Below are 50,864 nucleotides of genomic sequence, written 5' to 3'. Positions count from 1 at the left end.
CACAGACCCCATCAGGCCTTGGCAGGACAAACTCCCAAGGCCTTCGCCGCTACCAAGACCACCGCGATCCAATCAGCGAATTATTGAACATCGACAATTTGCGAGGAGCCCTTGCGACGAAGCAATCCAGAATCCCTCCGCGACGGCAATCTGGATTGCTTCGCTTCGCTCGCAATGACGGAGTGTGTGGCTCAATCCTTCCGAAACACGATCGACGCCATCCAGCCCGTCATCAGCGCCATCGCTGCGGTGGCGAGGCCATAGAGAAGCCCATGTTGTCGCGCGCTGGTGGCGACGAACTGCTCCAAGCCGACCTTGACGATCTCGAACGCGGTCTCGGTCTTGCCGATGAACGCACCGCTCGCAAACAGCTTGATCTCCACCTCATAAGTGCCGATCGGCACCTCTGCCGGCAGCGGAATGCCGGTGCGGAACAGCGTCGGCGTCAGGAACGTCACCGCGCTCGCATCCTCCCGATAGAGCCCGTCCTGGGTGCGCAGGCGGATGAAGGCGGAGCGGAACGCATCGTTCGGCACCACGTCGGCATAGTCGCCGCTGACCCGCTGGGTCAGCAGCACGTTGTTGAGCCCGATCTGCTGCCGCCGCGCGATCTCGGGCGAGGTGATCACATCGAAGGGACGGTTGGCGAACAGCGCCAGATAGCTCGGCACCTCCAGGAATTGCCGGTAGTCGGTGTTGATCCAGATGCCGAAGGTGCGCTCCTTGCGCCGCGTCACCATGTCGGCGCGCGGGCCCAGCACGGTGACGACGAGATCGTAACTCGTGCGATCGGCCGGGGTCGTCGCATCCTTTTCGATCGAGCCGAACAGCACCAGCTCCTCGCCTGAATAATTCGGCGTCACGGTGACGCGGTGGTTGGAGACCGACACGATCAGCCGCTCGGCGCGCGCGCCGCCGACGAGCAGCAGGACGAGAAGCACTGCGACAAGCGCGCGCGTCATCCGCTCACTCCCAGCTCACGGATGGTGAAGAGGTCCGCAGGTTGGATCACCAGCTCGATCGCGAAGCGGATGCCGACCGAGAGGATCAAAAGGCCGAGCAGCAGCCGCAGCTGCTCGCCGCGGATCTTTTGGCCGGCGCGGGCGCCGAACTGCGCGCCTGTGACGCCGCCGACCATCAGGATCAGCGCCAGCACGGCGTCGACGAGGTGATTGGTCACCGCGTGCAGCATGGTCGCGAACAGCATCGTGACCAGGGTGAGGACCATCGAGGTGCCGATCACGGTCGAGGTCGGCACCCGCAACAGATAGATCATGATCGGCACCAGGATGAAGCCGCCGCCGATGCCCATGATGGCGCCGATGAAGCCGATCATGATGCCGACGACCACGACGGGAATCACCGAGAGGTAGATCTTCGAGCGCTTGAACCGCATCTTCAGCGGCAGGCCGTGGATCCAGTTGTGCGCGCGGCGCGGCGGCACCGCGCCGCGCCGGGTCCGCATAAGGGCGCGCAGGCCCTCGGAGAACATCAGGCTGCCGACGGTGCTGAGCAGCACGACGTAAGAGAGCGCGATCATCAAGTCGAGCTGGCCGAGCGCACGGAGCCGGGTGAAGGTCCACACGCCGAGCGCCGTTCCGGTCACGCCGCCGCAGAGCAGGACGCTCGCAAGTGCCGGATCAATCGCGCGCCGCCGCCAATAGGACAGTGCGCCGGAAAAGGAGGAGGCCGCGATGTGGCTCGCGACCGAGGCGACCGCGACCGCCGGCGTGATGCCGATGAAGATCAGCAGCGGCGTCATCAGGAAGCCGCCACCGATCCCGAACATGCCGGACACGAAGCCGACCGCGGCGCCCATGGCGAGCACCAGGAAGACGTTGACCGGAAGATCGGCGATCGGAAGGTAGAGCTGCATTGAACCACGCGCCGGCGGGACAGATCGATTGCCGCGGAATGCTCGCGGGAAGGTCGGAACGATTGCCCCGCCCCTCCATAGCGGAATTCGCTGTCGGGAGGGATCGGGAAATTTGCGCGTGGTGAATGCGCGCGACAGCGGCATCCAAGCTCTTTCTCCTCACCCTGAGGAGCCTGCGCAGCAGGCGTCTCGAAGGGCGAGGTCCGGATTTAGAGCCGGGCCTGCATGGTTCGAGACGCGCGCAAGAGCGCGCTCCTCACCATGAGGGGAAAGAGCTTAATGCGCCGCCGACGCCGACTTCTTGGTCGCGACCGGCTTCGGCGCCGGCTTGGCGCTCGCCTGCGGCGCGCTATCCCAGCCGCCGGCGGGCGTCGCGACATTGACGGCATCGTCGGGCTGCGGTTCGGCGCTGAAGGTCTGGATTGCGAGCTTGGCGGCGGCGAGCGATTGCGGGTCGAGACGTTTGGCGACGTCGTCGCGCTTGCCGGCCGCATCTGCGTCGCCCTGAGCGGCGGCCAGGCTGAACCATTTGTAGGATTCGGCGAGGTTCTGTTCGACGCCGATGCCGCGGGCATAGAGAATGCCGAGGTTGAACTGGCTGTCGGCAACGCCGCGGTCGGCCGCTTTGCGGAACCACAGCGCCGCGCTCTTGTAATTGGCGCCACGTCCGCCGCCATCGGCATCGAGCACGGCGAGATTGTGCATCGCCTTCGCGTTGCCGCGCTCGGCGGCCTGCGTGTAGTAGCGGCGGGCGATATCGGCGTCCTTCTTCACGCCAAGGCCCTTCTCGTAGAGCGTGCCGAGGCGGAAGGTCGCGGGCACCACGCCGGCCTGCGCCGCGCGGTCGTACCATTTGGCGGCTTCGTCGTAGTTCGCAGCGACGCCCTTTCCTTCCGCAAAGCGCACGCCGATCTCATAGGCCGCGGTCGCATCGCCCTTCATCGCGGCGGTGCGCAGGCCCGGGCCGCCGATGCCGTCGGGCAGCTTCTCGCTCGGCGGCACCTGGATGAGGCCGAGCTTGCCCCGGCTCGTGCCCGACAGCGCGCCGGTGACGTCGTTGGAGACAGGCGGGGCCGCGGGAGGGACCGGCGGGATTTCGACCGAGGCCGAGCTGCCCGGATTGGCGGCGGGAGCCGGCGCGGCATTGTTCTGGGATTGTCGTCCGATCGGCGTCGGCGAGGTCATCGAGGGTGTGACCTGTTCGGGCGTCGCGGGCTTGGTCTCGACCGGGGGCGGCGGGGCCAGCGGTGTGGGCTGGCTCGACGAATTCTCCATCGTTTGCGGCGCCGGCGGCGGGCTGCCGCCTTCGAGCAGGCCCATCGCCATCTTGAAGGTGCCGAGCACGATCACGACAACGCTCGCGCCGACCAGCAGCGAGCGGATCTTCGACGTGATGGTCGAACCGCCGTCCTTGCCCTTGTCCTTGGAGCGATCGGCCCCCGCCTTGGCGGCGCGGCCGGTCTTTTCCGGCTGCGCGGCGGCGGCCTGGGCGGCGCGGCGCGCGGCGGCGATGAAGCTGGACGACGACACCGGCTCTTTCGGAGCGGTGGGAATTCCGCTGATTGCGCTCTCGGAGGCGGCGATGCGCTCCGACGGCGTGGCGACGCGTCCACCCGGCCGTGTGCCCGGCTCGAGCGGATGATCCGGCGGCAATTCCGGCGCGAGTGCAGCGCGCGCGGGCGCGGTGTGCGGCTCCAGGATTTCGCTGATCGCACGCGGCGGAACGGGTGGTGCCGGCGGCACCGGCGGCGGCGCGGCATGGAATTCGCGCGGCGCGGCGGCGAAGGCGGCCTGCGCTGCCTGCGCGGCGGCCGGGTTCGGCAGCTCCGGCTTCGGATCGTATTTCGGCTGCTGCTGCGGCGGCCGCGGCTCGCGCGCCATCGGCGCGGGCTCCATCGGAGCGGCCTCCATCGGAGCGGCCATGGGCATCAGCGGTGCCGGCGGCGCGGTGCGCACGGCGCGCAGATCGCCCTCGATCATGGAGAGGCGGTCGACGACATGACCGAGCGTGTTGTGAACGGCTTCGAGCGAATCCTGCGTATTCCGGTTGGTCTCGGCCTGGCTGAAGCGGATGTCGGAGAGCTCGCGCTTGACGAGATCGACCACGCCGGAATCGGGCGGCGGCGGCGAATTGCGGCTCTCGGCCAGCGCGGAATAGGTCGCCTGCTGCCGCTCCAGGTGCCTCAGGATGTCGTGCAGCCCGTCCTCGACGCGGCTCAGATTGCCGCTGCGTGGATCGGAGGCGGCCTCGATCCGCTCCAGCAGATAGGAGACACGCTGCTCGAGATGGGCGAAGGTCGAGGCCGAATCGCTGCCGACCTGCATGCGATCGAAGCGATCCGACAGCGCGCGGATCGCAGCTTCCAGATGCTCGGTGCTCTCGGACGGCTGGGGCCGCTCGCGGGTTTCCAGCGCCGCCGTGAGCGCCGCGATGCGCTGCTCCAGCACCGCAAAGCTGTCGCTCGGGCCGGTGGCGCGGGTGATCTGGTCGACCTTGGACGACAGCAGCTGCACGTCTTCGGACAGACGCGCCAGCGCTTCGTTCGAGGCGACGTTGGAGACGATGCTGCGCAGCGCCGAGATCGCGTCTTCGAGCTGGCGCACTGTCGAGGGATCGTCATTGGCGCGCAGGATCAGATCGAGCTTGGCGCCGAGATTGCGGATCGCCTCGTCATAGCCGGTGAGTTGCTCGGCCGGCGTCAGCGTGCGCAGCACCTGCTTGATGTCGGACAGCGCGCGCTCGATGCCTGATAGGACCTGGCCGTCGGTGCCGTTGGAGCGGGTCTCGTCGATGCGACGGTGCAGCGAGCGGATCTCGTTCTCGATCGATTCGATCGCGCGCCGCGGCATCGCCTCGGTGATGGCGTGACGGATCTCGGCAAGCTCGCTGCGGAAGGCGGTGATCGCCTGCTCGGTATTGTCAGGGCGCTGGAGCGACTCGATCTGGCTCGTGATCTTGAGCAGATGGCGCTCGAGCGAGGAGAAATCCGGCCCCGACGGTTGGGGCGGCGGCGCGTAGGCGGGGGCGGGTGGCGCCGCCATCGGCGCGATCGGCGGCGCGGCGCGCGGCGGCATCGGCCGCGATGCAAAGCCGTCGAGCTCGCTCTGCCGCGCCGTGATCTCGGCGACCGCGACGTCGAACGACGCCGGGCTCAGGGGAGGCGAGCTGCGATAGACCTGGGCTGCCGCGCGCTCGACCGCATCGGCCTGGCGCTGGCGCGTCTCGACCGGTGACGGTGGCGGCCGCTGGGTCTGAGGCTGCTGCTGCGGCTTCGAGATTTGCGACAGCCGTGCATCGAGCCGCGAGATCGCATCATTGAGCTGGCGCGCGACGCCCTGCTCGCGCGAGATCTCCTGCCGCGAAGGGTCCTGGCGCTGGGCGGGCTTTGAAATCCGTTCGATCTGCTGGGTGATCGCGTCGAGCCGCTGGTGGATGTCGGCGACTTCGCGGCTTTCCTGGCTCGGTCCGTGCGCCTGGCTCGGTCCTTGCGGAATGTGCTGCGAACGCTGGTCGTAAGGTGCGCGAAAGTTCGGCGCGGCAGTCTCGCCGAGCGTGGAGTTCAGCCAATCGTTGAGTGACATGCCGGCTCTGCGCGCAGCAGCTTCGGCCCGCTCCCGGACGGATGGATCGATGCCGTCAACACTCCACGATACGCGCGAATTCATGACTCTGTCCGGTTCCGACTCCGGCGCCCCACCCGGCGCCTCCAGCCTCCCCTCGCGTGCCGGTTGCAAACACAACCGAATTTGCGCGGGTCGTCTGCCTCGAAAACCGACTTTTTCCTGTTACGGTAAATAACGGGTTAAGGAACGCTGGCGTGATGTCCTAAAGTTGGGCGGAGGGAACCGGGAGATGATGGTCGTCGCGCCCCTCGGTCGTCAAGCAACAGGTGTCACCCCCGTGAAGGCGGGACATCCAGTACTCCGAAGCAGCGGCTGGAATCGAGCGGCCGCGGCGTACTGGATCGCCCGCTTCGCGGGCGATGGCAGCGAGCAAGACGCGACGGTTCACCCTCGCGTCGGGCCAGCCGCTCACCCCTTCCCCTCGCGTTTGCCGTCTTCCAGCGGCACCACACTGGTCTTGCCGCTCATCGCCGAGAGCGCCTCAAGCGCCTCCTCGCAGAAATCGGCCACCATCTGCTCGTGCCGGGCGCCGAGCTGAAGCAGGAGCAGATTGCCGAGGTCGAGCCGGCCTTCCGCCGTTCCCTCCGGAAAACGCTTCTTCAGGATGCGCTCGTAATTGGCGTGGCGGTCGCGGTGATGCTCCAGGCGGGCCATCAGATCAGTGCGCATGGGCTCGATGTCGATGCTGTCGAGCGCATGCAGCCGCACCAGGAGGTCGTCCTTGATCGAGGGCGGCGTGCTGGGCCGCGCGGCCCAGTGCCGCAGTGCTGTTCGGCCCTCGGGAGTAAGGGTATAGATCAGTTTATTGGGCTTGCCTGACTGCACGACCTCGCGGCCCTGGATGTAGCCGCGGTCGCGCAGCTTGGAGAGTTCGCGGTAGATCTGCTGGTGGTCGGCCTTCCAGAAGAAGCCGATCGATGAATCGAACGTCTTGGCGAGTTCGTAGCCCGTCATCGGACGTTCCGTCAGGCAAGCGAGGATTGCGTCGCCTAATGCCATGACCGGCCTCCCTTCGCGAATTTGACCGACTTACTTGACTTTATGCGCATCGGCGCATATGCGTCAATGTGCATATGAGGCAGCTTGCGCACGGGGCCGAAGACCCCGACGGAAAATCCAGCGGAATCAACCTCCTCGCTACTGTGCATGGGGTTGTTTTTGCACTTTTTGCCCTTGCCCTTAGGGAGGCACCCGAGAATGACCGGTCTCGATTCCTGGTACGCCTACATGAAGTCTCACGACCGCGCCGCGCTCTGGGACCTTCTGCACCCGGATGCCGTGTTCGAAAGCCCCGTCGTGCATTCGCCGCAGCGCGGGCGCGACATCACCTTCAAATACCTCTCCAGCGCCGAGAAGGTGCTCGGCGGCCCGGGCTTCACCTATGTCGGTGAATGGCGCAGCGACACTGGCGCCGTGCTCGAATTCAAGAACGTCATCGATGGCATCGAGATCAACGGTGTCGACATCATCAGTTTCGACAGCGACGGACGCATTACCCATTTCAAGGTGATGGTGCGTCCGCTCAAGGCGATCAACATGCTGCACCGCCTGATGGCGGAGCAGTTGGCCGCCCAATCATGACACTGCCCTGAGGTTGCGGAAGCCGCTAAGCTCGCGACTGCGCCGCAGGGACTTCACGAGAATTCCACCACTTCAAGGCTCAACCAAGTCGAGGCCCGTGCCGGGAGAACGCCATGCCGATCTATAAAGCCCCCGTCGACGATGTGAACTTCCTGCTCAACGACGTCTTCCAGATCGATCGCTACGACAATCTGCCGGGCTTCTCGGATGCGTCCAGCGACGTGCGCGAGGCGATCCTCGGCGAGGCCGCCAAGCTCGCTGAAGAGGTGCTCCAGCCGCTCAACCGTATCGGCGATCTCGAAGGGTGCAAGCGTGCCGATGACGGCAGCGTCACCACGCCGAAGGGGTTCAAGGAGGCGTTCAAGCAGGTCGCCGAGGGCGGCTGGCTTGGTCTGTCGGCGCCGACCGAATATGGCGGGCAGGGGCTGCCGGTGACGCTCTCCCAGGCGGTCAATGAATTCCAGATCTCCGCCAACATGGCGTTCTCGATGTATGGCGGCCTCACCATGGGCGCGACCGCGGCATTGCTGGTGCACGGCACGCCCGAGCAGAAGCAGACCTACGTGCCGAAGATGGTCGCCGGCGAATGGACCGGCACCATGAACCTGACCGAGCCGCATTGTGGCACCGATCTCGGCATGCTCCGCACCAAGGCGGTGCGCCAGGCCGACGGCAGCTTCAAGATCACCGGCACCAAGATCTTCATCTCGGCCGGCGAGCATGACCTCGCCTCCAACATCATCCACCTCGTGCTCGCCCGCATCGAGGGCGCGCCCGCCGGCATCAAGGGCGTGTCGCTGTTCGTGGTGCCGAAATTCCTGGTCAACGCCGATGGTTCGGTCGGGCAGCGCAATGGCGTCGTCTGCGGCTCGATCGAGCACAAGATGGGCATCCACGGCAATTCCACCTGCGTGATGAACTACGACAACGCCACCGGCTGGCTGATCGGCGAAGAGAACAAGGGTATGCAGGGCATGTTCGTGATGATGAACGAGGCTCGCCTCGGCGTCGCCGTGCAGGGCCTCGCGCAATCCGAGGTCGCCTATCAGAACGCGGTTGCCTATGCCCGCGAGCGTATCCAGGGCCGCGCGCTGACAGGCGCCAAGGCCCCGGACAAGCCGGCCGATCCGATCATCGTTCATCCCGACGTGCGCCGCACGTTGCTCTCGATCCGCGCCTTCAACGAAGCCGCGCGCGCCTTTGTGATCTGGACCGCGCTGAAGAGCGACGTCGCGCATCGCTCGGAGGATCCCAGGGATCGCCAGGCCGCCGACGACCACATGGGCCTGATGACGCCGGTGCTGAAGGGCTTCCTTACCGATTACGGCTTTGCCAATGCGGTGCAGGCGCAGCAGATGTATGGCGGCCACGGCTACATCGCCGAGCAGGGCATGGAGCAGTTCGTGCGCGATGCCCGCATCGCGATGATTTATGAAGGCGCCAACGGCATCCAGGCGCTCGACCTCGTCGGCCGCAAGCTGCCGCGGGACGGCGGCCGCGCCATTATGGCCTTCTTCGGCGAGGTCATGGCCTTCGCCAAGGAGAACGGCGGCGACGAGGCGCTAAAACCGTTCATCGCTCCGCTCTCGACCTCACTCGGCCATCTCCAGCAGGCCACCACCTGGCTGATGCAGAACGCGATGGCGAAGCCGGACAATGCCGGCGCCGCCGCAACCGATTACCTGCATCTCTTCGGCTTCGTCGCGCTCGGCTACATGTGGGCGAAGATGGCGAAGGTGACGCTAGGGAAGATTGCCGAGAGCGGGGCCACGCCCTATCTCTCGACCAAGCTCGTCACCGGCCGCTTCTTCATGGAGCGGATGCTGCCGGAGACCGCGGCCAATCTCGCGCGCATCCAGGCCGGCTGCGCCACCATCATGGAACTGCCGGCGGAAGCGTTCTGACCTGCTTCCGCCGCCTGCTCCCAATCGTTGAACATCACATCAGGAGGGCGTCATGCCTGAGGCATTCATCTACGACCACGTTCGCACCCCGCGCGGCCGCGGCAAGGCGGACGGCGCGCTGCACGAAGTCACGGCGCTGGCGCTCGCGACCGTGCCACTGAAGGCGCTGAAGGACCGCAACAACCTGTCCGAGGACTCGGTCGATGACGTCGTGCTCGGCGTGGTCGATCCGGTGGGCGAAGCGGGCAGCGACATCGCGCGCTTCGCAGCGCTGAAGGCGGGTCTCGGCCAAGCCGTGCCCGGTGTGCAGATCAGCCGCTTCTGTGCCTCAGGTCTCGACGCCGTGAACTTTGCCGCCGCCCAGGTGATGAGCGGCCAGCATGAACTGGTGATCGGCGGCGGCGCTGAATCCATGAGCCGCGTTGGCATCGGCGCCTCCGGTGGCGCCTGGCCGATGGATCCCTCAATGGCGGTGCCGGCCTATTTCATGCCGCAGGGGGTCTCGGCCGATTTGATCGCCACCAAATATGGTTTCTCGCGCGACGACGTCGATGCCTACGCGGTGCAAAGCCAGCAGCGCGCGGCCAAGGCGTGGGACGAGGGCCGCTTCGATAAGTCGGTGGTGCCGGTGAAGGACATCAATGGCCTCACCATCCTCGCCAAGGACGAGCACATGCGGCCCTCGACGACGATGCAGTCGCTGGCCCAGCTGCAGCCGTCCTTCACGATGGTGGCGCAGATGGGCGGCTTCGACGGCGTCGCGGTGCAGTCGCATCCGGAGATCGAGCGCGTCAACTACGTGCACCACGCTGGCAACTCCTCGGGTATCGTCGACGGCGCCGGCGCCGTTCTGCTCGGCAGCAAAGAGGCAGGCGCGAAATACGGCCTGAAGCCGCGTGCCAAGATCCGTGCCTTCGCCAATATCGGCTCCGAGCCGGCGATGATGCTGACCGGTCCAGTCGACGTCACCGAAAAACTGTTCGCGCGCTCCGGCATGAAGAAGTCCGACATCGACCTGTTCGAGCTCAACGAGGCCTTCGCCTCCGTCGTGCTGCGCTACATCCAGGCCTTCGACATCGACAATGCCAAGATCAACGTCAATGGCGGTGCGATCGCGCTCGGCCATCCGCTTGGTGCGACCGGCGCGATGATCCTCGGCACCGTGCTCGACGAGCTCGAGCGCACCAACAAGTCCACCGCGCTGGTGACGCTGTGCATTGGCGGCGGCATGGGCACCGCAACCATCATCGAGCGCGTGTAACGCGCTGCTGTAGGGTGGGCAAAGCGAAGCGTGCCCACCACTGCGGTCTTCGAAAATGATGGTGGGCACGGCGCAGGAGCGCCTTTGCCCGCCCTACGAGATCTCAAGTCAACCGCCAGCGCCTGAGATCGGCGGCCGGCACCGAGGAGCAACCAACATGTCGTACAAGAACTTCAAGCTTGAGACCGATTCCGACGGCATCGTGCTCGTCACCTGGGACATCCCGGGCCGTTCGATGAACGTGCTCGACGAGACCTCGACCAATGAGCTCGACGCGATCGTCAAGGCGACCACGGCTGATGCCGCGGTGAAGGGCGTCGTCATCACCTCAGCGAAAGAAGCATTCTGCGCCGGCGCAGATCTCTCGATGCTCGAAGGCATGAACCAGGCCTACGCGAAGGTCTTGAAGGAGCAGGGCGAGACCGCGGCGAACCAGATGCTGTTCGAGCAGAGCCGGCGCTTCTCGCAGGTCCTGCGTTCGATCGAGACCTCCGGCAAGCCCTGGGCGGCGGCGATCAACGGCCTCGCGCTCGGTGGCGGTTTCGAGATCACGCTGTGCTGCCATTATCGCGTTGCCGCCGAGAATCCCAAGACTCGTCTCGGCCTGCCCGAGGTCAAGGTTGGCCTGTTCCCCGGCGCTGGCGGCACGCAGCGCGTGCCGCGTCTGGTGCCGCCGCAGGACGCGATGACGATCCTGCTCAAGGGCGATCCCGTCACGATCGAGAAGGCGAAGGCGCTGAACCTGATCCACGCCATCGTTCCCGCTGCCGACCTCATCAAGGCGGCCAAGGACTGGATCAAGGGCGGTGGCAAGGCGGTCGCACCCTGGGACGAGAAGGGTTTCAAGCTGCCCGGCGGTCCGGTGTTCTCAAAGGCCGGCATGATGATGTTCCCGGCCGGCAACGCAATCTATCGGCGCGAGACCTACGACAATTATCCGGCCGCGCGCGCGATCATGAGCTGCGTCTATGAAGGCCTGCAGCTGCCGATCGACGCCGCCTTGCGCGTCGAGTCGCGCTATTTCACCTCGGTGCTGCGCTCAAAGGAGGCGGCCGCGATGATCCGCAGCCTGTTCCTGTCGATGCAAGAGCTCAATAAGGGCGCACGCCGTCCGAAGCACGTGCCGCCGACCAAGGTGAAGAAGATTGCCGTGATCGGCGCCGGCTTCATGGGCGCGAGCGTCGGCTACGTCTCGGCTCGTGCCGGTCTCGACGTCGTCCTGATCGATCGCGACCAGGAGAGCGCCGAAAAGGGCAAGGCGCATGCGCAGAAGGTGATCGAGGAGCAGATCAAGAAAGGCCGCGCCAAGCCTGGCGATGCCGAGGCGCTGCTCGCCCGCATCACCGCGACGGCGGACTACGCCGCGCTGAAGGATGTCGACCTCGTCATCGAGGCTGTGTTCGAGGACCGCAACGTCAAGGCGGAGACCTTTGCCAGGGCGCAGGAGTACCTGAAGTCCGACGTGATCTTCGCCTCCAACACCTCGACGCTGCCGATCACCTCGTTGGCCGAGAGCTTTAAGGACCAGGGCAAGTTCATCGGCATCCACTTCTTCTCTCCGGTCGAGAAGATGATGCTGGTCGAGATCATCCTGGGCAAGAACACCGGCGATGTCGCGCTTGCGACCGCGCTGGATTACGTCCGGCAGATCGGCAAGACGCCAATCGTCGTCAACGACAGCCGCGGCTTCTTCGCTAACCGCTGCGTCGGCCGCTACGTCGCCGAAGGCAACGAGATGTTCCTGGAAGGCGTGCCGCCGGCAATGATCGAGAACTGCGCCAAGATGGCCGGCATGCCGGTCGGCCCGCTCTCGCTGTCGGATGAAGTCGCGCTCGACCTCGGTCTCAAGATCATGAAGGCGACGGAAGCCGATCTCGGCCCCAACGCCATCAATCCCGAGCAGAAGAAGCTGATGGTCGAGATGGTCGAGAAGCAGGGCCGGCTTGGCCGCAAGAACAGCAAGGGCTTCTACGACTATCCCGAGAAGGGCAAAGGCCAGAAGAGCCTGTGGCCGGGTCTCTCGGCCTTGCAGCCGAAGCAGCTTGACCCTGACACGCTCGACATCGAGGAGCTGAAGCAGCGCTTCCTGGTGGTGCAGGCGGTGGAAGCCGCGCGCACGGTCGAGGATCACGTCATCACCGATCCGCGCGAGGCCGATGTCGGCTCGATCCTCGGCTTCGGCTTCGCGCCGTTCACCGGCGGTACGCTGTCCTACATCGATTTCATGGGTACGAAGAAGTTCGTCGAACTCTGCCACAAGCTCGAGGCCAAATACGGCTCACGCTTCACGCCGCCGAAATTGCTCGAGGAGATGGCCGCAAAGGGCGAAACCTTCTACGGCCGCTTCGCGCCGAAGAAGGCGGCGGCCTGACGGAACCCGTCATTCCGGACAGTCCGCAACGCGGACTGATCCGGAATCTCGATCGGCTTTGCTCGGTCATGCAACAACTGCGAGCTACCGGGTCCGCCGCGTCGCGGCGCCCCGGAATGACGAAGAACAATCACTTCGCCTGAAGCAGCCCTTCCTTCCTCAGCGCTTCCTGCACCTGCGGCCGCGCGGCGACGCGGGCCTTGTAGGCGGTCAGGTTAGGCATCGCCGAGAGGTCGAACTTCATGCGGTCGGCCCAGGTCAGCATCGTGAACAGATAGCCGTCGACGACCGTGAACTGCTTGCCCATGAGGTAGTCGCGGCCGGCGAGCTGGCTGTCGATATATTTCAGCTTGCCCATGACGCGGTCCTTGAAGAAGGCCTTGGCCTCGTCGTTCAGCGCCGGGGCGAACAGGGGGCCAAAGCTCTTGTGCACCTCCGAGGTGAGGAAGTTGAGCCATTCGAGCAGCTTGTAGCGCTCGGAACTGTCGCGGGCGGGGGCCAGCGCCTTGCTTGATGCCTGATCGGCGATCATCTGGACAATCACCGGGCCTTCGGTCACGATCTCACCGCTGTCGAGGCGTAGCGCAGGGACCTGGCCCTTGGGGTTCAGCTTCAGGTAATCCTCACCATTTTCGAGCTTCTTGGCCCGGATATCGACCTTGACCAGCTCATAGGGCAGGCCGGCCTCCAGAAGCGCGATGTGGGGGGACAGGGAGCAGGCGCCGGGCGAATAATACAGTTTCATGGAATTTCCTCCTCATGACGCTTGGTTGGAGCGAAAGAACGACTACATGCGCTTGCATGAAATAGTCAAGATTGATGCAGGTGCATCGAATGAGGTAAAGAGCGGGCGACGAGCTTGAGCGGGACCATGAAACGCAAACCATCGACCGAGGCAACTTCGGCCTGGATCCGCCTGATGCGGGTGCAGAGCCGCGTGCTCGATTGCGTCGAGCAGGATCTGAAAAAGGCCGGGTTCCCGCCGCTCGCCTGGTATGACGCGCTGCTCGAACTGTCCCGCGCCCCCTCTGGCGAGTTGCGGCCGGTGGAGCTCGAACGCCAGATGTTGATCCCGCAATACTCGACCTCGCGGCTGATCGACCGCCTGGTCGACGAAGGTCTCGCCTTGCGGCGCGAATGCAAGATCGACAAGCGTGGCCAGTTCGTCGAGATCACGGAAGCCGGCCGCGAGTTGCAGAAGCGGATGTGGGGCGCCTATTCGGCCGCGATCGAGAAATATGTCGGTTCGAAACTATCGGATGCCGACGCCGTCAAGCTCAGCGGTCTGCTCGATCGCCTCGGCTGCTCGTGCGGCGAAATGAAACTGCCGCCCGCCGCAAACGCCAACGAAAGCACACCGTCGCGATGATCGCGCGGCAAACCAGCACGTCCGCGCGCCCGGCGGGTTCGCGGACGCTCCCCGTCACCCGCGCGTTCGGTCGAAGCGCTTTTTGATTAGAGTTTGATATGGCGCGAGACCAGATCGACATGACGCCACTGCAATCGCGCGACGAGCTCGTCGCGTGGTTCGAGGCCGGCTGCAAGGATCCGTCCGAATTCCGCATGGGGACCGAGCACGAGAAGACGCCGTTCACGCTCGAAGGCCACCGACCGGTGCCTTACGAGGGGGCGCGCGGCATCGGCGCGCTGCTCGAGGGCATGAAGCTCCTGCTCGGCTGGGAGCCGATCATGGAGCAGGGCAATATCATCGGCCTCTACGACGTCACCGGCGGCGGTGCCATCTCCCTCGAGCCCGGCGGACAGTTCGAGCTCTCCGGCGCGCCGGTCGAGAACGTGCACCAGACCCAGAGCGAGCTGATGGCGCATCTGGCGCAAGTGCGCGAGATCGCAACCCCGCTCGGCATCGGCTTCCTCGGGCTCGGCATGACGCCGTCCTGGTCGCGCGCGGACATCCCGGTGATGCCCAAGGGCCGCTACAAGATCATGACCAATTACATGCCGAAGGTCGGTCAATATGGCCTCGACATGATGTACCGGACTTGCACCGTGCAGACCAATCTCGACTTCTCCTCGGAAGCCGACATGGTCAAGAAGCTGCGCGTCTCGCTCGCGCTTCAACCGGTCGCGACCGCGCTGTTCGCCAATTCGCCGTTTACCGAAGGCAAGCCGAACGGCTTTCTCTCCTTCCGCTCCGAGATCTGGCGCGACACCGACAACGCGCGTTCGGGCATGATGCCGTGGGCGTTCGAGGACGGCATGGGCTTCGAGCGCTATGTCGACTACGCGCTCGACGTGCCCATGTATTTCGTCAAGCGCGGCGAGCAGTACATCGACGTATCGGGCTCCTCGTTCCGTGCCTTCTTCGACGGCCGCAACAACAATCTTCCGGGCGAGCGACCGACGCTGTCGGACTGGGCCAATCACCTCTCGACGATCTTCCCGGAAGTCCGGCTCAAGCGCTATCTCGAGATGCGCGGCTCCGACGGTGGTCCGTGGGGCCGGTTGCCGGCGCTGCCGGCGTTCTGGGTCGGGCTGCTCTACGACGATGTCTCGCTCGACGCCGCTTGGGAAATCGTGAAGCACTGGAGCGCGCCTGAACGTCAGGCCTTGCGCGACGACGTGCCGCGCTTCGGCTTCAAGTCGCGGATCAGGGATCGTTATCTCTTCGAGGTCGCCAAGGAGTGCCTGGTTCTCGCACATGCCGGCCTGCGCCGGCGTGGCCGGCTCGACCAGCTCGGCCGCGATGAGACGAGGCATTTGGAGCCGCTCGATCGCATCATCGAGTTCGGCCGGACGCCGGCTGAGGAGATGCTGGACAAGTTTAATGGTCCCTGGAAGGGCTCGGTGGAACCTGCCTACGCGGAATACGCTTTCTAGATTAGGCTAATAGCAGGCAATTGAGCCGTTCATCGCCCGTACAGGTTTGCGGCGATCAAATGATCGGCTGGAAAAACCTGTGCATCGTCAATAACTCGAAAGCTGTTCCGATGGGAAAGGGCCGCCTGCCTGGGGTCGTTATGGCCCGCGTCTTGGCTTGCGTCGCGCTGCTTTCGCTCCTGTTTGCGAGCGCGCCGGCGCCGGCGCAGACGGCGTTCGACCGCCCAGGCGGCGACTATTTCAACACGCCGGTCACTTCGGGCGACCCTGAGGATTGCGCGCTGCTGTGCGAGCGTGACCGCCGTTGCCGCTCCTGGAGTTTCAACTATCCCGACGTCGAAGGCGGCTCGGCGGTGTGCTGGCTCAAGAATACGGTGCCGACGCGGGTGCCGGGCAATTGCTGCATCTCCGGGGTGCGCGGCGCTGGCGTGATCGAGCCGCGCATCGAGGGTGTGGAAACGTCGATCGATCGCCCGGGCGGCGACCTGCGCAATTTCGAGCTCAAGGTCGGCGAGGGCGAGGAGACCTGCAAGGCCGCCTGCACCGCCGACAACAAATGCCGCGCCTTCACCTATGCCCGTCCCGGCTACACCGGGCGCGAGGCGCGCTGTTTCCTGAAGAAGGAAATCAAGCCGCCGCGGCGGAAGGCCGGGTTCACGTCCGGCGTTGTGAGATAAGCCTGTGTCCCGGACAAGACACATCGCTGGCGATGTGTCTTGTCCGGACACGAGAGGTTACGCGCCCGCCGCAATCACGGTAAGCTCCGGCCACAGCGCCTTCCATCGCGCGGATTTTGCCTCGTAATTGGCGGCGGAAAAACTCAGCGCCCGATTGGGCCGTACGATCAGCCTCGCGACGTCGTCGAACCCGTGCGGCGCATAGACATCGAAACCGTCGCCCGCGCGTCTCACTCCGATTTGCGTGTTCTGCGTCAGGAAGCGGTCGATGCCGTCGGTCGAGCATGTCAGCGGTGGATAGGGCAGACCGTGCTTGTCGGGGTACCACAGATGCACGCGCGCCTGGTTACGAACCTCGACCTTGGCGGCGAGATGCGCGAGCCGCGCATGCAGCGTGCGGATCACCGCATCCTCCGCCTCCCAGGAGGTATCGGAATCGAAATAGAACACGTCGTAATCGGCGATACCGTGATCGATCGGGCGGCTCGTGACCGCGTTCCACACCGATTGCACTAGGCAGCCTGCGACCAGCCACGCATCCGGCAGCGCGAGTCGGCCGAGTTCATCGACGATCGCGGCGTTGACATGGTTTTGCAGAGCGAGAGCGAGGAATTCTTCTTTGCTCATGGCAAACCGTAGGAATCGTAGGGTGGTCAAAGGCGCGCGCTCCTTCGCGCGTCGTGACCACCATCACTTACGATAGAAGCGGTGGGCACTTTGCCCACCCTACGATCTACACTCTACTCAATGCACAGCGGTGAAGAACCGTGCGAGCCTGAAGCCGGAGAGCCAGGTCCACACCGGCTGGCCGCGGATGCCGAGATCCCAGGAGCCGAGCACCGCGTCCGCGCGGCCGACCAGGTTGTCGATCGGCAACAGGCCGACGCCGCCGGAGCGCAAAGGTACGCGGCTGTCGGCGGAATTGTCACGGTTGTCGCCGAGCACGAACAGATGGCCTGCTGGCACCGTCACCTCAGGCGTGTTGTCGAGGGGGCCGTTGTCGCGCATCTTGAAGATCAGGTGCGACACGCCGTTCGGCAACGTCTCGACATAGCGGTAGGCTGGCTCGCTGCCGCCCTTGTCGTCCTCGGCAGCGCCAACGCCATCGGGCTTCAGCTCGGCGGGACGGTCGTTGATGAAGAGCTGCCCCTGCCGCATCTGGATGCGGTCGCCAGGCAAGCCGACGACGCGTTTGACCCAGGCCTGCGAGCGATCACCTGGCCAGCGGAACACGACGACGTCGCCGAGTTTCGGCGTCTCCGCGAACACGCGGCCAGTCTCCGGCAGGTTGATCTGAATCGGCAGCGACGAGGTGCCGTAGCCATAGGGAAATTTCGAGGCGAGCAGCGCATCGCCGATCAGCAGCGTCGGCTCCATCGAGCCCGACGGCACGTAGAACGGTTCGGCGAGCGCGCCCTTGGCAATGAACACGGCGGCGACGATGCCGGCGAGTTGCATCAGCTGTCCGCCCCAGCCACTGCTCTTCCGCTTGGTGGTGACAGTGACCTTTTCTTCAACGCTCATGCGCCCGTTCCACCCACCGTGATGCGTTCCATCAGAAGCGACGGCTGGCCGACCCCAACAGGCACGCCCTGGCCGTTCTTGCCGCAAGTACCGATGCCGGTGTCGAGCGCGAGGTCGTTGCCGATCATGCGGATGCGGTGCAGGTCGGTCGGCCCGTTGCCGATCAGCATGGCGCCCTTCAGGGGCGCCCCCAGCTTGCCGTTTTCGATCTTATAGGCCTCGGTGCACTGGAACACGTATTTGCCCGAGGTGATGTCGACCTGGCCACCGCCGAAATTCGCGGCGAACACGCCGTTCTTCACGGAGGCGAGGATCTCGGCGGGATCGCGGTCGCCCGCGAGCATGTAAGTGTTGGTCATGCGCGGCATCGGCACATGGGCGTAGCCCTGGCGGCGGCCGTTGCCGGTCGGCTTCATGTTCATCAGGCGCGCGTTCTGGCGGTCCTGCATGTAGCCGACCAGGATGCCGTCCTCGATCAGCACGGTGCGATTGGTCGGCGTGCCCTCGTCGTCAATGGAGAGCGAGCCGCGGCGCGAGGCGATGGTGCCGTCGTCGACCACGGTGACGCCCTTGGCCGCGACCTGCTGGCCCATCAGGCCGGCAAAGGCCGAGGTCTTCTTGCGGTTGAAGTCGCCCTCGAGGCCGTGGCCGACCGCTTCATGCAGCATCACGCCGGGCCAGCCGGCGCCCAGCACCACATCCATCTCGCCGGCGGGAGCCGGAATCGATTCCAGATTGACCAGCGCCTCGCGCAGCGCGCCCTCGGCGGCTTCGCGCCAGGACCTGCTCTCGATGAATTCGCCATAGCCGGCGCGGCCGCCATAGCCCTTGCTGCCGCTCTCCTGACGATCGCCCTGGCCGGCGACGACGGAGATGTTGACGCGCACGAGCGGGCGGACATCGCGATAGCTCTCGCCATCGGGGCGCAGGATCTCGACCACCTGCCAGGTCGCGCCCAGGCTGACGCTGACCTGCCGCACCCGCGGATCCTTGTCGCGCAAGTAGGCATCGATCTCGGCGAGCAGCTTGACCTTGGTCTCGAAGCCCGGAGCATCCAGCGGATTGTCGTCGCCATAGAGCCGCACATTGGTGTGCGGGGGCGGAGCCGCAAAACTGCCGGAATAGCCGCCGCGCACGGCCGCGACCGCATCCGCGGCGCGAATCAGCGCCGGCAGCGACACGTCGGAGGAATGCGCATAGCCGACCGCGTCGTCCTTGACGGCGCGCAGGCCAAAGCCTTGCGAGGTGTCATAGGTCGCCTGCTTCAGCCGCCCATTGTCGAACATCAGCGCTTCGGTCTGGCTGTATTCCAGGAACAATTCGCCGTCGTCGGCACCGGCCAGCCCGCGCGCAACCTCGTTGCGAACCTGGTCGCGGTCGAGATTGGCGCGGTCGAGCAGGGAGGTTGTGGCAGGGTTGGTCATGCGTCCGTCCATTATCGGGAGGTGTGGGGCAAGATAATGATTTCGGAACGGTTCCGCGAGGGCACGAAGCCTCACATTACGGAAACAATAGGATCGCCCTCGATCTCACACCCTACGGCAGCTTGTCGTATCCCTCACCCAGCCCATTCAGGCTGAGCGGGAAACCGATGCCCTCTTCCGGGGTCTCGAAGATGATGAAGGTGGCGGTCTTGGCGCCGCGGAGCTGACCCAGCAGCTTGTCGTCCATCACCACCTCCGCCACGCAGCCATTGGGCAGGCATCTGACAAAACCGGCGCGGCCGACGTCCTGGTTGTCGAGCTTGAGGCCGAGGCCGGAAGGCAAGAGCACGCCGAGCGGAGCGACCACCCGCATCAGGCGGCTCTTCTGGTCGGCGGTCTTGAGCACGATCACGGTCAGGCCGGCATTGGAGCGGTCTTCCGCCACCACGCTCTGGATCAGGGCGCATTGCTCGGTCTGGGCACCGGGCGGGGTGTCGCAGCGGATCTGCCAGTCGCCATGGACGGAGCGCACCGCGCCCTGCGCATGGGCCAGGCCAGGCAGCGCCAGGACGGCGAGCGCCACCAGCAGGGTGGCCAGCATCGTGGGCCCGCCAGCCTGCCTTGCCATGCTTCTCGAAAGCCCCATCGGGTCGGTCCCTCTGCTCGCCTGGTTCGCTCGCACCTGGCGGACTGATACGGGAATGACGGCGTCTTGAAGGCAATTCCCAAGCAAATATCGCGCCGCCGCGCGCCACCATCGCCCGCACGAATCAGGTTCCTGCGCGGCCGTCTGTCAGTGCCTACCGCGGGCAATCTCGCTGTCAAGCCGCACCATGCCGGGAAACGGTATTTTTGTCTGATGTTACTAGGAAATATCTTGCGGGTGATGCCTGGCAGCTGAGGCCCAAGACTGCATTGCGATAGATCAAGAATTATGGTTTGAGAGGCTTGATTTCGGCGTTCTAGCGATCTGGCCCCAATTCCTCTTAGAGGTATTCTTGCGCGGCGGTTTGTCAGACGGGCGGATGGAATAAGCGTTTCCTGGAAATAGGGAAATGCACGTGGGGTGATTTCGTAAGGGGAGCGCGAACGGCATGAGGATGTCGATGGGCCGGATGGGCCGGCAGTTGCTGGGATTGGCCGTGGCGGGTCTGACGCTGGCGACGGGCGGTGTGGCATTCGCCGAGCTCGGGCAACCGGCACCGTGGGAGTGGACGCTCCAGCAATCCGGCTCGCCGGTGATGGACAACATCGTTTGGTTCCACAACTTCCTGTTCGTGCTGATCACCCTGATCACGCTGTTCGTCCTGGCGCTGCTCGTGGTGGTGGTCGTCAAGTTCAACGCGAGGGCCAACCCGGTGCCGTCGCGGACCACCCACAACACGCTGATCGAGGTGGCCTGGACGCTCGTTCCGGTGCTGATCCTGGTCGGCATCTCGGTGCCGTCGTTCCGGCTGCTGTTCCTCGAGCTCGACGTGCCGAAGGCGGACCTGACGATCAAGGCGACCGGCAAGCAGTGGTACTGGTCGTATGCCTATCCTGATAACGGCAAGTTCGAGTTCGACTCGTTGATGGCCCAGGACAAGCAGCCCCGCTTGCTCGGCGTGGACAACGAGATGGTGGTGCCCGTCAACAAGGTGGTTCGGGTCCAGGTCACCGGCGCGGACGTCATCCACGCCTTCGCGCTGCCGGCTTTCGGCGTCAAGATCGACGCCATTCCAGGCCGGCTGAACGAGACCTGGTTCAAGGCGGCAAAGACCGGCACGTTCTACGGCCAGTGCTCGGAGCTGTGCGGCAAGGATCACGCCTTCATGCCGATCGCGATCCGCGTGGTCGACGACCAGGAGTTCGCCTCCTGGGTCGAGACGGCAAAGAAGAAATTCGCGAGCGGCGGCACCAGCACCTACGCCTCCGCGGCCGGCCCGACGCAGTAAGCGCCGGGCGGAAGCTCGAGGGACTGAAAGCGATATGAAGGGCGGGACCGCATACGGTCCGAATGGGACGCAAGGCAGGATTTGAATATGGCAACGAGCGCAGCGGCACATAGCGATCACGCGCATCATGACGAGCACGCCCATCCGACCGGATGGCGGCGCTACGTCTATTCGACCAACCACAAGGACATCGGCACGATGTACCTGATCTTCGCGGTCGTCGCCGGCGTCATCGGCGCCGCGATGTCGATCGCGATCCGGGCCGAGCTGATGTATCCGGGTGTGCAGATCTTCCACGAGACGCACACCTATAACGTCTTCGTGACCTCTCACGGCCTGATTATGATCTTCTTCATGGTCATGCCCGCGATGATCGGCGGGTTCGGCAATTGGTTCGTGCCGCTGATGATCGGCGCGCCCGACATGGCGTTCCCGCGCATGAACAACATCTCGTTCTGGCTGCTGCCGGCCTCCTTCGCGCTGCTGCTGATGTCGACCTTCGTCGAGGGCGAGCCGGGCGCCAACGGCGTCGGCGCCGGCTGGACCATGTATGCGCCGCTATCGAGCTCCGGTCACCCCGGCCCGGCCGTCGATTTCGCGATCCTGTCGCTGCATCTGGCGGGCGCCTCGTCGATTCTCGGCGCCATCAATTTCATCACCACGATCTTCAACATGCGCGCACCGGGCATGACCCTGCACAAGATGCCGCTGTTCGTGTGGTCGATCCTGGTGACGGTGTTCCTGCTGCTGTTGTCGCTGCCGGTGCTCGCCGGTGCGATCACCATGCTGCTCACCGACCGCAATTTCCATACGACGTTCTTCGCGCCCGAGGGCGGCGGCGATCCCGTGCTGTTCCAGCACCTGTTCTGGTTCTTCGGTCACCCCGAAGTGTACATCCTGATCCTGCCCGGCTTCGGTATGATCAGCCAGATCGTCTCGACCTTCTCGCGCAAGCCCGTGTTCGGCTATCTCGGCATGGCCTACGCCATGGTTGCGATCGGCGGCATCGGCTTCGTGGTGTGGGCGCACCACATGTACACGGTCGGCATGTCCTCGGCGACGCAGGCCTATTTCGTCGCCGCCACCATGGTCATTGCGGTTCCGACCGGCGTGAAGATCTTCTCCTGGATCGCCACGATGTGGGGCGGGTCGATCGAATTCCGCGCGCCGATGATCTGGGCGGTCGGCTTCATCTTCCTGTTCACGGTCGGTGGCGTCACCGGCGTCGTGCTGGCGAACGCGGGCGTCGACCGCGTGCTCCAGGAGACCTATTACGTCGTCGCGCACTTCCATTACGTGCTGTCGCTCGGCGCCGTGTTCGCGATCTTTGCGGGCTGGTACTACTGGTTCCCGAAAATGTCGGGTTACATGTACAATGAGTGGCTGGCCAAGCTGCACTTCTGGGTGACCTTCATCGGCGTCAACCTGGTGTTCTTCCCGCAGCACTTCCTCGGCCTGTCGGGGATGCCGCGCCGCTACGTCGACTATCCCGACGCGTTCGCGGGCTGGAACCTGATCTCGTCCCTCGGCTCCTACATCTCCGGATTCGGCGTGCTGATCTTCCTCTACTGCGTCCTCGACGCCTACATGAAGAAGGTGCCTGCCGGTAACAATCCCTGGGGTGCGGGCGCAACCACGCTGGAGTGGACGCTGCCCTCGCCGCCGCCGTTCCACCAGTTCGAAGTGCTGCCTCGGGTGCAGTAAGCCATCGCACGCGGCGCCCGTGACGGGCGCCGCGGCTCTATCAGGAAGCGAGCTGAATTAAGTGTCCGTCCTCGACCACAATGCCGTCGACATCAATCCTCGCATCTCCGAAGCGGAGGTCGGCGATTACATCGCGCTGCTCAAGCCGCGCGTGATGTCGCTGGTGATCTTCACCGCGCTGGTCGGGATGGCGATGGCACCCGGGCATTTCCACCCCGTGCTGGCGATCACCTCGCTCCTCTGCATCGCCGTTGGTGCGGGCGCCTCCGGCGCGCTCAACATGGCGCTCGAGGGCGACATCGACGCCAAGATGTCGCGTACGGCGAACCGGCCAATCCCGCGCGGCCGCGTCACCCGCCCCGAGGCGATGGCGTTCGGCATGACGCTCGCCTTCTTCTCGGTGATGACGCTCGGCATCCTCGTCAACTGGGTCGCGGGCGCGCTGCTCGCCTTCACCATCTTCTTCTACGTCGTGATCTACACGATGGTCCTGAAGCGTCGGACCGCGCAGAACATCGTGATCGGCGGCGCCGCCGGCGCGCTGCCGCCGGTGGTGGCCTGGGCCGCCGTGACGGGCACGGTCGACGTCGAGCCACTGCTGCTGTTTGCCATCATCTTCTTCTGGACGCCGCCGCACTTCTGGGCGCTGGCGTTGTTCCGCTCCGACGATTATGCGCGCGCCGGCATTCCGATGCTGCCCAACGTCGCCGGTCCCGATGCGACGCGGCTCCAGATCCTGCTCTACACGATCGTGCTGATCGCGGTCGCCGCCGCACCCTGGGCGCTCGGCTATTTCGACGCCGTCTACGGCATCGTCTCGCTGATCCTCGGCGCCGGCATGCTGGTGCTCGCCATCAATGTCTACATGCGTCGCGAGCGCAGCCAGTCGCTGCGTGCCACCCGCAAGCTGTTTGCATTCTCCATCCTTTATCTGTTTGCGCTGTTCGCCACCCTGCTGGCGCAGGTTGTATTCCGGGCGCTTGCTCCGATGGCATGGGGCGCATGAGGCAGGGATGGCCGACAAATCCGAGCCAGATGGAATCGTCCTCACCGAGGCGCAGAAGAAGAGCCGTCGTCAGCGCTCCATTGCCATTGCTTTGGCGCTCGGCGTGCTCGTGGTGCTGTTCTTCGCCGTCACCATGGTCAAGGGGCCGGCCGTTCTAGTGCGGCCGATGTAGGAAACATGGATCACGAGCCGACCATACCGCAGGATCAGAGCCGGACGGCGGGCAAGGGCCGCATCGGTGGTCTTGGCCGCGATGCGCTGGTCGCCTCGATCTGCGGCGGCGTGGTGGCGCTGATGGTGGGGGCATCCTACGCGGCGGTGCCGTTCTACAACTGGTTCTGCCGCGCCACCGGCTTCAACGGCACGACCCAAGTCGCGACCTCCGCGCCGGCCACCGGCCCGATCGCGCGAAAAATCTCGGTGCGGTTCGATTCCAACGTCGCGCCGGGCCTGCCCTGGAAGTTCGAGCCCGAGCAGAGCGAGATCGAGGTCAATATCGGTCAGGTGACGACGGTCTACTACACCGTGACGAACCAGGCCGCGCGCACCACCGCGGGCCAGGCCGCCTATAACGTCGCGCCGCTGACGGTCGGGTCATATTTCCAGAAGATCAACTGCTTCTGCTTCACCGAGCAGACCATGGCGCCCGGCGAGAAGCGGGAAATGCCGGTCGTGTTCTATGTCGATCCGTCGATCGCCGAGGATCGCGAGAACGATGGGCTGAACACGATCACGCTGTCCTACACGTTCTATTCGGTGAAGGATCCTGTGGTGAAGCCGCTGGCATCGGGTGATGACGACAAACGCAAGGGAAATCTCTGATCGCCGGGCGCACGCTCGGGGGATTGGACGCAAGGGGATAAGTGCCTGACAGGCACGGGATTGAGGAGAGAGACCGCAAAATGGCAACGGCGCACACCAAGCATCACGACTACCATCTGGTCGATCCCTCTCCCTGGCCGGCCGTCGGTTCGCTGTCGGCCTTCATTATGGCGGTTGGCGCGATCGCCTGGATGCACCACATGTTCTCGGCTGCGCCGATCGTGTTCGGTGTGGGCACCGTCGGCGTGCTCTACACCATGGCGAGCTGGTGGGGCGACGTGATCAAGGAAGCCCAGTACAAGGGCGACCACACCCGCGTCGTGCAGCTCCATCACCGCTACGGCATGATCCTGTTCATCGCCTCCGAGGTGATGTTCTTCGTGGCCTGGTTCTGGGCCTATTTCAACGCCGCGCTGTTCCCGGCTGACGCCGTCCATGCCACGCGTGATGCGGTGTTCGGCTGCGGCCTTGGCACCCAGGCCGGCGCCTGCTCCGTTCCCGGCACCTGGCCGCCGAAGGGCATCGAGACCTTCGATCCCTGGCATCTGCCGCTCCTGAACACGTTGATCCTGCTCACCTCCGGCACCACAGTGACCTGGGCGCACCATGCGCTGCTCGAGAACGACCGTCAGGGCCTGAAATACGGCCTGATCCTCACCGTCGTGCTGGGTGCGCTCTTCACCTGCGTGCAGGCCTATGAGTACAGCCACGCGGCATTCTCGTTCGGCGGCAACGTCTATGGCGCGACCTTCTTCATGGCGACCGGCTTCCATGGCTTCCACGTGCTGGTCGGCACCATCTTCCTGCTGGTCTGCCTGTTCCGCGCCTATGCCGGCCACTTCACGCCGACCCAGCATCTCGGCTTCGAGTTCGCCGCCTGGTACTGGCACTTCGTCGACGTGGTTTGGCTGTTCCTGTTCCTTTGCATCTATGTCTGGGGACACGGCGCCGAGACCATGGCTCACGGCGCGCACTGAGCTGCGAGGCAGATGATTCAGAAAGGGCGGCCGCAGGGCCGCCCTTTCGCTTTCCGGCCGCCTGAAGCCTTGGCGGAAATTGTGATAGAGATTGCCATCATGGACGACACCGCCGGCCCATCCGAGTCCGAAACCACGGTCCTGCAAAGCGCGCTGCGCGGGCTCGCCTGCAAATGTCCGCGCTGCGGCGAGGGCAAGCTCTATGCGGGCTTCCTGACACTCGCGCCTCGCTGCGAGCGCTGCGGTCTCGACTATGCTTTCATCGATACCGGTGACGGTCCGGCGATCTTCATCATCATGCTGGCCGGCGCGATCGTGGTCGGCTGCGCGCTCGTCGTCGAGGTCAAGTATCAGCCGCCGTTCTGGCTGCACGCGGTGCTCTGGCTGCCGCTGATTCTCGCCACCACGCTTTTGCCGCTGCGCGCGATGAAGTCGCTGCTGATCGCGCTGCAATTCCACCACAAGGCGGCGCCGGGCCGACTCATCGACCGCGCGAAATGAACCGGACCGTGCGCAAGCCTCGCGTGGCCGGCTTTGGGCTGTTCACGCTGCTCCTGACGGCTGTGTTCGTCGCACTTGGCATCTGGCAATTGCAGCGCCGGACAGCCAAGCACGAGCTGATCGCTGCTCTCACTGAACGGCTTGCGGCCGCGCCGGTCGCGCTTCCGGCGCCCGCGCAATGGGCGGCGCTCAATCCCGCGCGCGATGAATTCCGCCGCGTCAGCTTCTCCGCAACCTACGTCCCGCTGCCCGATGCGATGGTTTATTCCTCCGGCTCGGCCGTGCGCAAGGACGCCTCCGGTCCCGGCACCTGGGCATTCCTGCCGGCGCGGCTTCCGAGCGGCGAGATGGTCGTGATCGATGCCGGTTTCGTCGAGAACACGATGCAGGATCGCGCCATCGAGGATCGCGCGGTGAAGAAGCTCGTCACGGGCGAGCCGGTCGTGCTCACCGGCTATCTCAGGTTCCCGGAAGCACCGGGCTGGCTGACACCTGCGGAGAACCGCGAGAAGCGGCTCTGGTTCGTGCGCGATCATCTGGCAATCGCGAGCGCGCTCGGCTGGGGGACGGTTGCGCCGTTCTATGTCGACCTCGAGCAGCCGGTGCCCGAGAACAGCGTTCCACGTCCCGGTCCGCTCGACGTGCATCTGAAAGACGATCACCTGCAATACGCGATCACCTGGTTCACGCTCGCAGGCGCCCTGCTGATCGCCTTCGCGGTGTGGGCGAGGGGGCGGCAAGACCGAACTCATCCGTAGATCAACCGAGGGAACCCGGTATCGTCCGGGCTTTACCGTTCAGCGCACATTCACGAGTGTGGTTCTAAGCCGCCACTAGTGTCCGCGGCAGGACAGGATTGCAGCGTGAGCGATTTCGACCAGATGGGAATTGTCATTGACTGGGTAGATGCCTGCCGCAAGGGCGACCTCGCGGCGCTGCTCGATCTATATGCGGACGACGCCGAGCTTGAATGCATCTGCAACGGAACGCAGCGCCATCGCGGCCGAAGCGAGCTCGAAAGCTATTGGAGACCGCGACTTGGCACCCTGTCGTTGGCGGGCTTCAGGCTGGAAGAGATCGATCCAGGGTCCGACGGCGTCGATCTCGAATATTCCATCGCTGGCGCGCTGCGTATTCACGCCTCGTTTCGCTTCAGCACGGAAGGCAAGATCCGCAGCACGCTGTGCGAGCCGGCGCGACAGAACGCGCATGTTGGCTGCGCGTGCTAGCTAGGGCATGACCCGGAAAAGTGTGTAGCGGTTTTCCGAAAAGATCATGCTCAGCTAAACCGGCGCCTCCCGGGTCGGCGCAGCCGGAAGACGGCATCGGACATAGGTTCGTTCATTCGCGCGCAGCAGTGACAGCGATCCGCTGAGCGCGCGAACGCGCTCATGCATGCCGGTCAGGCCCCGGCCGAAGACGTTGTCGGCGGGAAAGCCGCCGCCATCGTCGGAGATCTCGATGACGAGCGTCTCGCCGGTGATGGTCGTCTGCACATGGGCGTTGCTCGCTTTGGCATGGCGCAGCACGTTGGTCAGCGCCTCCTGGATCAACCGATAGACGGTCCGCGCCAGCGGCCCGTCTAATCCGTTGAGACGGGGGTCAATCGTGTCCGTCAAACCGATATGCGGTGCCTGCTTGCGAAAGTTTTGAAGCAGTGTCTGCACGCTGGTCGCGAGGCCCAGTTCCTCAACATAGAGCGGCCGTAGCCGGTCGAGAATACGGCGGTTGGCCTGCTGGAGCGCCTCGACCGATTGCAGCACCTCTTGCGCCGAATTGCCGAGATTTCCCACGGCAGGCGCGGCCTCGATCAGCGCGACCGCGCCGGCGCGGATGCCGAACAGAAGCGGGCCGAGTTCGTCGTGCAATTCGCGGGCGAGGTCGCGCCGCTCATCGTCCTGAAGCGACACCAGCCGATGCAACAGGTCGCGATTGTCCTGGCTCAATTGCGCCAACGTGCCCGCCAGCGCGTTCGCCACCTCGCAGCTCTGCCGGATCTCCGGCGGCCCTGCCACGGGGATCGGTTTTGTGTAGTCGCCGCGTCGCATCCGCGTGAGTCCTTCGCCGAGCTGTTGCAGGGGGCGTAGCGCCGACTCCGCCAGGACGTAGGCGATGGTGCCGGTAAGCGCCATTAGCCCGGCGATCAGGCCGGTGAGCGCGAGGAAGCCGATCCATTTCTCGAACAGCTCGGCGGATAGGTCGGGCACGAAGACGACATCGCCGACACGCTCGCCGTCGATTGTCACCGGGGATGCCGCGTCCATTTCGGGGATGGTGATCAGGTCGATGAACCATTGCGGCACGCTATGCGGCGTGCGCGGGTCGTCCTTCGGGGAGCGCGCGGGACCCGCTTCCACGGAACGGAATTGGATATCAGAGGAGGTGTCCAACGATTGGACAAACGCATCGAGCGTCCGTCGTGGATTGTCCGAAGCGCGCAGCGTGTTGTTGAGCGCGGTGGCGATGGCCCGGGTCGAACGCCGGCCTGGCTCATTCTCCTCAACGAGCTGGCCCCCTGCGAAGGTCTGAAGCAGCACGCCGCCGAGGATCAGTGCCGCGAGAAGGCTCGCGCCGAGCGGAAGAAACAGTTGCGTCCTGAACGAGAGTTGTTGCCACATTAGGTCAATTCTAACGTGTTTTGGCGGAATTCTCTCTTTCCATTTGTTCCCGCCGGTCTATGAGTCGAGAAAGCAAGTGAGCCTGCGATGCAAGATACCGCCAAGCCGGCAACCAAGGTCCTGATCGTCGACGACCACCCTGTGGTGCTGTCCGGTTGCCGCACCCTGTTCGCGTCCGACCAGTCGATCCGTATCGACGAGGCGAACGATGCGAAATCCGGGCACCGCGCCTATGTCAGCAAGCGGCCCGACGTTACCGTGATCGACATCAGCCTGCCTGATGTCTCCGGCTTCGAGCTGATGCGACGCATTCGGAAGGACGATCCGGACGCCAAGATCATCATGTTCAGCATGAACGATGATCCGGCCTTCGTGGTGCGGGCGGTCGAGCTTGGGGCCCAAGGCTATGTCTCCAAGGGTGACGATCCCAGGATCCTGCTGAAAGCGGTGCGCAAAGTGGTCGCGGGCGATAATTTCATCTCTCCGCAGCTTGCGGAAGCCGTGACGTTTTCCGGTGCCGCAATCAAGGCCAATCCAGCCTCGCAGATGACGCCGCGGGAGCTCGAGATTCTTCGTCTGCTCGGACGCGGCGACAAAATCGTCGAGGTCGCCGAGGCGCTCGGCATCTCCTACAAGACTGTCGCGAACACGACGTCCCTGCTCAAGCAGAAGTTAGGGGCCAAGAACCATTCCGACCTGATCCGGATCGCAGTGGAAATCGGGATGAATTGACCTCCCGCCAACGACCGAACCGGCTGCTCCAGGAGGCAGCGGTTCGGTCGACGGATCGGCGTCGCCATCGGCCGGGCAATGCATGGGCGATGGCCGGCACCGTCCGCCGACCCAATCGGCCGCCACGGCATTCGTTCCTCAGGCAGGCCATGGGTTAGGGAAAAGACGGCAATATCACGCAAGTCATTGCTCATATCCGCGAAAGAAGGCCTGGAGCACGCCGGGAAAAACTGGAACATCTTCCCCCGCCCGCCGTTTTGGCTCTTGACGATTTGACGACAGCTGACGAAAGCTTGGGTGAACAGTTTTAGCGGGTCGAACGACCCGACGAGGCAACCGGTCTGCACACAACGACAGACCTTCCAAGAGAAGGGCTGCGGCAATGCCGCAGCCCTTTTTCATTGGGCCACGGGGCGAGCGGAAGCGGTTTCCCGATGCCGCAAAACACTTTATGGTGGCTCAAAGCCTCTGGCTGTTAACAAGTAATTTCGTAAAATCAAAGGCTTAACGAGCGAGCTCAGACTCGGTTGGCCTTTGGAGGGCAGTTTGACTCGTTATATCTCGACCCGGGGCGAAGCCCCCGAACTCGGCTTCTGCGACGTGATGCTGACCGGGCTAGCCCGCGATGGCGGGCTGTACGTGCCGGCCGTTTGGCCGCAGCTTTCGGCGCAGACCATCGCCGGCTTCTTCGGCCGCGCCTATTGGGAGGTCGCGGTCGACGTGATTCGTCCCTTCGCCGGCGGCGAGATCACGGACGCCGAGCTTGGCCGCATGGCCAACGAGGCCTATGCCACCTTCCGCCATCCCGCGGTGGTGCCGCTGCGCCAGATGTCGCCGCATCAGTTCGTGCTCGAGCTGTTCCACGGCCCGACGCTCGCCTTCAAGGACGTGGCGATGCAGCTGATCTCGCGGCTGATGGACCATGTGCTCGCCAAGCGCGGCCAGCGCACCACCATCGTGGTCGCAACCTCCGGCGATACCGGCGGCGCCGCGGTCGAAGCCTTTGCGGGTCTGGAGAATGTTGACCTCATCGTGCTGTTTCCGCATGGCCGCATCTCCGAGGTGCAGCAGCGGATGATGACGACGACCGGGGCGGCCAATGTGCACGCGCTCGCCGTCGAAGGCACCTTCGACGACTGCCAGGCGCTCGTGAAGGGGATGTTCAACAACCATCGCTTTCGCGATGCGACGTCCCTGTCCGGCGTCAACTCGATCAACTGGGCGCGTATCGTCGCCCAGGTGGTCTACTATTTCACGTCGGCCGTTGCCGTCGGTGCACCGGCGCGCGCGGTGGATTTCGTCGTGCCGACCGGCAATTTCGGCGACATCTTTGCCGGCTACGTCGCCAAGCGCATGGGGCTGCCGGTGCGTACGCTGCACATCGCCGCCAACGTCAACGACATCCTGGCCCGCACGCTCAAGACCGGGATCTACGAGGTGCGCGAAGTGCACGCCACGGCGTCGCCGTCGATGGACATCCAGATCTCGTCGAATTTCGAGCGGCTGCTGTTCGAGGCTGGCCGGCGCGATGCGGCCGGCGTGCGCCGTCTGATGGATTCACTGAAGCAGTCCGGGCGTTTCGTGCTGCCCGATGCGACGCTGGCCGCGATCCGCGAGGCGTTCGACGCAGGCCGTGCCGACGAGACCGAAACCGCGGCCGCGATCCGCGCCGCTTGGCGCGAGGCGGGCGAGCTGGTCGATCCCCATACCGCGGTGGCGCTCGCGGTCGCCGACCGCGACACCACCGACACGACGGTCCCGAGCATCGTGCTCTCTACCGCCCATCCGGCCAAATTCCCCGACGCCGTCGAGGCGGCCTGCGGCCAGCGGCCGCAACTGCCCGCCTGGCTCGACGGATTGATGACCAAATCCGAACACATGAAGGTGATGAAGAACGATCAGGCCGAGGTCGAGCGGTTCGTGCTGTCGGTCAGCCGCGCCGCAAAGCAAGGAGTTGCCGGATGAGCGTCGAGATTTCCAAGCTTGCCTCCGGCCTGACCGTCGTCACCGACAAAATGCCCCATCTCGAGACTGCGGCGCTCGGCGTCTGGGCCGGCGTCGGCGGGCGCGACGAGAAGCCGAACGAGCACGGCATCTCGCATCTCCTGGAGCACATGGCGTTCAAGGGTACGACCAAGCGCTCCTCGCGCGAGATCGTCGAGGAGATCGAGGCGGTCGGCGGCGATCTCAATGCCGGCACCTCGACCGAGACCACGTCCTATTACGCGCGGGTGCTGAAGGCCGACGTGCCGCTCGCGCTCGACGTGCTCGCCGACATCCTCGCCAATCCTGCCTTCGAGCCGGACGAGCTGGAGCGCGAGAAGAACGTCATCGTGCAGGAGATCGGGGCTGCGCAGGACACACCCGACGACGTCGTGTTCGAGCATCTCAACGAGCTCTGCTATCCCGACCAGCCGATGGGCCGCTCGCTGCTCGGCACCGCCAAGACGCTGCGCGGCTTCAACCGCGACATGCTCCGCGGCTATCTGTCGACGCATTATCGCGGGCCCGACATGGTGGTGGCCGCCGCCGGCGCGGTCGATCACAAGCAGGTGGTCGCCGAGGTCGAGCAGCGCTTCGCGAGCTTTGAGGCGACGCCGGGACCGAAGCCGCAATCCGCCCAGTTCGGCAAGGGCGGCGCCAAGGTGGTCCACCGCGAACTCGAGCAGGCGCATCTGACGCTGGCGCTCGAAGGGGTGCCGCAGACCGACCTGTCGCTGTTCTCGCTCCAGGTCTTCACCAACATTCTCGGCGGCGGGATGTCGTCGCGGCTGTTCCAGGAGGTGCGCGAGAAGCGCGGCCTCTGCTACTCCATCTACAGCTTCCACGCGCCCTACACCGACACCGGCTTCTTCGGCCTCTACACCGGCACCGATCCCGCCGACGCGCCGGAGATGATGGAGGTCGTGGTCGATGTCATGAATGATTCGGTGGAGACCCTGACCGAGGCCGAGATCGCGCGTGCCAAGGCGCAGATGAAGGCGGGCCTGCTGATGGCATTGGAGAGCTGCTCCTCCCGCGCCGAACAGCTCGCCCGGCATGTGCTGGCTTATGGCCGGCCGCAGACGGTGCAGGAGCTGGTGGCCCGGATCGACGCCGTCAGCGTCGAGTCGACCCGGGATGCCGCGCGTGCGCTGCTTTCGCGCAGCCGCCCTGCGGTTGTTGCATTGGGCAGTGGCAGGGGTCTGGACACGGCGGTATCTTTTGCGGAAGGATTGACGCGGGCGCGTGCCAAGGCGCGGCTGCATTAAGAGCCGCCGCGCAAGGGGCGCCCGCTCCGGGAAGCATCACCATGGCCCTGTTCCGCCTGCCATCCAGTGGACCCGCCGCCCTCGCGCCGCGCGGCAACGGGCTGTTGCTGCGCGCCCCGCAGATGTCGGACTTCCTGCAATGGGCTCACTTGCGCGAAAGCAGCCGCGATTATCTCACCCCCTGGGAGCCGATCTGGCCGTCGGACGATCTCACCCGGTCCGGCTTTCGCCGCCGCTTGCGCCGCTATTCCGAGGACATTGCCGCGGACCGTTCCTATCCCTTTCTGATCTTCCGCGAGCTCGACGGCGCCATGGTCGGCGGCATCACGCTGGCCAATGTCCGGCGCGGCATCGTGCAGGCCGGCACCATCGGGTATTGGGTTGGGCAGCCCTACGCCCATCGCGGCTACATGACCGCCGCGCTGCGGGTGCTGCTGCCGACGCTGTTCGGCGAGCTCAATCTGCACCGCGTCGAGGCCGCTTGCATCCCCACCAATGCACCATCGATCCGGGTGCTGGAGAAGTGCGGCTTCTCGCGCGAGGGGCTGGCGCGCCGCTATCTCTGCATCAACGGGATCTGGCAGGATCACCTGCTGTTCGGCCTGCTGCATGAGGATTTTCGCGGTTGAGCTGCCACCTCCTGCGGCCAAAGTCTTGATCGTCCCGCCTTGTTTGCTGCCGTAATCTGCCTGCCTTGGGTTCGCCGATTTTGGCGATATAACGGCGCGGGCCGGCCAGCGATCGGCGCTGTGCTGTCATGGAGTATGGGTGTTGATGGTGAAGGAGCTTCGGTCGTCGCGAAATGCGTTGCGGCGGAGGACGGTGGCAGCTTTGACGTTGTCGGTTGCGCTCGCGTCTGTCTCGCCGGTGGCGGCCCAGTCCTTGAGCGACCGCTTCAAGAGCCTGTTCGGCGGCAAGTCCGACGAACCGGCCCAGCCCAAGCCGGCGCCCGCGCCCGGCCAGCCGGCCGATGACGACGTTGATTGCCCGCAGGTCACGGTGCGCGCCGGCGCCTCGACTTACGCGGTCGGCGCGGGTGGCAAGCAGGCCGTCGGCAACGACATCCGCTTCCAAGCCACAATCACCAAGATGGCGCGCGAATGCGCCCGGAGCGGCGGTGATATCACCGCGCGGATCGGAATCCAGGGCCGTGTCATCGCCGGTCCCGCCGGCGCGCCTGCGACCGTCGAGGTCCCCTTGCGTGTTGCCGTGGTGCAGGGCGGCGTCGGCGAGAAGGTGATCGCCTCGAAGGCCTACCGGACCACGGTCGCGATGTCGGAGGGCGGCAGCGTGCCGTTCACGTTCGTGGCCGAAGATCTGGCCTATCCGATGCCCTCGGCCGCGGTCGCCGATACCTACATCTTCTATGTCGGCTTCGACCCGCAGGCGCTCGCGCCCGAGCCGAAGGGACGGAAGAAGAAGTAGGGTTCAAGCTCGGCTGTCACTACAATTACGGCTGTCATCACCGCGAAGGCGGGTGATCCAGTATTCCAGAGAGGTGAGTGATCTATCGAGAGGTCGCGGCGTACTGGATGCCCCGACTGCGCGGGGCATGACACTGGACTTGTAGCTATAGATCGGCCAACAAAAAGCCGGCGCTCATCGCGCCGGCTTTTGAGTGGTGAGGGCAGAGTTCTCAGTTCAGCTTCTGCCGGACTTCGTTGATGCCCCTGGCGAGCAGGTCGTCGGCGACCTGGCCCTTGACCGACTGCGACAGGATCGTGGAAGCGGCCTGAACGGCGGCTTCCGCGGCTGCGGCACGGACGTCGGCCAGCGCCTGGGCCTCGGCGAGCGCGATCTTGCTCTCGGCGGTCTTGGTTCTGCGGGCGACGAAGTCTTCCATCTTCGCCTTGGCGTCGGCTGCGATTCGCTCGGCTTCGGCTCTGGCATTGGCGATGATGTCGGCAGCCTCGCGCTCGGCCATGGCACGGCGCGCCTTGTAGTCGGCGAGCACCTTGGCCGCCTCCTGCTTGAGACGCGCCGCGTCATCGAGCTCGGCCTTGATGCGATCGGCGCGATGGTCAAGCGCGGCCATCGCCGTCTTGAAGATCCCGAGATAGCCGAACACGACCATCAGGATCACGAAGGCGACGGCGACCCAAAATTCAGGTTCGAAGAACATCTCAACTAACCCTTCAAGGACGCGTCGACCGCGGCATTGACCGACGCTGCGTCGGGAACGACGCCCGTGAGCTGCTGCACGATCTGGCCTGCCGCATCCGCCGCGATGCCGCGGACGTTGCTCATGGCGGCGGCGCGGGTCGAGGCGATGGTCTTCTCCGCCCCGGCCAGCTTGGCCGCCAATTGCTCTTCCAGCGCCTTGCGCTCGGCGTCCGCCTGCGCATTCGCCTTGTCGCGGGATTCGTTGCCGATCGCCTGCGCCCGCATGCGCGCCGAAGCGAGCTCGCTTTCATAGGCCTTCAGCGCTGCGTCGGACTGGTCCCTCAGCTTCTGCGCTTCGGCGAGGTCGCCCTCGATTTTGTTCTGCCGCGCCTCGATCACACCGCCGATGCGCGGCAGAGCGAGCTTGGACACGATCACGTAAAGCAGGACGAAGAAGATCGCGAGCGACACCAGCTGTGAAGCAAAGCTGCTGCTCTCGAACGGCGGAAAACCGCCACCATGGTGACCACCGTCAGCCTCGGTGTGAGCGCCCGCCGGACCTTTCGCGCCGCCATGACTCTCAGCCATGGAGTTCTCCTGTTGCTGTCACGCGCGCCGTCCCAGAGCCTGGAACGGCGCGAAAAAACGTCGTTCTCAGAGCGGAACGAACAGCAGCAGCAGCGCGATCAGCAGCGAGAAGATGCCGAGCGCTTCGGTCACGGCGAAGCCGAAGATCAGGTTGCCGAACTGGCCCTGAGCGGCCGACGGGTTGCGAACGGCTGCGGCGAGGTAGTTGCCGAAGATCACGCCCACGCCGACGCCCGCACCGCCCATGCCGATGCACGCGATGCCCGCGCCGATAAGTTTTGCTGCTGCCGGATCCATTTTAGTCTCCTTGGAAGAAAGATTGGGTTTTGGGTGGAAATTCCCCGGACAACTCAGTGTCCCGGATGAATGGCGTCGTTGAGGTAGATGCAGGTCAGGATCGCGAACACATAGGCCTGAAGGAATGCGACCAGGATCTCGAGCGAGGTCAGCGCGACCGTGAGCGCCAGCGGCAGCACGCCGCCGACCCAGCCGAGGGCGCCGAGCGAGAAGCCGAGCATGGCGACGAAGCCGGCGAACACCTTCAGCGCGATGTGGCCGGCCAACATGTTGGCGAAGAGACGGACGCTGTGGGAGACCGGCCGCAGGAAGAACGACAGGATCTCGATGAACATGACCAGCGGCAGAATGTAGATGGGGACGCCGTGGGGAACGAAAATCTTGAAGAATTTCAGGCCGTTCTTGTAGAGGCCGTAGATCAGGACGGTGAAGAACACCAAGAGCGCGAGCGCCGCGGTGACGATCAGGTGGCTCGACACCGTGAAGGTATAGGGGATGATGCCCACCAGATTCGAGACGCAGATGAACATGAACAGCGAGAAGATCAGCGGGAAGAACTTCATGCCTTCCGCGCCGGCCGTCGAACGGATGGTCGAGGCGACGAATTCGTAGGAGATTTCAGCGACGGACTGGAGGCGTCCGGGAACCAGCTGCGTGCCGCTGGCGAGCATCAGGATCGAGATGATCGCGACCGCCACCAGCATGTAAAGCGACGAATTGGTGAAGGCGATCGTATGATTGCCGATATGGCCCAGGGTGAAGAGAGGCTCGATGTTGAACTGGTGGATCGGGTCGATTTTCATCAGCGCGGCATCTCTTGGTCTGCCGGCAATGCCGGCGGGTCTCGGTCTGCCGGCCGGGCCGGCCCGTACCGGCAAAGCCGGCACGATCATTCCTCTGCTGGGCGGATCGCTTAAGAACCACCGCGCCTGTTTTGACCCGCGCCCGCCGTTCTCACCACATTCACCACGCCGGCGACGAAGCCCAGCAGCAGGAACACGATAAATCCGAAAGGCGACGTCGACAGCAAGCGGTCGAACCCCCAGCCAATCCCCGCTCCGACAACGACGCCGGCGATCAACTCCGAGGATAACCGGAAACCAAGCGCCATCGCCGAGGCTCTGGCCGCTCCGTCCTCACCGTCACCTGCGGGTTGCTCGGTCTTGCTCCGCCGGTCCCGAAGTTCGGACAAGCGTTGATCAAGATTTCCGAGCCGTTCGGAAAGCGCAGCTTCCTCGGACGATCTATCGCGATCTCCATTCCCGCCGTGCTCCGTGCCCTGTGTCATGCAACGAAGACCCGAATCGCCGCGGCTGAATGGAAATTACGCCCGCCACCCTCAAAAGCCGCGCGGACCATACTGATGGCCTATTATCAAGTCAAGCCAAGTCACGATTGCGTCGCTTTCCGTTATGTATCTGATTTCTTTGCTGATATTGGCGCGCACAGCAGTGCTGCACACAGCGTGACGCCGCACCGCAGCAGCTCTCCGCATGATCAACGAATGCAGCCGCCATTTCGCCGCGCCGCCGGGATCAAAGGGACGGTCGCGGTCGTTGATATCGGTGGTGCGTTTTGGGCGGCGGATTGCCTCGGCGGGGGTAGAATTGCGAAAGTGCCACCTGCACGTCGTGGCGGAGCGCAAGATGAGACCTGTGACGTCATCCACAACATCATGGTTTGCGGTAGCGACGTTCGCCGTGGTGATGGTCGTCAGCGGCGGCTTCGTCGCCGCGCAATCCGCTCCTGACAGCGAAAACGGCCGCTACAGCATGACGCCGATCCCGGAAGGCGTGTTGCGGCTCGACACCCGCACCGGCACCATGTCGACTTGCACCAAGAACGGCGCCGGCTGGGCCTGCTACGCCTTACCCGACGAACGGGCCGCGCTCGATACCGAAATCGGCCGGCTTCAGGCCGAAGTCGAGAAGCTGAAGGGCCAGCTCGCGGCTGGGCCGACGGTATCGGGCAAGATCGACGAGCCGCTGCCGAAATCCGATCCGCTCAAGAAGGCGGAGCCGAAGGCCGCCGAGGGCGAGCGCAAGATCGAGATCCCGCTGCCGAGTGACCAAGACGTCGACCGCGTGATGTCTTTCCTGGAAAGGGCCTGGCGCCGGCTGATCGACATGGCCAACCGCGTGCAGAAGGACGTGTCGGGGAAGATTTGATTCGGCCCCTTCGAGGTCGTCCTCGCGGAAGCCAGGCCCATGTACCGCAGCCTCTCTGTTTTTTCGACACGAGTTGCCACCTTTCGCCATCACGAGCATTCGGGGTAGTGGGTCCTGGCTTTCGCCAGGACGACGAGAGGCTCTTGATGACATCAGGTAAATCCGTAACGCGTTCGGCGCCATCATTCGTGCAAACCACCACGCTCGCATCGTCGCTGCTCACCGTGCAGACGCCCGGCCGCGGCTTCACCGATCTGACCAGCGAGGCAGCCAAGTTCATCGCCGAAGCGCACGCGCGCGAGGGCGCGCTGACATTGTTCATCCGCCACACCTCGGCCTCGCTGACGATTCAGGAGAACGCCGATCCGTCCGTCCTCGTCGATCTCACCACGGCGCTGTCCCGGCTTGCGCCGGAGAATGCCGGATGGACGCATGACACTGAGGGGCCGGACGACATGCCGGCGCACGTCAAGACGATGCTGACGGGGACCTCGCTTCAGGTGCCAATCCTGAAAGGCAAGCTCGCGCTCGGCACCTGGCAGGCGATCTACCTGATCGAACATCGCAGCCGGCCGCATCGGCGCGAGATCGTGCTGCAATTCGTCGGCAGCAATCAGTAGGGACAAAACAAAACCGGCCGCGGAGACCGCGGCCGGTTCGTGTTGTCGACTGTGCTTTCGATCAGGTCGCCTTGATGTCGACGTCCTTGGTCTCGGGCAGGAACAGGAAGCCGATCACCACGGTGATGGATGCGAAGATGACCGGATACCAGAGACCTGCATAGATATCGCCTGTCGAGGCCACGATGGCGAAGGCGGTCGCGGGCAGGAGGCCGCCGAACCAGCCGTTGCCGATGTGGTAGGGCAGCGACATCGAGGTGTAGCGGATGCGGGTCGGGAATAGTTCGACCAGCATGGCCGCGATCGGGCCGTACACCATGGTGACGAACACCACCAGAATGAACAGCAGCCCGACGACTGCCGCAACCTGCGGGCGGAAGATGTCGAACGGGTGCGCCATCTTCACGATACCCGCATCGCCCGCCTTCGGATAACCGGCGGCCTGCACGGCGGCGAGGACGGCCGGGTTGCTGTCCTTGGCGTTCGTGTACGGAACCTCCTTGCCGTTCACCATGACCTTCACGCCGGAGCCGGCCGGGCCTGGTGTGGTCGAGTACTTGACCGACGACTGCGACAGGAAGGCGCGTGCGGTGTCGCAAGGCGCGGTGAAGACGCGGGTGCCGACCGGGTTGAACAGGTCGCCGCAGCCTTTTGGATCTGCCACCACCTCGACCTTGGTCTGCTCGATGGCCTTTTCCAGCGCCGGATTGGCGTTGGTGGTGATCATCTTGAAGATGGGGAAGAAGGTCAGCGCCGCGATCAGGCAGCCACCGAGGATGATCGGCTTGCGGCCGATCTTGTCGGAGAGGATGCCGAACACGATGAAGAAGCCGGTGCCGAGCAGCAGCGACCAGGCGATCAGGAGGTTGGCGGTGTAGCCGTCGACCTTCAGGATCGATTGCAGGAAGAACAGCGCATAGAACTGGCCGGTGTACCAGACCACGCCCTGGCCCATCACGCCGCCGAGCAGGGCGAGCAGCACGAGCTTGCCGTTCTGCCAGTTCCCGAAGGCCTCCGTCAGCGGCGCCTTCGAGCTCTTCCCCTCGTCCTTCATCTTCTGGAAGATCGGCGATTCGTTGAGACGCAGCCGGATCCAGACCGAGATGCCAAGCAGCAGCACCGAGACCAGGAACGGGATGCGCCAGCCCCAGGCCGCGAAATCGGCTTCGCCGGTCGCGGTACGGGTGAACAGGATCACCAGCAGCGACAGGAACAGGCCAAGCGTCGCCGTGGTCTGGATGAAGGAGGTGTAGTAGCCGCGCTTGCCGTTCGGGGCGTGCTCCGCGACATAAGTCGCCGCACCGCCATACTCGCCGCCGAGCGCCAGACCCTGGGCGAGGCGCAGCGCGATCAGGATGATCGGAGCCGCGATGCCGATGGTCGCCGCGTTGGGCAGCAGGCCGACGATGAAGGTCGAAAGACCCATGATCAGGATGGTGACAAGGAAGGTGTATTTGCGGCCGACGATGTCGCCGATGCGGCCGAACACGATCGCGCCGAACGGGCGCACCAGGAAGCCGGCGGCGAAGGCCAGCAGCGCGAAGATGTCGCGGGTTGCGGGCGGATAGGCCGAGAAGAACTGGGCGCCGATGATGCTCGCCAGCGAACCGTAGAGGTAGAAGTCGTACCATTCGAAGACGGTACCGAGCGAGGAGGCGAGAATGACGAACCGTTCGTCCTTCGTCATACCTCCCGCGCCCGTCTGAGACACTGCCATTGTCGACATGTTGAGTCGCTCCCCGAAATGCGTTTCCTCGCGCCCCAGATGCCCGGACGGGCCGGTTCAATCCAGGTCTTGCTTGCAAGGTAACATCGGCGTGAAACCCGCCCCAATACGACTTTCGGCTTTGCGCACTGACGCGCGCCTGACGCTCCGGTCTGGGGCGCCGGTGCGCAACCGTAAAGGCTGGGATTAACCCCTTTGCGACAAAGGGATAATGTGCACTTGCATGCCATGGCCGCTCGGGGAAGAATTGACCGCCGCCGCGTTGACACGCCTCCCGGCGCGAACGACAGCAAGAGAACGATGAACGCTCGCTCAACCCATCTCGTCATTGCCGATGATCATCCGCTGTTCCGCGACGCGCTGCGGCAGGCGGTGGCGGGCGTCCTGACCTCGGCCAGGATCGACGAGGCCGGATCGTTCGAGGATCTGACCAAGCTGCTGGAACAGGCCTCCGACGTGGATCTGGTCCTGCTCGACCTCTCGATGCCTGGGATCTCCGGCTTTTCCGGCCTCATCTATCTACGGGCGCAATATCCGGCGATACCGGTCGTGATCGTCTCGGCGTCCGACGACAGCGCCACGATTCGCCGCTCGCTCGATTTTGGCGCCTCCGGCTTCATCCCCAAGCGTTTCGGCGTCGAGACGCTGCGCGACGCCATCCTCAAGGTTATGGAGGGCGACGTCTGGGTTCCCGCGGACACCGATCTGTCGGCCGCCGCCGACCCCGACATGACGCGCCTGCGCGACCGTCTGGTGACGCTGACGCCGCAGCAGGTCCGGGTCCTGATGATGCTATCGGAGGGCCTCCTCAACAAGCAGATCGCCTATGAGCTCGGCGTCTCCGAGGCCACCATCAAGGCGCACGTCTCGGCCATCCTGCAAAAGCTCGGGGTCGAGAGCCGCACTCAAGCCGTCATTGCCGCCGCGAAGATCGCCGGTGGCCAGTGGAAGCAGGGCACGCCGACGGGGTGAAGCGTCCCGGGGTGCGCACAGTCCGACCTAGATCATCGCCAGCAGCCTGTTAGCGGCGGTGATATCCGTCGTCTCGGAGCCCGTGGCGAAGCCATCGAGCGCTGATTGAAGCAGGCGTTTCGCGTGCTCTCGCCGGCCCCGTTCCGCAAGGAGCTCGGCGAGATCGATTGCCGCTCGCAGCTCCCAGGCTTTTGCACCTCTGTGGCGGCTCAAATCCAGCGACTGCATGAAGTGGGCTTCTGCTTGCTCAGCGTTGGGCTCTGGCAGCGACAACAGGATTCTGCCCTTCATGCGCAGCAGCTCGGGCATGTAGAGGTGGTCGCCGCCTCGCTCGACGAGGCGGATCGCCTCGTCGACCAGGCGTGCACTCTGCTCGATCTGTCCGATTGCCAAGAAGCCCTGAACCATCGCGATGTTGAAGGTCGTAGTGAGCAGCTCGTAGCCGGCATCGTGGAGCTCGTGCAGACAAGCCCTGATCGTCTCGAGGCCGTCAGCGGCGTTTCCCCGCCGGATTGCCAGCTCGCCTTTGACGCCGCGGCCGACCGCGAGATACGGGCTCATCGAGCGCGATTCGGCGTGTGCGATGAAGCGGTCGATGTTCGCTTCCGCGTCGTTGAGGTCTCCGTTCCAGAGGTCGATCGAAACCGCCCAGATCAGCGCGATGCAGAGCGTGATCGGATGATCCATCTGCGCGGCTTCGGTGACCGTCTGTCGCGCCAGCTGCTGCGCCTGCGCGGGCCGGCCCTGCAACCAAAGCTCTCGTGCAAGCGAAATGCCGGCCCGGTTGCGATGATCGAAGCCGTAGACCGTGCTGATCCGTTCCGTGCCTGGCCCCAGCCAGGCAGCCTCCAGCATCGTCAGCGCATCGTGATGCTCGCCGGCCAGATGCAGCGAGACGCCCAGGAGCGAATGGGCAAGTGCGGTCGAAGCCGCATCGCCGAGCGCCTCGGCAACGGTGAGGCTCTGCTGGGCGTAACGGAGTGCGGCATCGAACTCTCCCATCCGCTCGTGGAAGATATGCATGCGGCCGAGCAGTTGGAGCTGGTTGATCTCGTCGCAACGGCCCTGGGCGATCGCAAGGCTCCGGCTCAAGGCGGCGCGCGCCGCTTCGCTGCCGCCCCGCGTGAACATCAAGGTGAGGCCGAGGGCAGCCTGGATGTGCATTTCCTCGGCGCTACCGCGCGAGGAAGGATCGATCGCAAGCAGCGCCCGCTCCGACCAGCGCCGGCATTCGATCAAGAGCGACATCGCGAGGAAGATCGGTGCCGCCGCAGCGGCGAGCGCCATGCCGATGCCGACATTGCCGTCCGTGCCGAAGCACCAATCCAGCGCGGCGCGCACGTTGTGAAGTGCGGAGAAGTGGATCGCCCGTTCGTCGGCGCTCGGCACGGTGGCCCAGGTCGAGCCCGCCTGCTCCAGCCATTGCCGGTAGTAGGTGGCGTGGCGTCCGGCGAGCCCCGCGTCGTTCGGCTCGATCTCGAGCAAATAGGCGCGCGTGGTGTCGAGCAGCCGGTAGCGCATCATGGCGCCGATCGGTCGGGGCGCCACCATGGACTTGGCGACGAGGCTGTCGATGGCGTCGAACAGGTGGGAGCGATCGACGCGTTTGTCCGGGACGACCTCGAGCGCGGCGTCGATGGTGAAGTGCCCGGCGAACACCGCAAGCCGGCGCAGCACCAGGCGCTCGGTGTGGGTCAGGAGCCCGTAGCTCCAGTCCAGGGTCGCCTGCAACGTCTTCTGCCGCGGCGGCGCGGTGCGCTGGCCCTGCCAGAGCAGATTGAGGCGTTCGTCGAGCAGCGTGGCCGTCTGCTCCAGGCCATAGGCCTCGACCCGGCCGGCGGCGAGTTCGATCGCCAGGGCCATGCCGTCGAGCTTGCGACAAATCCTTGCGATGATCGCGGCATTGGCATCGTCGAGCGCGATCTGCGCGCCGCTGGCCGTGGCACGTTCGAGGAAGAGTTGAAGTGCAGGATAGGTCCGCGCCGCAGCGACTGTTAGTCTCGAGCGGTCTGGCGGAACAGCGAGTGGCGCCAATCGATAGACTTGCTCGCCCTCGACGCGTAGGGCTTCGCGGCTCGTGGCCATGATATGGACATGCGGTGCGGCGTGGAAGATCTCCGCAGCCAGCGGGGCCACAGCAGCGATGACGTGCTCGCAATTGTCGAGGATCAGCAGCATCCTCTTGTCACGGAGATGCGCGAGCAGCGCGGGCAGAGGATCGTCGGTTTGCGCCGGCAAGCCCAGCATCAGCAGGATCGAGGTGATCACGAGATCGGGATCGCTGAGCGCGGCAAGATCGACGAAGTGTGCGGCATCGGCGAAGGTCTCGAGCAGGTCATGAGCGATTGCGACCGCCACGGCCGTCTTGCCGACGCCGCCGGGACCGGCGATCGTGACGAAGCGCGAGGCGATGAGCTTGTCCGAGACGGCGGCGATCGCATCGTCGCGTCCGACCATCCGTTGCAGCCGGTTCGGCAGCTTCACCGGCGACAGGCCGCCCCGCGGTGCCGCGCACCGCTCTGCCGGGATGGCCGCTCGCGAGATCGGCGCCACGAAGCAATAACCGCGGCCGGAGAGCGTGGTGATGTAGCGTGCGCCGTCGCTGCCGTCGCCGAGCGCCTTGCGAAGGGCTGCGATGTGAAAGCGCAAACTGGCTTCTTCCACAGTCAGGCCGGGCCACACCAGCGCCATCAGATCCCACTTGCTGACGACCTCGTTCGGCCGCGACATCAGCGCGATGAGCAGGTCGAAGGCTTTCGCGCCGAGCGGCAGCGGGATGCCGTCGCGCGTCATCAGCCTTTCATGCGGCGTCACGGTGAATGGCCCGAACGATAGGGTTTTTGCCACAGACCCGGCCGGTTCAGTCATGACGAATCCTGATGCTTTCCAATGGACCCGATAGCAGATGGCTGCGATCCAGCAAGCGCCTGCCTGCATCGGCATCAGACGGTGGATGCAGCCCTTGTGAGACGAGCGAGCTGAGACCTCACAACTTCTCACAACTCCAAACGGGTGTCCTGCGGCAGCCGCTGCTAGTCAGCTGCGCAACGGCAAGGAGACCTTGATGACGCAAGCGGCAAAACTGCTTTACACGGCCAAGACACACACCAGCGGCGGTCGACACGATGGCATGTCGCGCAGTTCCGACGGTCGGCTTGACGTCAAGCTGTCGCCGCCGGGTAGCGCAGGCATCGGCACCAATCCCGAGCAATTGTTCGCGGCCGGCTGGTCGGCCTGTTTCGAAGGCGCGATGGAGATCGCGGCGCGCAAGCGGAAAATCGATCTCCCCAGGAAATGCGCGATCGATGCGGAGATCGACCTCGTGCTCGACGAGGGCGCTTACTCGTTGAGGGCGCGCCTCAATATTCGTCTGCCGGGTCTCGATCGCGAGATCGCACGCGGCATCATCGATGAAGCGCATCAAACCTGCCCCTATTCCAACGCCGTCCGTGGCAACATAGACGTCACGGTCGCGCTGATCTGACGCATCATCACCCACCATCAGCAAGGTAGCCACCATGAAGCAGATCATCGACCAACATCGCCGCCAGTTTCTCGGCGTCGCCGCGGGAACCGTTGCCGCCGGTCTCTGCGTGATCGAACTCGCCCGCGCCGCGACGGAAGCGTCGCGATCCCAAGCATCGAACGCGTCCTTCGGTACGGTCAAGCAGACCGATGCCGGCGTTCTCAATGTCGGCTATGTGGAGGCGGGTCCCTCCAACGGGCCCGTGGCGATCCTGCTGCACGGCTGGCCCTACGACATTCACGCCTTCGTCGATGTCGCGCCGATCCTGGCAAAGGCCGGCTATCGTGTGATCATCCCTTACCTGCGCGGCTATGGCACGACGCATTTCCTCTCCAGCGAGACGCCGCGCAACGGCGAGCCGGCGGCAATGGCTGCCGACATCATTGCGCTGATGAACAAGCTCGATATTAAGACGGCCGTCGTCGCCGGCTTCGACTGGGGCGCGCGCACCGCGGACGTCATCGCCGCGCTGTGGCCGGACCGCTGCCGGGCATTGGTGTCGGTCAGCGGCTATCTGATCTCCAGCCAAGCCGCGGGCAACGCGCCGCTGCCGCCGCAGGCCGAACTGCAATGGTGGTACCAGTTCTATTTCGCGACCGAGCGCGGCCGCGCCGGATACGAGAAGTACACGCATGATTTTGCCAAGCTGATCTGGAAGCTCGCCTCGCCGCAATGGAAGTTCGACGACGCCACCTTCAATCGAAGCGCAGCAGCGCTCGACAACAAGGATCATGTCGCGATCACGATCCACAATTACCGCTGGCGGCTCGGGCTTGCCCAGGGCGAGACGAAATACGAGCATCTCGAAAGGAAGCTCGCGGCAGCTCCCGTCATCGACGTGCCAACGATCACGATGGAAGGCGACGCCAACGGCGCGCCGCATCCCGACCCGAGCGCCTATGCCAAGAAGTTCTCAGGCCAATATGAGTTTCGCCTGATCACCGGCGGCATCGGCCACAATTTGCCGCAGGAAGCACCGCAAGCCTTTGCCAAGGCCGTCATCGACGCCGACCGCGCCTGAACATTGTAAGCACCTCGGTCCAGCCAGGCTGGACCAAGGTTCGCCCCTCATTCCAGCTTGATGAAACGTCATGACAACAACCGAACCTGAAAAGAAGAAGTCTTCCTACCCCACGATGGTCGTTCTGGCGGTGGTCCTCCTCGTCGTGCTCCTGACCTGCGTGCCGTATCTCGTCACGGTCGCCTTCGCGGAAGGTCCGGCGGACCGCAGCGCGGCGGACGCCTCGCCGATCTTCGGGGTCACGGTTCGGCCGGGCTACAAGCAGTGGGAGCTGATCGCGCCGGCCGAAGAGGCGGCGCCGCTCGACGAGCTTCGCGCTGTCGTCGGCAACCAGATCGCGATTGACGCTTACCACACGGGAAAGCTTCCGTTCCCGGACGGCACCGTTCTGGTCAAGCGCGCCTGGAAGCGGAAACAGTCCCCTGAATTTGCGTCCGCGACGATTCCCGGCGCCGCAACTACGGTTCAGGTGATGGTCAAAGACTCCAAGAAATACGCCTCAAACGGCGGCTGGGGTTTTGGTCGCTTCGTCGACGGCAAGGCGGTCGATGAGGCCCAGCACCGCACCTGCTTCTCCTGCCACGAAGCCCGCGCCAAGAGCCGAGACTACGTCTTCACGCGGCTGGCACCCTGAATGTCCAAGATCTGGTTCATCAGCGGCGGCTCGCGCGGGCTCGGCCGCTCCATCGTGGAGGCGACGCTCGCGGCGGGAGATCGCGTCGTCGCTTCGGCCCGGGACCCAAAGCCGCTCGAACCGTTGCTTGAGCGCTTCGGCGAAAGGCTTCGGCTTGCAACCCTCGACGTGACCGCGGCAGCGCAAGCGGCGCTCGGCCTGGCCGTGGAAGCCTTCGGTGGCGTCGATGTTGTCGTGAACAACGCCGGTTACGGCGATCTCGGATCGGTCGAGGACACGAGCCTGGACTCGTTTCGTCAGCAGATCGAGGTCAACCTGATCGGCACCATCATCGTTACCAAGGCGGCGATCCCCGTTCTGCGCCGGCAAGGCCGCGGGCACATCGTGCAAGTCTCATCCGTTGGCGGGCGCATTGGTGCTCCGGCTCGCGCGGCCTATTTGGCCGCGAAATGGGGAATCGAGGGCTTTTCGGAGTCCTTCGCGAGAGATGGCGCTGATCGGTGTGCAGGTGACAATCGTCGAGCCCGGCGGCTTCCGGACCGGCTTTGCCCAGACCGCGCATGCGACCGGCGAGGGGCGAGCGGAGTACGACCTGGTTGTCGGCGCAGCCGTCAGGATGCAGCGCAATTACGATGGCCGCCAGCCCGGTGACCCGGCCAAGGCTGCAGCACTTGTGCTGAAGCTCGTCGACATGAAGCGTCCACCTCTGCGGATCGCCCTCGGAAGCGACGCGGTGAACGCGATCGCGGCGACGGACAGGCTTCGGCTCGAAGAGCTAGAGAAATGGCGCGCGCTCAGTGTGTCGACCGACTACTGACCGGCCCCGCATTCATTCCGCCGCGACCATCTGCTGCGTGCGCCACTGACCGAGCAGGGCGCGCAGCGAGGCCGGCTTGACCGGCTTGTTGAGCACCGCGACCTTTTCATCCCGCGCGGCGACCTGCACGGCGGGGCTGCGGTCGGCGGTGATCAGGATCGCGGGGATGCTGTCGCCGAAGCGGCGGCGGATGTCGCGGATGGCGGCGATGCCGTTACCGCGATCGAGATGATAGTCGACGAGCAGGCCGGTGACGCGCCGCCCGGCGGCTTCGATCGCCGCCATCGCGCCCTCGGGATCGGCGACCGCGATAACCTCGGCATCCCACGCTTTCAGCAGCGTGCGCATGCCGTCGAGGATCGCCGCATCGTTCTCGATGCAGACGATCAGTGCGCCCGAGATCGGCGTGCGTGCCAGCGGCGTCGCGCTGGTCACGGCCGCGGTGTGGGTGATCGCCTTCGCCGTCGGCACCGTCACGGAGAATACCGAGCCGCCGCTTGCATTACCGTCGATGGCGATGCTGTGCTTGAGCACGCGGGCCAGCCGCTCGACGATCGAGAGCCCCAGGCCGAGGCCGCGTGCGATTCGCGCCCCCTGCTCGAGGCGATGGAATTCTTTGAAGATCTCGCCGCGCTTGACCGGCGGGATGCCGACGCCGGTATCGTAGACGCAGATCTTGAGCGAGGCGCCGCGCCGACGACAGCCGACCAGCACGCGGCCTCGGGGGGTGTACTTGATCGCGTTGGAGATCAGATTCTGGAGCAGGCGCCGCAGCAGCAGCCGATCCGACTCGACAGGCAACGAGCAGGGCACGAAGGCAAGCTCCAGGCCCTTGGCGCGCGCGATCGGCGCGAACTCGATCTCCAGCGAGCGCATCAGATCGGCCATCTTGAAGCTCGTGATCGAAGTCGTCATTGCGCCGGCGTCGAGCCTGGAAATGTCGAGCAGCGCGCCGAGGATCTCCTCGATGGCCTGAAGCGACTCGTCGATGTTCTCGACCAGCCGGGTCTCCTCGCCATTGTGCTGGCGCTCGACAAGGCTGGTGACGTAGAGCCGCGCCGCGTTCAACGGCTGGAGAATATCGTGGCTGGCGGCGGCGAGGAAGCGCGTCTTGGAGATGCTGGCGTCCTCCGCCGTGCTCTTGGCCAGCGCCAGCTCCGAGTTCAGCCGCGTCAGCTCCTCGGTGCGGTCGCGGACGCGCTTTTCCAACGTCGCATTGGCGCGCTCCAGCGCTTCCGCCGCCTCGAAGGTGGGCGTGACGTCGGTGAAGGTGATGACGAAGCCGCCGCCCGGCATGCGGTTGGTGAGCACCTCGATCACCATGTGGCGTTCCGGCAGGCGTTCGAGATAGGGCTCGCTGTCGGTGGTGTAGGCGGCCAGCCGCCGCTCCAGCATGGCCTCGCGCTCGACCGGGTCGTCCGGATCGCTGATGCCGATGAACTCCAGGATTTCGCGAAGCGGCGTGCCGAACTGAATGAAATGCGGAGGAACGTTGAGGAGATCGCCGAACTGCCGGTTGGAGCAGATCAGTTGCAAATCGGCGTCGAAGACCGCGATACCCTGGCGTACATGGTTGAGCGCGGTCTGAAGGATCTCGCGGTTGAAGTGCAGCGCCGCATGGGAATCGTCGAGCAGTTTCAGCGCGGCCTTTGCCGAGACCGTCCGCTTGCGCAGCAGCAGCGACATCACGAGCCGCGAGGACGCGGCTCCGATCGACGAGGCGATCAGGTGCTCGGCATGCTGCAACAGCTCGAAATCGGCGGGCGCTCCGGGTTCGAGCCGGACATTGCGCCGCGCCGAGAAAGCCTCAAACGAATGGCGGGCGCGGTCGGGCCCGAGATATTGCGCGACCGTGGTCTGGATGTCCTGCACGGTGACGGTGGTGCGCCAGCGGCGGAAGCTTGGGGAGATCGGCGCGAGCGTGTTGGGGACAAACAGATCGGCCTGCACCAGCTCGATCGAAGATGGCCGGCGCGCCAGCGAGAGCAGCACATAGGTGAGAATATTGAGCGACAGCGACCAGATGACGCCATGCATCAGCGGCGGCAGGTCGGCGCCGAACAGCGCCTGTGGCCGCAGCGCCTCGATTCCGAACGGGCCGTGCTGGAGCAGCAGGATTCCCGTCGTCGAGGAATCCATGAAGCTCGGGACGAACAGCGTGTAGAGCCACACCACGAAGCCGACCAGCATCCCGCCGATCGCACCGCGCGCCGTCGCCCGCCGCCACAGCAGCCCGCCGAAGAAGCTTGGTGCAAGCTGGGCGATGGCGGCAAAGGACAACAGGCCGATCGCTGCGAGCTGGGTGTTGCCGAGCGCGCGATAGTAGAAATAGGCCATCACCATGATGGCGAAGATCGCAAGTCGCCGCGACCGCAGCAGGAAATCGCTGAAATCGGCGCCGCCGGTGCGGCCCTCCGGCCGTCGTTGCAGCACCAAGGGCACCACGAGGTCGTTCGAGACCATGATGGAGAGCGCGACGCATTCGACGATCACCATCGCGGTCGCGGCCGACAGGCCCCCGACGAAGACGACGACGCTGAGCAGATCCGCGCCGCCCTCCATCGGCAGGGCCAGCACGTACATGTCGGGGTCGGCGGTGCCGAACGGGAAGGTCACGAGGCCGGCAATCGCGATCGGGATCACGAACAGATTGATGGCGACGAGATAGAGCGGGAATAGCCAGCGCGCGCGGCCGACTTCGGCGTCGGACGAATTCTCGACGACGCTGACGTGGAACTGGCGCGGCAGCAGCATGATCGCGCACAGCGACAGCAGCGTCATAGTCAGGAAGTTGCCGATCGACGGCGAGTAGTTGATTGCGCGCACCGCCTCCGGCGTCTTCATGGCGCGCTCGATCAGTTCCTGCGGCGAGAACATCCAGAAGGTGACGAAGATGCCGGCGGCGAGGAAGGCGACCAGCTTGATGATGGATTCGGTCGCGACCGCCAGCATCAGGCCGTGCTGATGCTCGGTGGCGTCGGTCTGGCGGGTGCCGAACAGCACGGCGAAGGCCGCCATCGCCAGCGTCACCATCAGCGCCATGTCGCCGAGGATCGGGATGTGGGAGAAGGCCTGGTCCTCGCTCAGGATCGTGCCGAGCGATGAGGCGACCGCCTTGAGCTGCAGCGCGATGTAGGGCACCGAGCCGATGATGGCAATCAGCGCCACGGTGGCTGCCACCGCCTGGCTCTTGCCGTAGCGCGCGCCGATGAAGTCGGCGATCGAGGTGATGTTGTGGGCTTTGGCGAGCTGGATGACGCGCCGGAGCACGCCGGCGCCCAGTCCGATCATCAGGATCGGGCCGACATAGATCGCCAGGAAGTCGGTCGAGGTCCGGGTGGCGAAGCCGACCGAGCCGAAGAAGGTCCAGGAGGTGCAGTAGATCGCCATCGACAGCGGGTAGATCAGCCCGGAGGCGCGGCCGGGCCCGGTCGGCGAGCGACGGTCGCCGTGGCTCGCCACCAGGAACAGAAAGCCGATGTAGCCGAAGGCGGCGGCGATCACGCCCCAGTCGTGCAGCATGGCGAGCGCGCTTCTCCCTGGGCGCTGGCAGCGCCCGATCTCATTTTCTTAACAAATCTAGCGCGTTGCGCGGTCGCAAGCGACAGCGAAATGCCCGGTGGAGCCGGGAACTGGAGTTGTCGTTAAGCTGCTCGCTTGCGGCAGGGCTGAGCAACCGGCGACATGGGTAACAGTTCAAACCGACGACATGGGTAACACAATTCTCGTTTCGTTCAGGCCTGCTGTTGTTGGGGCTGTGGACCCTG

46 protein-coding genes and 1 pseudogene are annotated in these 50,864 nt (G+C 64.8%); 29 read left to right on the top strand and 18 right to left on the bottom strand.

Annotation, left to right across the window (positions count from 1 at the left end; genetic code table 11):
* Nucleotides 1–191: 191 nt before the first annotated feature.
* From IVA78_RS05570 to IVA78_RS05555, 4 genes are all read right to left on the bottom strand, one after another.
* Nucleotides 192–962: a TIGR02186 family protein gene (locus tag IVA78_RS05570; RefSeq protein ID WP_247281780.1), complete on the bottom strand. Its 771-nt coding sequence runs from the start codon at nucleotides 960–962 to the stop codon at nucleotides 192–194.
* Nucleotides 959–1,876: a sulfite exporter TauE/SafE family protein gene (locus IVA78_RS05565; RefSeq protein ID WP_247281779.1), complete on the bottom strand. Its 918-nt coding sequence runs from the start codon at nucleotides 1,874–1,876 to the stop codon at nucleotides 959–961. The genes IVA78_RS05570 and IVA78_RS05565 overlap by 4 nt, the downstream gene beginning before the upstream one ends.
* 276 nt (nucleotides 1,877–2,152) lie before the next feature.
* Complete coding sequence (locus IVA78_RS05560) at nucleotides 2,153–5,542, bottom strand: tetratricopeptide repeat protein (RefSeq protein ID WP_247421714.1); 3,390 nt, start codon at nucleotides 5,540–5,542, stop codon at nucleotides 2,153–2,155.
* Nucleotides 5,543–5,908: 366 nt separating this feature from the next.
* Complete coding sequence (locus IVA78_RS05555; protein WP_247421713.1) at nucleotides 5,909–6,499, bottom strand: PadR family transcriptional regulator; 591 nt, start codon at nucleotides 6,497–6,499, stop codon at nucleotides 5,909–5,911.
* Between the two features lie 198 nt (nucleotides 6,500–6,697).
* On the opposite strand from IVA78_RS05555, the gene IVA78_RS05550 reads away from it, so the two are divergent.
* The 4 genes from IVA78_RS05550 to IVA78_RS05535 all read left to right on the top strand — a co-directional run bounded on the left by IVA78_RS05550 (nucleotide 6,698) and on the right by IVA78_RS05535 (nucleotide 12,617).
* Nucleotides 6,698–7,081 carry a nuclear transport factor 2 family protein gene (locus IVA78_RS05550; RefSeq protein WP_247307861.1) on the top strand — a complete coding sequence of 128 codons (384 nt, stop codon included), beginning with the start codon at nucleotides 6,698–6,700 and terminating at the stop codon, nucleotides 7,079–7,081.
* Nucleotides 7,082–7,194: 113 nt separating this feature from the next.
* Complete coding sequence (locus IVA78_RS05545) at nucleotides 7,195–8,985, top strand: acyl-CoA dehydrogenase C-terminal domain-containing protein (RefSeq protein ID WP_247421712.1); 1,791 nt, start codon at nucleotides 7,195–7,197, stop codon at nucleotides 8,983–8,985.
* A gap of 52 nt (nucleotides 8,986–9,037) precedes the next feature.
* The gene (locus IVA78_RS05540; RefSeq protein ID WP_247421711.1) at nucleotides 9,038–10,246 is read left to right on the top strand and encodes an acetyl-CoA C-acetyltransferase; all 1,209 of its coding nucleotides are present in this window, start codon (nucleotides 9,038–9,040) and stop codon (nucleotides 10,244–10,246) included.
* 157 nt (nucleotides 10,247–10,403) lie between these two features.
* Complete coding sequence (locus tag IVA78_RS05535) at nucleotides 10,404–12,617, top strand: FAD-dependent oxidoreductase (protein ID WP_247421710.1); 2,214 nt, start codon at nucleotides 10,404–10,406, stop codon at nucleotides 12,615–12,617.
* A gap of 130 nt (nucleotides 12,618–12,747) precedes the next feature.
* Here the strand turns inward: IVA78_RS05535 and gstA are convergent, their stop codons facing one another.
* Nucleotides 12,748–13,362 carry a glutathione transferase GstA gene (gene gstA, locus IVA78_RS05530; RefSeq protein WP_247421709.1) on the bottom strand — a complete coding sequence of 205 codons (615 nt, stop codon included), beginning with the start codon at nucleotides 13,360–13,362 and terminating at the stop codon, nucleotides 12,748–12,750.
* A gap of 126 nt (nucleotides 13,363–13,488) precedes the next feature.
* Between gstA and IVA78_RS05525 the strand changes: the two genes are divergently transcribed.
* The 3 genes from IVA78_RS05525 (at nucleotide 13,489) to IVA78_RS05515 (ending at nucleotide 16,132) form a co-directional block, all read left to right on the top strand.
* The gene (locus IVA78_RS05525) at nucleotides 13,489–13,986 is read left to right on the top strand and encodes a MarR family winged helix-turn-helix transcriptional regulator (protein ID WP_247281771.1); all 498 of its coding nucleotides are present in this window, start codon (nucleotides 13,489–13,491) and stop codon (nucleotides 13,984–13,986) included.
* A gap of 98 nt (nucleotides 13,987–14,084) precedes the next feature.
* The gene (locus tag IVA78_RS05520; RefSeq protein WP_247281770.1) at nucleotides 14,085–15,455 is read left to right on the top strand and encodes a glutamate--cysteine ligase; all 1,371 of its coding nucleotides are present in this window, start codon (nucleotides 14,085–14,087) and stop codon (nucleotides 15,453–15,455) included.
* 110 nt (nucleotides 15,456–15,565) lie between these two features.
* Entirely contained in the window at nucleotides 15,566–16,132 is a 567-nt protein-coding gene (locus IVA78_RS05515; RefSeq protein WP_247282045.1) for a PAN domain-containing protein, read from the top strand.
* A gap of 57 nt (nucleotides 16,133–16,189) precedes the next feature.
* Here the strand turns inward: IVA78_RS05515 and IVA78_RS05510 are convergent, their stop codons facing one another.
* From IVA78_RS05510 to IVA78_RS05495, 4 genes are all read right to left on the bottom strand, one after another.
* Nucleotides 16,190–16,759, bottom strand: coding sequence for a nucleotidyltransferase family protein (locus tag IVA78_RS05510; RefSeq protein WP_247421708.1), 570 nt, complete (start codon nucleotides 16,757–16,759; stop codon nucleotides 16,190–16,192).
* Nucleotides 16,760–16,876: 117 nt separating this feature from the next.
* Nucleotides 16,877–17,656 carry a signal peptidase I gene (lepB, locus tag IVA78_RS05505; protein ID WP_247281768.1) on the bottom strand — a complete coding sequence of 260 codons (780 nt, stop codon included), beginning with the start codon at nucleotides 17,654–17,656 and terminating at the stop codon, nucleotides 16,877–16,879.
* Entirely contained in the window at nucleotides 17,653–19,080 is a 1,428-nt protein-coding gene (gene tldD / locus IVA78_RS05500) for a metalloprotease TldD (protein ID WP_247281767.1), read from the bottom strand. The genes lepB and tldD overlap by 4 nt, the downstream gene beginning before the upstream one ends.
* A 112-nt stretch (nucleotides 19,081–19,192) precedes the next feature.
* Nucleotides 19,193–19,726: an invasion associated locus B family protein gene (locus IVA78_RS05495; protein WP_247281766.1), complete on the bottom strand. Its 534-nt coding sequence runs from the start codon at nucleotides 19,724–19,726 to the stop codon at nucleotides 19,193–19,195.
* Nucleotides 19,727–20,174: 448 nt separating this feature from the next.
* Here IVA78_RS05495 and coxB point away from each other — a divergent pair, with 448 nt between their 5' ends.
* The 9 genes from coxB (at nucleotide 20,175) to IVA78_RS05450 (ending at nucleotide 27,253) form a co-directional block, all read left to right on the top strand.
* Nucleotides 20,175–21,014 (top strand): cytochrome c oxidase subunit II, encoded by an 840-nt coding sequence (coxB, locus tag IVA78_RS05490; protein WP_247281765.1) that lies wholly within the window; start codon nucleotides 20,175–20,177, stop codon nucleotides 21,012–21,014.
* 87 nt (nucleotides 21,015–21,101) lie between these two features.
* A complete protein-coding gene (gene ctaD, locus IVA78_RS05485) occupies nucleotides 21,102–22,718 on the top strand; it encodes a cytochrome c oxidase subunit I (RefSeq protein WP_247281764.1) in 1,617 nt (538 codons plus the stop codon).
* Nucleotides 22,719–22,779: 61 nt separating this feature from the next.
* Nucleotides 22,780–23,724 carry a heme o synthase gene (locus IVA78_RS05480; protein ID WP_247421707.1) on the top strand — a complete coding sequence of 315 codons (945 nt, stop codon included), beginning with the start codon at nucleotides 22,780–22,782 and terminating at the stop codon, nucleotides 23,722–23,724.
* Nucleotides 23,725–23,731: 7 nt separating this feature from the next.
* The gene (locus tag IVA78_RS05475) at nucleotides 23,732–23,896 is read left to right on the top strand and encodes a CoxF protein (RefSeq protein ID WP_247281762.1); all 165 of its coding nucleotides are present in this window, start codon (nucleotides 23,732–23,734) and stop codon (nucleotides 23,894–23,896) included.
* Nucleotides 23,897–23,901: 5 nt separating this feature from the next.
* Complete coding sequence (locus IVA78_RS05470; RefSeq protein WP_247281761.1) at nucleotides 23,902–24,546, top strand: cytochrome c oxidase assembly protein; 645 nt, start codon at nucleotides 23,902–23,904, stop codon at nucleotides 24,544–24,546.
* Nucleotides 24,547–24,626: 80 nt separating this feature from the next.
* The gene (locus IVA78_RS05465; protein WP_247281760.1) at nucleotides 24,627–25,523 is read left to right on the top strand and encodes a cytochrome c oxidase subunit 3; all 897 of its coding nucleotides are present in this window, start codon (nucleotides 24,627–24,629) and stop codon (nucleotides 25,521–25,523) included.
* Between the two features lie 99 nt (nucleotides 25,524–25,622).
* A complete protein-coding gene (locus IVA78_RS05460) occupies nucleotides 25,623–26,024 on the top strand; it encodes a DUF983 domain-containing protein (RefSeq protein WP_247281759.1) in 402 nt (133 codons plus the stop codon).
* The gene (locus IVA78_RS05455; protein ID WP_247421704.1) at nucleotides 26,021–26,782 is read left to right on the top strand and encodes an SURF1 family cytochrome oxidase biogenesis protein; all 762 of its coding nucleotides are present in this window, start codon (nucleotides 26,021–26,023) and stop codon (nucleotides 26,780–26,782) included. The genes IVA78_RS05460 and IVA78_RS05455 overlap by 4 nt, the downstream gene beginning before the upstream one ends.
* 105 nt (nucleotides 26,783–26,887) lie before the next feature.
* Nucleotides 26,888–27,253 carry a nuclear transport factor 2 family protein gene (locus IVA78_RS05450; RefSeq protein WP_247281757.1) on the top strand — a complete coding sequence of 122 codons (366 nt, stop codon included), beginning with the start codon at nucleotides 26,888–26,890 and terminating at the stop codon, nucleotides 27,251–27,253.
* A 54-nt stretch (nucleotides 27,254–27,307) separates the two neighbouring features.
* Here the strand turns inward: IVA78_RS05450 and IVA78_RS05445 are convergent, their stop codons facing one another.
* Entirely contained in the window at nucleotides 27,308–28,642 is a 1,335-nt protein-coding gene (locus tag IVA78_RS05445) for a histidine kinase (RefSeq protein ID WP_247421701.1), read from the bottom strand.
* An 87-nt stretch (nucleotides 28,643–28,729) separates the two neighbouring features.
* Here IVA78_RS05445 and IVA78_RS05440 point away from each other — a divergent pair, with 87 nt between their 5' ends.
* The 5 genes from IVA78_RS05440 (at nucleotide 28,730) to IVA78_RS05420 (ending at nucleotide 34,050) form a co-directional block, all read left to right on the top strand.
* Nucleotides 28,730–29,374: a response regulator transcription factor gene (locus tag IVA78_RS05440; protein WP_247421698.1), complete on the top strand. Its 645-nt coding sequence runs from the start codon at nucleotides 28,730–28,732 to the stop codon at nucleotides 29,372–29,374.
* Between the two features lie 546 nt (nucleotides 29,375–29,920).
* Nucleotides 29,921–31,339, top strand: a complete 1,419-nt coding sequence (gene thrC, locus IVA78_RS05435; RefSeq protein WP_247281754.1) for a threonine synthase — start codon at nucleotides 29,921–29,923, stop codon at nucleotides 31,337–31,339.
* Nucleotides 31,336–32,625 (top strand): pitrilysin family protein, encoded by a 1,290-nt coding sequence (locus tag IVA78_RS05430; RefSeq protein ID WP_247281753.1) that lies wholly within the window; start codon nucleotides 31,336–31,338, stop codon nucleotides 32,623–32,625. The genes thrC and IVA78_RS05430 overlap by 4 nt, the downstream gene beginning before the upstream one ends.
* A 41-nt stretch (nucleotides 32,626–32,666) precedes the next feature.
* Nucleotides 32,667–33,254, top strand: a complete 588-nt coding sequence (locus IVA78_RS05425; RefSeq protein WP_247281752.1) for a GNAT family protein — start codon at nucleotides 32,667–32,669, stop codon at nucleotides 33,252–33,254.
* Nucleotides 33,255–33,399: 145 nt separating this feature from the next.
* Nucleotides 33,400–34,050: a hypothetical protein gene (locus IVA78_RS05420; RefSeq protein ID WP_247421695.1), complete on the top strand. Its 651-nt coding sequence runs from the start codon at nucleotides 33,400–33,402 to the stop codon at nucleotides 34,048–34,050.
* Nucleotides 34,051–34,261: 211 nt separating this feature from the next.
* Here IVA78_RS05420 and IVA78_RS05415 read toward each other — a convergent pair whose 3' ends face one another.
* The 5 genes from IVA78_RS05415 to IVA78_RS05395 all read right to left on the bottom strand — a co-directional run bounded on the left by IVA78_RS05415 (nucleotide 34,262) and on the right by IVA78_RS05395 (nucleotide 36,901).
* Nucleotides 34,262–34,747 carry an ATP F0F1 synthase subunit B gene (locus IVA78_RS05415; RefSeq protein ID WP_247281750.1) on the bottom strand — a complete coding sequence of 162 codons (486 nt, stop codon included), beginning with the start codon at nucleotides 34,745–34,747 and terminating at the stop codon, nucleotides 34,262–34,264.
* A 5-nt stretch (nucleotides 34,748–34,752) separates the two neighbouring features.
* Entirely contained in the window at nucleotides 34,753–35,316 is a 564-nt protein-coding gene (locus IVA78_RS05410; RefSeq protein WP_247421692.1) for a F0F1 ATP synthase subunit B, read from the bottom strand.
* 66 nt (nucleotides 35,317–35,382) lie between these two features.
* The gene (locus IVA78_RS05405; protein ID WP_007599451.1) at nucleotides 35,383–35,613 is read right to left on the bottom strand and encodes a F0F1 ATP synthase subunit C; all 231 of its coding nucleotides are present in this window, start codon (nucleotides 35,611–35,613) and stop codon (nucleotides 35,383–35,385) included.
* A 53-nt stretch (nucleotides 35,614–35,666) separates the two neighbouring features.
* The gene (locus IVA78_RS05400; RefSeq protein WP_247281748.1) at nucleotides 35,667–36,416 is read right to left on the bottom strand and encodes a F0F1 ATP synthase subunit A; all 750 of its coding nucleotides are present in this window, start codon (nucleotides 36,414–36,416) and stop codon (nucleotides 35,667–35,669) included.
* A gap of 110 nt (nucleotides 36,417–36,526) precedes the next feature.
* Nucleotides 36,527–36,901 carry an AtpZ/AtpI family protein gene (locus tag IVA78_RS05395; protein ID WP_247281747.1) on the bottom strand — a complete coding sequence of 125 codons (375 nt, stop codon included), beginning with the start codon at nucleotides 36,899–36,901 and terminating at the stop codon, nucleotides 36,527–36,529.
* Between IVA78_RS05395 and IVA78_RS05390 the strand changes: the two genes are divergently transcribed.
* From IVA78_RS05390 to IVA78_RS05380, 3 genes are all read left to right on the top strand, one after another.
* The gene (locus tag IVA78_RS05390) at nucleotides 36,809–37,363 is read left to right on the top strand and encodes a hypothetical protein (RefSeq protein ID WP_247464707.1); all 555 of its coding nucleotides are present in this window, start codon (nucleotides 36,809–36,811) and stop codon (nucleotides 37,361–37,363) included. The genes IVA78_RS05395 and IVA78_RS05390 overlap by 93 nt on opposite strands.
* The gene (locus tag IVA78_RS05385) at nucleotides 37,260–37,781 is read left to right on the top strand and encodes a hypothetical protein (RefSeq protein WP_247281746.1); all 522 of its coding nucleotides are present in this window, start codon (nucleotides 37,260–37,262) and stop codon (nucleotides 37,779–37,781) included. The genes IVA78_RS05390 and IVA78_RS05385 overlap by 104 nt, the downstream gene beginning before the upstream one ends.
* Nucleotides 37,782–37,927: 146 nt before the next feature.
* Entirely contained in the window at nucleotides 37,928–38,401 is a 474-nt protein-coding gene (locus IVA78_RS05380) for a secondary thiamine-phosphate synthase enzyme YjbQ (protein WP_247421688.1), read from the top strand.
* Nucleotides 38,402–38,462: 61 nt separating this feature from the next.
* Here the strand turns inward: IVA78_RS05380 and IVA78_RS05375 are convergent, their stop codons facing one another.
* Complete coding sequence (locus tag IVA78_RS05375) at nucleotides 38,463–40,088, bottom strand: MFS transporter (protein WP_247281744.1); 1,626 nt, start codon at nucleotides 40,086–40,088, stop codon at nucleotides 38,463–38,465.
* Nucleotides 40,089–40,427: 339 nt separating this feature from the next.
* On the opposite strand from IVA78_RS05375, the gene IVA78_RS05370 reads away from it, so the two are divergent.
* A complete protein-coding gene (locus IVA78_RS05370) occupies nucleotides 40,428–41,099 on the top strand; it encodes a response regulator transcription factor (protein WP_247464704.1) in 672 nt (223 codons plus the stop codon).
* A 27-nt stretch (nucleotides 41,100–41,126) separates the two neighbouring features.
* Here IVA78_RS05370 and IVA78_RS05365 read toward each other — a convergent pair whose 3' ends face one another.
* The gene (locus IVA78_RS05365; protein WP_247464701.1) at nucleotides 41,127–43,967 is read right to left on the bottom strand and encodes a winged helix-turn-helix domain-containing protein; all 2,841 of its coding nucleotides are present in this window, start codon (nucleotides 43,965–43,967) and stop codon (nucleotides 41,127–41,129) included.
* A gap of 196 nt (nucleotides 43,968–44,163) precedes the next feature.
* On the opposite strand from IVA78_RS05365, the gene IVA78_RS05360 reads away from it, so the two are divergent.
* The 4 genes and pseudogenes from IVA78_RS05360 to IVA78_RS05345 all read left to right on the top strand — a co-directional run bounded on the left by IVA78_RS05360 (nucleotide 44,164) and on the right by IVA78_RS05345 (nucleotide 47,097).
* Entirely contained in the window at nucleotides 44,164–44,583 is a 420-nt protein-coding gene (locus IVA78_RS05360) for an organic hydroperoxide resistance protein (RefSeq protein ID WP_247421684.1), read from the top strand.
* A gap of 34 nt (nucleotides 44,584–44,617) precedes the next feature.
* Complete coding sequence (locus IVA78_RS05355; protein WP_247421682.1) at nucleotides 44,618–45,646, top strand: alpha/beta hydrolase; 1,029 nt, start codon at nucleotides 44,618–44,620, stop codon at nucleotides 45,644–45,646.
* Between the two features lie 70 nt (nucleotides 45,647–45,716).
* Entirely contained in the window at nucleotides 45,717–46,280 is a 564-nt protein-coding gene (locus IVA78_RS05350) for a cytochrome P460 family protein (protein WP_247464698.1), read from the top strand.
* Nucleotides 46,281–47,097, top strand: a pseudogene (locus tag IVA78_RS05345) (SDR family NAD(P)-dependent oxidoreductase).
* A gap of 12 nt (nucleotides 47,098–47,109) precedes the next feature.
* Here IVA78_RS05345 and IVA78_RS05340 read toward each other — a convergent pair.
* Nucleotides 47,110–50,619, bottom strand: coding sequence for a PAS domain-containing hybrid sensor histidine kinase/response regulator (locus tag IVA78_RS05340; RefSeq protein WP_247421678.1), 3,510 nt, complete (start codon nucleotides 50,617–50,619; stop codon nucleotides 47,110–47,112).
* Nucleotides 50,620–50,864: the final 245 nt, after the last annotated feature.

Origin of the sequence: Bradyrhizobium sp. 137, from assembly GCF_023074095.1 — a bacterium.
Lineage (GTDB): Bacteria > Pseudomonadota > Alphaproteobacteria > Rhizobiales > Xanthobacteraceae > Bradyrhizobium.
This window is presented reverse-complemented; position numbering and strand designations above follow the sequence as displayed.

Coding starts and splice junctions, on each gene's coding strand:
- IVA78_RS05570 (WP_247281780.1), bottom strand. CDS start 962: ATGACGCGCGCGCTTGTCGCAGTGCTTCTCGTCCTGCTGCTCGTCGGC.
- IVA78_RS05565 (WP_247281779.1), bottom strand. CDS start 1,876: ATGCAGCTCTACCTTCCGATCGCCGATCTTCCGGTCAACGTCTTCCTG.
- IVA78_RS05560 (WP_247421714.1), bottom strand. CDS start 5,542: ATGAATTCGCGCGTATCGTGGAGTGTTGACGGCATCGATCCATCCGTC.
- IVA78_RS05555 (WP_247421713.1), bottom strand. CDS start 6,499: ATGGCATTAGGCGACGCAATCCTCGCTTGCCTGACGGAACGTCCGATG.
- IVA78_RS05550 (WP_247307861.1), top strand. CDS start 6,698: ATGACCGGTCTCGATTCCTGGTACGCCTACATGAAGTCTCACGACCGC.
- IVA78_RS05545 (WP_247421712.1), top strand. CDS start 7,195: ATGCCGATCTATAAAGCCCCCGTCGACGATGTGAACTTCCTGCTCAAC.
- IVA78_RS05540 (WP_247421711.1), top strand. CDS start 9,038: ATGCCTGAGGCATTCATCTACGACCACGTTCGCACCCCGCGCGGCCGC.
- IVA78_RS05535 (WP_247421710.1), top strand. CDS start 10,404: ATGTCGTACAAGAACTTCAAGCTTGAGACCGATTCCGACGGCATCGTG.
- gstA (WP_247421709.1), bottom strand. CDS start 13,362: ATGAAACTGTATTATTCGCCCGGCGCCTGCTCCCTGTCCCCCCACATC.
- IVA78_RS05525 (WP_247281771.1), top strand. CDS start 13,489: ATGAAACGCAAACCATCGACCGAGGCAACTTCGGCCTGGATCCGCCTG.
- IVA78_RS05520 (WP_247281770.1), top strand. CDS start 14,085: ATGGCGCGAGACCAGATCGACATGACGCCACTGCAATCGCGCGACGAG.
- IVA78_RS05515 (WP_247282045.1), top strand. CDS start 15,566: ATGGGAAAGGGCCGCCTGCCTGGGGTCGTTATGGCCCGCGTCTTGGCT.
- IVA78_RS05510 (WP_247421708.1), bottom strand. CDS start 16,759: ATGAGCAAAGAAGAATTCCTCGCTCTCGCTCTGCAAAACCATGTCAAC.
- lepB (WP_247281768.1), bottom strand. CDS start 17,656: ATGAGCGTTGAAGAAAAGGTCACTGTCACCACCAAGCGGAAGAGCAGT.
- tldD (WP_247281767.1), bottom strand. CDS start 19,080: ATGACCAACCCTGCCACAACCTCCCTGCTCGACCGCGCCAATCTCGAC.
- IVA78_RS05495 (WP_247281766.1), bottom strand. CDS start 19,726: ATGGGGCTTTCGAGAAGCATGGCAAGGCAGGCTGGCGGGCCCACGATG.
- coxB (WP_247281765.1), top strand. CDS start 20,175: ATGAGGATGTCGATGGGCCGGATGGGCCGGCAGTTGCTGGGATTGGCC.
- ctaD (WP_247281764.1), top strand. CDS start 21,102: ATGGCAACGAGCGCAGCGGCACATAGCGATCACGCGCATCATGACGAG.
- IVA78_RS05475 (WP_247281762.1), top strand. CDS start 23,732: ATGGCCGACAAATCCGAGCCAGATGGAATCGTCCTCACCGAGGCGCAG.
- IVA78_RS05470 (WP_247281761.1), top strand. CDS start 23,902: ATGGATCACGAGCCGACCATACCGCAGGATCAGAGCCGGACGGCGGGC.
- IVA78_RS05465 (WP_247281760.1), top strand. CDS start 24,627: ATGGCAACGGCGCACACCAAGCATCACGACTACCATCTGGTCGATCCC.
- IVA78_RS05460 (WP_247281759.1), top strand. CDS start 25,623: ATGGACGACACCGCCGGCCCATCCGAGTCCGAAACCACGGTCCTGCAA.
- IVA78_RS05455 (WP_247421704.1), top strand. CDS start 26,021: ATGAACCGGACCGTGCGCAAGCCTCGCGTGGCCGGCTTTGGGCTGTTC.
- IVA78_RS05445 (WP_247421701.1), bottom strand. CDS start 28,642: ATGTGGCAACAACTCTCGTTCAGGACGCAACTGTTTCTTCCGCTCGGC.
- IVA78_RS05440 (WP_247421698.1), top strand. CDS start 28,730: ATGCAAGATACCGCCAAGCCGGCAACCAAGGTCCTGATCGTCGACGAC.
- IVA78_RS05430 (WP_247281753.1), top strand. CDS start 31,336: ATGAGCGTCGAGATTTCCAAGCTTGCCTCCGGCCTGACCGTCGTCACC.
- IVA78_RS05425 (WP_247281752.1), top strand. CDS start 32,667: ATGGCCCTGTTCCGCCTGCCATCCAGTGGACCCGCCGCCCTCGCGCCG.
- IVA78_RS05420 (WP_247421695.1), top strand. CDS start 33,400: ATGGTGAAGGAGCTTCGGTCGTCGCGAAATGCGTTGCGGCGGAGGACG.
- IVA78_RS05415 (WP_247281750.1), bottom strand. CDS start 34,747: ATGTTCTTCGAACCTGAATTTTGGGTCGCCGTCGCCTTCGTGATCCTG.
- IVA78_RS05410 (WP_247421692.1), bottom strand. CDS start 35,316: ATGGCTGAGAGTCATGGCGGCGCGAAAGGTCCGGCGGGCGCTCACACC.
- IVA78_RS05405 (WP_007599451.1), bottom strand. CDS start 35,613: ATGGATCCGGCAGCAGCAAAACTTATCGGCGCGGGCATCGCGTGCATC.
- IVA78_RS05400 (WP_247281748.1), bottom strand. CDS start 36,416: ATGAAAATCGACCCGATCCACCAGTTCAACATCGAGCCTCTCTTCACC.
- IVA78_RS05395 (WP_247281747.1), bottom strand. CDS start 36,901: ATGACACAGGGCACGGAGCACGGCGGGAATGGAGATCGCGATAGATCG.
- IVA78_RS05385 (WP_247281746.1), top strand. CDS start 37,260: ATGAGACCTGTGACGTCATCCACAACATCATGGTTTGCGGTAGCGACG.
- IVA78_RS05380 (WP_247421688.1), top strand. CDS start 37,928: ATGACATCAGGTAAATCCGTAACGCGTTCGGCGCCATCATTCGTGCAA.
- IVA78_RS05375 (WP_247281744.1), bottom strand. CDS start 40,088: ATGACGAAGGACGAACGGTTCGTCATTCTCGCCTCCTCGCTCGGTACC.
- IVA78_RS05370 (WP_247464704.1), top strand. CDS start 40,428: ATGAACGCTCGCTCAACCCATCTCGTCATTGCCGATGATCATCCGCTG.
- IVA78_RS05365 (WP_247464701.1), bottom strand. CDS start 43,967: ATGACTGAACCGGCCGGGTCTGTGGCAAAAACCCTATCGTTCGGGCCA.
- IVA78_RS05360 (WP_247421684.1), top strand. CDS start 44,164: ATGACGCAAGCGGCAAAACTGCTTTACACGGCCAAGACACACACCAGC.
- IVA78_RS05355 (WP_247421682.1), top strand. CDS start 44,618: ATGAAGCAGATCATCGACCAACATCGCCGCCAGTTTCTCGGCGTCGCC.
- IVA78_RS05350 (WP_247464698.1), top strand. CDS start 45,717: ATGACAACAACCGAACCTGAAAAGAAGAAGTCTTCCTACCCCACGATG.
- IVA78_RS05340 (WP_247421678.1), bottom strand. CDS start 50,619: ATGCTGCACGACTGGGGCGTGATCGCCGCCGCCTTCGGCTACATCGGC.